Annotated in this window: 24 protein-coding genes, 2 tRNA genes and 1 riboswitch; of the genes, 15 read left to right on the top strand and 11 right to left on the bottom strand. The window is 61.5% G+C overall.

Annotated features, from left to right (window positions below; genetic code table 11):
• Window positions 1-51: 51 nt before the first annotated feature.
• From Q0248_RS02200 to Q0248_RS02180, 5 genes are all read right to left on the bottom strand, one after another.
• The gene (locus Q0248_RS02200; protein WP_299319211.1) at window positions 52-1080 is read right to left on the bottom strand and encodes a discoidin domain-containing protein; all 1029 of its coding nucleotides are present in this window, start codon (window positions 1078-1080) and stop codon (window positions 52-54) included.
• Between the two features lie 80 nt (window positions 1081-1160).
• Window positions 1161-2354 carry a DUF1735 and LamG domain-containing protein gene (locus Q0248_RS02195; protein ID WP_299319208.1) on the bottom strand — a complete coding sequence of 398 codons (1194 nt, stop codon included), beginning with the start codon at window positions 2352-2354 and terminating at the stop codon, window positions 1161-1163.
• Window positions 2355-2369: 15 nt separating this feature from the next.
• Window positions 2370-3524, bottom strand: a complete 1155-nt coding sequence (locus Q0248_RS02190; RefSeq protein WP_299319206.1) for a glycoside hydrolase family 18 — start codon at window positions 3522-3524, stop codon at window positions 2370-2372.
• Window positions 3525-3552: 28 nt separating this feature from the next.
• On the bottom strand, window positions 3553-5088 hold the full coding sequence (locus Q0248_RS02185) for a SusD/RagB family nutrient-binding outer membrane lipoprotein (protein ID WP_299319203.1): 1536 nt from the start codon (window positions 5086-5088) through the stop codon (window positions 3553-3555).
• A 23-nt stretch (window positions 5089-5111) separates the two neighbouring features.
• Window positions 5112-8117: a SusC/RagA family TonB-linked outer membrane protein gene (locus Q0248_RS02180; RefSeq protein ID WP_299319201.1), complete on the bottom strand. Its 3006-nt coding sequence runs from the start codon at window positions 8115-8117 to the stop codon at window positions 5112-5114.
• Between the two features lie 809 nt (window positions 8118-8926).
• Between Q0248_RS02180 and clpB the strand changes: the two genes are divergently transcribed.
• The 6 genes from clpB to Q0248_RS02150 all read left to right on the top strand — a co-directional run bounded on the left by clpB (window position 8927) and on the right by Q0248_RS02150 (window position 20505).
• Window positions 8927-11515, top strand: coding sequence for an ATP-dependent chaperone ClpB (gene clpB, locus Q0248_RS02175; protein WP_299319198.1), 2589 nt, complete (start codon window positions 8927-8929; stop codon window positions 11513-11515).
• A gap of 791 nt (window positions 11516-12306) precedes the next feature.
• Window positions 12307-15618, top strand: coding sequence for a SusC/RagA family TonB-linked outer membrane protein (locus Q0248_RS02170; protein WP_299319195.1), 3312 nt, complete (start codon window positions 12307-12309; stop codon window positions 15616-15618).
• 14 nt (window positions 15619-15632) lie between these two features.
• On the top strand, window positions 15633-17216 hold the full coding sequence (locus Q0248_RS02165) for a RagB/SusD family nutrient uptake outer membrane protein (protein ID WP_299319192.1): 1584 nt from the start codon (window positions 15633-15635) through the stop codon (window positions 17214-17216).
• Window positions 17217-17227: 11 nt separating this feature from the next.
• The gene (locus tag Q0248_RS02160; RefSeq protein ID WP_299319189.1) at window positions 17228-18109 is read left to right on the top strand and encodes a putative zinc-binding metallopeptidase; all 882 of its coding nucleotides are present in this window, start codon (window positions 17228-17230) and stop codon (window positions 18107-18109) included.
• Window positions 18110-18111: 2 nt separating this feature from the next.
• Window positions 18112-19401 carry a DUF4302 domain-containing protein gene (locus Q0248_RS02155; RefSeq protein ID WP_299319188.1) on the top strand — a complete coding sequence of 430 codons (1290 nt, stop codon included), beginning with the start codon at window positions 18112-18114 and terminating at the stop codon, window positions 19399-19401.
• Window positions 19402-19443: 42 nt separating this feature from the next.
• The gene (locus Q0248_RS02150) at window positions 19444-20505 is read left to right on the top strand and encodes a BACON domain-containing protein (RefSeq protein WP_299319186.1); all 1062 of its coding nucleotides are present in this window, start codon (window positions 19444-19446) and stop codon (window positions 20503-20505) included.
• Window positions 20506-20724: 219 nt separating this feature from the next.
• Here Q0248_RS02150 and Q0248_RS02145 read toward each other — a convergent pair.
• Window positions 20725-20798: transfer RNA gene (locus tag Q0248_RS02145), tRNA-Asn, on the bottom strand.
• 748 nt (window positions 20799-21546) lie between these two features.
• Between Q0248_RS02145 and Q0248_RS02140 the strand changes: the two genes are divergently transcribed.
• The 8 genes from Q0248_RS02140 (at window position 21547) to Q0248_RS02105 (ending at window position 29679) form a co-directional block, all read left to right on the top strand.
• Window positions 21547-21623: transfer RNA gene (locus Q0248_RS02140), tRNA-Asp, on the top strand.
• Window positions 21624-21809: 186 nt separating this feature from the next.
• On the top strand, window positions 21810-22826 hold the full coding sequence (locus tag Q0248_RS02135) for a polyprenyl synthetase family protein (RefSeq protein ID WP_299319185.1): 1017 nt from the start codon (window positions 21810-21812) through the stop codon (window positions 22824-22826).
• 9 nt (window positions 22827-22835) lie between these two features.
• Complete coding sequence (locus Q0248_RS02130) at window positions 22836-23609, top strand: TatD family hydrolase (protein ID WP_299319183.1); 774 nt, start codon at window positions 22836-22838, stop codon at window positions 23607-23609.
• Between the two features lie 19 nt (window positions 23610-23628).
• On the top strand, window positions 23629-24225 hold the full coding sequence (locus Q0248_RS02125) for a nitroreductase family protein (protein WP_299319181.1): 597 nt from the start codon (window positions 23629-23631) through the stop codon (window positions 24223-24225).
• Window positions 24226-24235: 10 nt separating this feature from the next.
• Entirely contained in the window at window positions 24236-25225 is a 990-nt protein-coding gene (locus Q0248_RS02120) for a M28 family peptidase (protein WP_299319178.1), read from the top strand.
• 20 nt (window positions 25226-25245) lie between these two features.
• On the top strand, window positions 25246-25668 hold the full coding sequence (locus Q0248_RS02115; protein ID WP_299319175.1) for a SufE family protein: 423 nt from the start codon (window positions 25246-25248) through the stop codon (window positions 25666-25668).
• Window positions 25669-25680: 12 nt separating this feature from the next.
• Window positions 25681-27975 carry a GH92 family glycosyl hydrolase gene (locus Q0248_RS02110; RefSeq protein WP_299319173.1) on the top strand — a complete coding sequence of 765 codons (2295 nt, stop codon included), beginning with the start codon at window positions 25681-25683 and terminating at the stop codon, window positions 27973-27975.
• A gap of 483 nt (window positions 27976-28458) precedes the next feature.
• Window positions 28459-29679, top strand: a complete 1221-nt coding sequence (locus tag Q0248_RS02105; RefSeq protein WP_299319171.1) for a hypothetical protein — start codon at window positions 28459-28461, stop codon at window positions 29677-29679.
• 145 nt (window positions 29680-29824) lie between these two features.
• Here Q0248_RS02105 and Q0248_RS02100 read toward each other — a convergent pair whose 3' ends face one another.
• Both Q0248_RS02100 and Q0248_RS02095 read right to left on the bottom strand, forming a co-directional pair.
• Window positions 29825-32134 (bottom strand): outer membrane beta-barrel protein, encoded by a 2310-nt coding sequence (locus Q0248_RS02100; protein WP_299319169.1) that lies wholly within the window; start codon window positions 32132-32134, stop codon window positions 29825-29827.
• Between the two features lie 98 nt (window positions 32135-32232).
• Window positions 32233-32655: a histidinol phosphate phosphatase gene (locus tag Q0248_RS02095; RefSeq protein WP_299319166.1), complete on the bottom strand. Its 423-nt coding sequence runs from the start codon at window positions 32653-32655 to the stop codon at window positions 32233-32235.
• A gap of 560 nt (window positions 32656-33215) precedes the next feature.
• On the opposite strand from Q0248_RS02095, the gene Q0248_RS02090 reads away from it, so the two are divergent.
• Complete coding sequence (locus Q0248_RS02090) at window positions 33216-35495, top strand: TonB-dependent receptor (protein ID WP_299319164.1); 2280 nt, start codon at window positions 33216-33218, stop codon at window positions 35493-35495.
• Between the two features lie 119 nt (window positions 35496-35614).
• Window positions 35615-35833: riboswitch (cobalamin riboswitch) on the top strand.
• A 394-nt stretch (window positions 35834-36227) separates the two neighbouring features.
• Here Q0248_RS02090 and Q0248_RS02085 read toward each other — a convergent pair.
• The 3 genes from Q0248_RS02085 to Q0248_RS02075 form a co-directional block, all read right to left on the bottom strand.
• Window positions 36228-38288 (bottom strand): family 20 glycosylhydrolase, encoded by a 2061-nt coding sequence (locus Q0248_RS02085; RefSeq protein WP_299319161.1) that lies wholly within the window; start codon window positions 38286-38288, stop codon window positions 36228-36230.
• A 246-nt stretch (window positions 38289-38534) separates the two neighbouring features.
• Window positions 38535-40931: a polysaccharide biosynthesis tyrosine autokinase gene (locus Q0248_RS02080; protein WP_299319158.1), complete on the bottom strand. Its 2397-nt coding sequence runs from the start codon at window positions 40929-40931 to the stop codon at window positions 38535-38537.
• A gap of 12 nt (window positions 40932-40943) precedes the next feature.
• The coding region (locus Q0248_RS02075) for a polysaccharide biosynthesis/export family protein (protein WP_363316756.1) at window positions 40944-41661 on the bottom strand (718 nt) is incomplete at its 5' end.

Raw genomic sequence — 41661 nt, 5'->3', positions numbered from 1 at the left:
GGTAGTGCAGCGAGGGGGCGCTCCTTATTGCTTAGCTCTTAGGCAGGAGGATTAGTCCTGGGCGTAGAGCTCGAATTCCTTGACGGCGCAACCACTCTGACCGCGACGCGTAGCTGCGAGCTTGATGCCCTTAGCCACGATGGGCGATATGAAGTGGATGGTGACATCGCCCTTCTCGTTGATCTCGTAGCCCTCGACTACGCCCTGAGCATCCCACGTCTCACCGTCGGTGGTCGTGTAGATCGTCCATTCGCGAGCGATGGCGAAGTAGGTCGGCAGTACGCTGACACGTACGCCGGTGAACTTGCGCGTGCCGCTCTGTAGCATAGCGGAGAACCAAGGAGCCTGGTCGCCAAAGGCAGCGTACCAGAAGGTACTCTTACCGTCGTAGAGGTTTTCCTTACCGAAGCCCGTGTATTCGCTGGATACTTCGTAGTCGAGGAGAGTGACACCTACCTTCGAGCCCTTAGGAGCCGCCTGGTCCATCAGGATATTGGTGTATTCCTTCTCGACGGGGAGGAAGAGGCGGGCGCGCTCCTTGCTGGCAGCAGCCACACCCTCGGCGACCTTATCTAGGCGCAGGGCGATGAGGCGGTACTCAGAGCCAGACGTAGCCTTGGAGAGCTCGGCGTACTTAGCCCCCGCCTTGACGAGGACGGGCTTGGAGCTCTTGAGCTGTCCCTTAGGGATGACGACCTCGGTGTTCTCGAGCTTGGCGTAGCCTTCTTCGGCGATCTTGTAGCCGGGGTTCTCAGTGAGGCCCTTGACGAAGGCCTCGAGTGCTGCCTCCGAGCGGTCCAGAGCCAGCGAGACGCGGACGTCCTCGGTAGCGGGCTTGGAGAGATAGACATAGACCTGCTGATCCCCGAAGACGGAGAGGTCATCGCCGTGCAGTGCTACGGAGATCACCTCGCGCTTAGAGCTATAGTCCAGGTCCGCAGCCTTGAGGTAGACGAGCGAAGAGCTAGAGCTCGACTGCTCGGTGCTGGGCGTCAGTGGCGAGTCCAGCTCGAAGGGCTTCTGGCAGCTACCCAGCCCTAGGGTGATCAGCGCCAGCGTATAGATGATGCTTTGCTTCATTGTAACAATACCTAATAGCGTCTAGAGCCTCGGCTGGGAACTCAGCGAGCCCAGCCGAGGGACTCTAGGCGAAGAAAAAACTAGGGGACACGCGTCGTGCCCTGACCGTCGGAGCGGACGTTGCTGACCCAGACGGGCGTCTGATCCTTGTCGTAGCCGTCCATGACCTTGAGGGAAGGCATGCCCTTGACCGAGTTGGCGAACTCGCGGCCCTGACCTTCGTCCATGCGCCAGTAGTGGAGCAGGCCTGGGGTCGAAGGATCGACGACGTACTCATTGTCCTTGAGCTGCTCGGGCGTACGGACGACGTTCCAGATACGCAGCTCGCTGAACATACAGCTATTGACGAACCAGGTCATACCCGAGCCAGCGATGTGCAGCGTCTCAGCCAGGGTGAAGACACGACCTGCGGGCTTATCCGTCGTGGTGATCAGAGCACCGTTGACGTAGAGTCTAGCCTGAGCGCCATCGTAGACGAGGGCGATGTGGTACCAGGTGTTGGGCTGTGCGCCATCGAAGGTACGGTCGATCTGTCCCCCTGCCCCGAACTTGATGTTGAGGTAGTTGTAGGGCGGGTTGGCATCCCCGAAGCGCATATAGATCTCGCTGCCGGAGTGGAAGGAGCCGAAGAGCGCCTGGTTGTTGCGTCTGAAGCCGTTCATATTGACGCGCATCTCGACGGTGAAGCGAGGGAGCTCTACGACGGGCAGGCCCACAGCCTTAGCCTTGTAGTACTGCCCCCTGTAGGTACCGAGGATAGGCGCCGTCGTGACGGTCACCGTCTTGATCCCGTAGACATAGGTATCAGCACCCTCGATGACGGGCAGCGAGCCACCCTTAGGCGTGAGGCGGAAGGCTACAGCGTACTTCTTACCGCTCTTGCTCTGCTCCGTGGTCAGAGGCTTGAGCTTGACCGTCAGAGGATCCGAGAAGACGGAGCCCGCCTTGATGACGACCTCCGAGCCGGGGATCGTCACCTGCGCTGCGGGCAGCAGCGTGTAGCTGGTCTTATTACGCTTGTTGTACTGGTCCAGGGCTTCCTGGCTCAGCTCGAGCGTGTAGCTCTGGTCGGCCGTCTGCACGTCGGAGAGACGTACGTTGAGGTCGATGCTCGCGCCATCCTCACCGAGGGTGAGCGAGCCGATGCGTCCCGCCTGCGTGGCCGTCTGGGCGATGTAGGCTCTATCGGACTTGCTGCTCAGCTTCGCATCCTGACAGGAGGCGAGGAGCGCCGTGCTAGCTGCAAGGGCCAGCAGCGTATACTTGATCTTCATACTTGCTGTGCTTGGCTACTTAATAATAGGGTTCATCAGCTGGATAGCACGACGCCACCAGGGGTAGGAAAGCCCCTTGACGGGCGACATGTCGATACCATTGACGACGTCGGGGGTCTTGATGCCGTACTCGAGGTCGACGCGGAAGGCACCGACACCGCCCTTGCGATAGGTGACGCCATCGACGACGGGGTTCTGCAGGGCGAAGGCTAGGATCTGTCCTTCGCCGACTTCACCACCCTTGGTAGCACCCGACTCAAAGTTCACGACGAAGATGCTCTTCTTGCAGATCTCCTCTGCGCTCATGACGTCCTTGAACTTGGTGAGGGCGTTGCGGAAGTGCTGGTTATCCGTGGACTGATAGTTGTTGTAGGCCTGGATGATGAAGTAGTTGAAGTACTTGGCGTGCGTGGCGGGCAGCGCGTCGGGCTCACCATCAATGGCAAGGATACGCTTACGTCCAGCCTCGGTCTCCGCCAGAGGCCCCATACGCTTGCCGAGGGTCTCGACGAAGAGCGTCATCAGCGTAGGTACGCCGTTCTCTACGTCGGTACGCCACAGCTCGTAGTTCGTACCGAAGGGGTGCGAATAGTTGGGTTCGGCGTCGATGTCGAAGCCATCGTAGCCGTACTTCTCGATGAGGTCGCAGATCGCATTGGCATACTTGACGACAGCAGCACGGCGAGCCGCCTTGCCTGCGTCGGTCGAGGCCGTGGACCAGCCCCAGTACTTATGCGTCCAGGACTCACCCTGTGCCAGCGCCTTCTTCTCCTCGGCGGTGGGGTCGGGCGTGATGCCAGCACCCATATCGAGGACGAGGAAGCAGATCATGGCCTTGAGGCCCTTCTTGGACTGTGCGGCACGCAGGTCAGCCAGCTGCGCCTCGGTAGGATTGCGCCAGCCTCCCCAGAGGGAGACGAGGTCGACGGAGTCGGGGAGCCCCATGAGGGAGCTCTGCATGTTCACCCCGACACCAGTCCAGGCGCTGTAGTAGGAGAAGGCGATCTGGTGATCGCTCTCCTTGTACTTGCGCAGCTCCTGATAGTACTCCTCCGAGTGGTTGGACTCGGTGAGGTTCGTCGGGTGCTGAATCTCCATGTCAGTCCACTTGCTGCAAGAGGCCAGCGAGAGCAGCCCAAGCGCAAGCGTTAGGATATTCTTAGTCTTCATTATTCTTAATCGTTGTGCTTGGGAGAGGTTACTTCTTCTGCCACCAGAGGCGCGTCGTGTAGTCATCGGGACCACCGAGGAGAGCTACCCCTGCACGGTAGGCAGCGGCGTTACGCGTCTGCTCGTTGGGATCGTAAGGGATGCGGTTAGGCACCTGCAGGCCCGTACCCGTATCGACGGGCAGGTCGAAGACCTTAGGATAGCCCGTGCGGCGGATTTCAGACCAAGCCTCCTGACCGTTGGGGTAGAGGGCGATCCACTTCTGCGTGATGATGCGCTCGAGTTGCTCCTCAGTGCTAGCACTGCTGTCCCACTTGGGCGTGATGGTGCTCACTGCGGACATATCGCGACCGAAGCCACCGACAGCGTCCGTGTAGGCAGCGGGCTGTCGCTCGCTCTGCAGGTAGGAGGCTGCGCCATCTACACTCCATTGAGCGAAGGACTCCTTGACGCCGCGCTCATAGGCCTCTTGTGCCGTGGCGCCCATGCCCGTCCAGCCAGCCAGAGCACCCTCTGCACGGCAGAACCACATCTCGGCAGCCGTGAGCCAGGGGTCACGGGAGTTGGGCGTAGCGACGGCTGCGGAGTAGATCGCATCCGCCTTATTCTTGGACGTGATCTCAGCAGCCGCGAGACAGCCCTGGAGGGTACGCGTAGCCCCCTCGGCAGGAGCCGAGAAGTACTTGCTGATACGAGGATCGTTGTAGCCATTCATGTAGGAGTCGATGTCGGCACCAGCACGGCTATCCCCCCACTCTACAGAGGTCTTGTACAGCCCACGAGGAGTGTAGCTCATGTAGAGGTTGTCGGCAGCGCTCTCGATGACGCCATCAGCGACGGCCTCCTCGGCGTACTGCTTAGCCAGCGCAGGGGCAGCGTAGCGCATACGCACGGCCATACGCAGCTTGAGCGAATTGGCTAGGCGATACCACTTGGAGAAGTCCCCGCCGTAGACCTTGTCGGCTGCCTCATTGACACGAGCCGAGGGGTTAGCCAGGGCGAAGGCCTTGAGGTTGCGAGCAGCGACCGTGAGGTCAGCGATGAGCTGCTTGTAGATCAGCTCCTGGCTGTTGTAGGCCGAGGGATTCTTCGGGTCGAGGCCGAGGGGCATCGGGCCGAACTTATCCGTCAGCATCAGGAAGGCATGTGCGCGCAGGATGAGGGCCCAGTTGTAGTTGAGCTCCTCAGGCTTGGCCAAGCCCTCGATCTCAGCGAAGGCACTCTTAGCCTTCGTCAGAGGGCCGAAGGCAGCACTGATCCAGCCAGCCTTGGCGTTGAAGCGCGCGTAGTTCTTCGAGGTGAAGCCATCGTTGGCGTAGGTGAAGAAGCGGCCGAGGTAGTTCCCGATGAGGTCGAAGTTCATCTGGAAGTCATTCTCCTGCTCAGGGAAGGAGACGTTCTCCAGCTGGATGAGGAAGGAGGAGATGTTGTAGTTATCGCGGCTGAGCGACTCCTTGTCGAGCTTCCCCCCAGGACGGTTGATGTCCTCGAAGCCTGACGTACAGGAGGCCAGGGCGAGCGCCAGGCTCATGCAGGCGAGCCCCTTGATATGATTGATCTTCATAAGATACATGTTGTTAGAGGAGCTTAGAACTGGAGCTTAACGCTGAAGCCGAGGTTGCGCAGGCTAGGCAGCATGAAGTAGTCGAAGCCCTGGTAGTAGGTACCCGTCGAGGCCGTGAGCTCGGGGTCGAAGGGAGCCTTGTTGTAGATCATCAGCAGGTTGCGCGCCGTCAGACCCAGCGTCAGGCGGACCTTGTCGCCGAGGAGCTTCTTGGGCATCGTGTAGCCGAGGTGTGCCTCCTGCAGGCGTACGTTGGTCGCGTCGTAGATGTACTCCGACCACAGAGGCGAGGAGCCACCGACTACGGAGAAGTAGTCGCGCGCCGAGATCTTACCGTTACCGACGGCTACCCCACCAGCCTGACGCACCTTAGCAGAGTACTCAGATACGCCGTACTCGTCGAGGATGGCCTGCGTCTGCGAGAGGACGATACCGCCCAGACGTGCCGTGATCATGAAGCCGACGTTGAGGCCGCGCCAGGTGAAGTCATTGACCCAGCCGAGGTTGGCATCAGGCAGTACCGAGCCCTTGTAGACAGGCGTGGAGAGCGTCGTGGGCTTGATGTTGCCCGAGCTGACATCAGGCAGCCCCTCGGGGGTACGCAGGATGTCGGTATTGGTGTAGACGTCACCCATCGTACCACCCTGACGGAGGTAGATGCCAGCGCCGGAGAGACCACCCTTCTCGATGGTAGCCTTAGGATCGGGCAGGAGGGAGACGATGCGGTTCTGGTTCGCGCTGAAGGTACCCGTGGTAGACCACTCGACCTTGCCGAGCTGGCTCGTCCAGCCGATGGAGAGCTCGATCCCGCGGTTGCGGACGTCCCCAGCCTGGATGTACTCACTATCGTAGCCAGCACCAGCAGCAGAGAGCGGACGTAGGAAGGTCTGGTTCTTCGTATTGGATTGGTAGACCGTAGCCTCTACGCTCAGCTTGTTGTGGAAGAACTTACCCGTCACCCCAGCTTCCCAAGAATAGGTCAGCTCAGGCTTGAAGTCCGTGGGGAACTTATAGGTCACCGTCTTGTAGCTCTGCGTCGAGGAGTCGAACTCATAGCGGAAAGGCGAGGAGAGCTGCGCGGGGATAGGCGAACCTACCTTAGCCCACGATACGCGCGTCTTGAGGTAGTTGACCCAGTCGGGCAGCTTGACCATCTGCGAGATGACCCCCGAGAGACCTACCGAGGGGTAGAAGAAGGGGTTACCCGTCGTGAAGGCGAGGGCGGAGTCCCAGTCGCTACGACCCGTGAGGGTGAGGAAGAGCATGTTGCGCCAGCCCGCCTCGACACTAGCGAAGGCGGAGTTGGTCACGTGCGAGGTCTCGCCGTAGATAGGCGCCTGCTTCCCGCCCTGCTCATAGGCGATCTGGTTGGGGTCGAAGACGTTGGAGATGGAGCGCAGACCACCCTGGAAGCCGTGGGCATCGTAGTAGCTGCGGTTGGTGGAGATACCGACGTTGGCCGAGAGACTGATGTCATCGAACTTCTTGTTGATGTTGGCCATCAGGTCTCCGTAGAGCGCCGTGTTGTTGTTCTTATTGTAGGAGTAGAAGCCATAGGGCGATGATGCGCGCAGCGTGGAGGTCGAGGCGTAGCGCTTGACCTGGTCGAAGCTATTGGCGACGTCAGCACGAGCACGACCGGTCAGGTCGATCCAGTCGGCGATCTGCCACTTGGCCGAGGCGTTGACCATGTAGCGGTTCTTGCTATTGGTCGTCAGCATGCGGCGCGTCATCCAGTAGGGGTTCTGCATGGAGTAGGCATCCCCGTAGTTCCAGTTCTGGACGTAGATCTTACGCGTGGGGTCATAGACCTCGAAGGTACGTACGCCGTCGAAGTTCTCCCCGCGAGGGAAGAGGTAGAGGGGTACGATGGGGTTGTCATACTCACCCTGAGCCGTGAGGTTCTGGTCGCCCTGCTTGATGTAGTTGAAGCCAAAGTCAAGCGTCAGCTTATCGTCCAGGAACTTGGTCGTATTGCGGAAGCTGAAGTTGTAGCGATCGTACTTGTTGTTGGGGATGATCCCAGCGGCATTGGTCGTCCCCAGGGAGAGATAGGTCTGATTCTTGGCATTACCGACGGTCAGCGAAGCAGTGTTCTGGATGTTCGACCCGGTATTGAAGAAGTCCGCGGGGTTGAAGGTGCCATAGGGAGAAGCAGCCTCATCGCCCCAGCTCTTGTTGTCGCCAGGAGCGTTGATGTACTGATTCTGGAAGCGAGGCATCACGAAGGGGCGGGAGAAGCTGCTGCTATTGGACAGCATCACCGACACGCGGCCATCCTTACCCTTCTTGGTGGTCACCATGATGACCCCCTGGGCAGCGCTCGCACCGTAGAGGGCAGCAGCGGCAGGACCCGAGAGGACGCTGATGGACTCGATGTCATCAGGGTTGATGTCCGAGATGCCTTCCCCCTTGGGCTGTGCGCCGAAGCGACCTTCGGTAGCACCACCGTTGGTATTGATGATGGGGATACCGTCCACGACGTAGAGGGCGCTATTACCGGAGAAGATGGACTTAGGCCCACGCATGACGACACGCGTAGCACCACCGAGCCCCGAGGAGGAGGCGTTGATGCTGACCCCAGCCACCTTACCGTTGAGGCTGTTCATGAAGTTAGCGTCCTTGACGGTCGTCAGAGCGTCGCTCTTGACCTCCTGGACGTTGTAGCTAAGCGCCTTCTGCGAGCGCTTGATCCCGAGGGCGGTCACGACGACGGCCTCCGTCATCTTATCCGCACTGCTCAGCTCGATGACGAGCTCAGCCTGGTTGCCCACGACGACTTCCTTGGAGGTATAGCCGATGTAGGTCACTACGAGCGTAGCGCCCGAGCGGACGCCCTTGAGGGCAAAGCGACCATTGATATCGGTCACAGCACCCTGTCCTGTTGCTCCCTTGACCTTCACCGAGGCTCCGATCAGGGGCTCATGATCGGCAGCATCCTTGACGATACCGCTCACCGCCCTACCCTGTGCCGTAGCCGAGGCCACGCAGAGCAGGAGGCTCATGAGGAATAGTAATACTTTCTTCATATGATAAAACTGAGATACGTAAGCTGACTCCAACTAGGGACGCCCCCTAGTGTAGGGAGGAGACGCCGGGCTCAAAGATACGAGGAATAAGGCTTGTGACCAAACCTTTACATAGTTTGACAAATCCCCCACCCCCTACTCCGAGCCTCCCAGCGCGCCACCCTCGCGCGCGTATCCTAGTTTATGTATATCTTTACAGCAGCATACGCAGCACTTCATCCCGCCTCTAGGGGCCGCGCAGCCAGCCCCTTTTAGGCGACGCACTACACGACGCGCCTCATCCGAGGCCCTTCCTCCCCCACCCTTCCTCCATCCACAGAGCCCACCCCAGGCAGACAAGCATAGGCCCTAATCAAGAGCGAGGGGGCACCCCAGCTGAGGGATATCCATCAGTCCTCTGAGGGACGTCCATCACGCGGCTGAGGGACATCAGTCAGCCCGCTGAGGGATATCCCTCACCACAGGCCCAGCAAACTAGCGCCAGCGCCAGTCCTCTCCCTCAGCCTCTCCCGCTCGGCCCCCACCTCGCACGCCCCTTAGCCCAAGCCTCGCCAGCCCTCCGCCCCGAGCACTTACCCCACGACGCAGCCCCCGAGCTTACTCCGTCCCCTCAGCAGCGCTGCGATGAGGCTCTCAAGGCCTCCCAAGCGGCACAGAGCGGCCATTATGTCATACAAAGAAGCCTAAACCAGTAGAACTAGCGACAAAACAAGACATTATGTCACCACCACAAGACACGGCACGCAGCTTGCCTTAATCCTGGTGTACGAGCAGTACGAACAAGAGCATAAAACAAACAAACAGCGAATATGAATATCAACAAGTATACGATCAAGAGCCAAGAAGCCCTGCAGTCAGCCCTCGAGCTGGCTCGCCGTCAGGGCCAGCAGGCCCTCGAGCCTGCCCACCTTCTGAAGAGCCTGCTTGAGTTAGGGGATAGCCTCGTGGACTTCCTCCTGGCTAAGCTCAGCGTCAGCCGTCCTCGCCTCGAGGAGGCTACCGACAAGCTCATCGCCGCCCTGCCCAAGGTATCGGGTGGCGACCCCTACCTCTCCAGCGAGACCAATAAGGTGCTGGACAAGGCGGAGGATATCGCCTCCGATATGAAGGACGAGTACGTCGCCCTCGAGCACCTCTTCCTCGCCCTCGTCGAGGTGGATAGTCCCGTGGCGCGCCTCCTCAAGAGCGACCTCGGTGTACAGACCAAGGAGCTGCGCCTGGCGATCGAGGAGCTCCGCAAGGGCGGACGTGTCACCAGCCAGCACGCCGAGGAGCAGTACAACTCCCTCAGCAAGTACGCCATCAACCTCTGCCAGCGGGCACGTGAGGGCAAGCTAGACCCCGTCATCGGCCGCGACGACGAGATCCGCCGCGTGCTGCAGATCCTCTCACGCCGCACCAAGAACAATCCTATCCTCATCGGGGAGCCTGGTGTCGGTAAGACCGCTATCGCCGAAGGCCTCGCCTACCGTATCGTACGCGGCGACGTCCCCGAGAACCTCCGCAGCAAGCAGGTCTACTCGCTCGACATGGGCGCGCTGATCGCTGGGGCGAAGTACAAGGGTGAGTTCGAGGAGCGCCTCAAGGCTGTCGTCACCGAGGTCACCAAGAGCGAGGGCGAGATCATCCTCTTCATCGACGAGATCCACACCCTCGTGGGTGCAGGTAAGGGTGAGGGGGCTATGGACGCCGCCAATATCCTCAAGCCTGCCCTAGCCCGTGGTGAGCTCCGCAGCATCGGGGCCACGACCCTCGACGAGTACCAGAAGTACTTCGAGAAGGACAAGGCCCTGGAGCGCCGCTTCCAGATGGTCATGGTCAATGAGCCCGACGAGGCCAGCTCCATCTCCATCCTCCGTGGGCTGAAGGAGAAGTATGAGAACCACCACAAGGTGCGTATCAAGGACGATGCGATCATCGCTGCCGTCCGCCTCTCCGACCGCTACATCACCGACCGCTTCCTACCCGACAAGGCCATCGACCTCATGGACGAGGCTGCTGCCCGCCTGCGTATGCAGATCGACTCCCTCCCCGAGGGACTCGACGAGATCGGGCGACGCATCACCCAGCTCGAGATCGAGCGCGAGGCCATACGCCGCGAGCAGGACGAGGAGAAGCTCAGCCAGCTCAACAAGGAGATCGCCGAGCTCAAGGAGCAGGAGGCTGGTGACAAGGCTAAGTGGATGCGCGAGCAGGAGCTCATCAACCGCATCCAGCAGGCCAAGATCGACATCGAGCAGCTGCGCTACGAGGCCGACAAGGCCGAGCAGTCGGGCGACTACGGCCGCGTAGCCGAGATCCGCTACGGCCTGCTCAAGGACAAGGAGCGTGAGATCGCCCAGGTGCAGGACGAGCTGCGTCAGGCACAGGGTGAGGGCGCCCTCATCCGTGAGGAGGTAGGCGCCGAGGACATCGCCGACATCGTCTCCCGCTGGACGGGGATCCCCGTAGGGAAGATGCTGCAGAGCGAGCGTGAGAAGCTGCTGCACCTAGAGGACGAGCTGCACAAGCGCGTCATCGGGCAGGAGCAGGCCATCGCCGCCGTAGCCGACGCCGTACGCCGTAGCCGTGCCGGGCTGCAGGACCCCAAGCGCCCGATCGGCTCCTTCATCTTCCTCGGCACGACGGGGGTGGGTAAGACGGAGCTGGCGAAGGCTCTGGCCGAGGTCCTCTTCGACGACGAGACGATGCTGACGCGTATCGACATGAGCGAGTACCAGGAGAAGTTCTCCGCCACCCGCCTCATCGGTGCACCTCCGGGCTATGTAGGCTATGACGAAGGCGGTCAGCTGACCGAGGCCATACGCCGCAAGCCTTACTCCGTCGTCCTCTTCGACGAGATCGAGAAGGCGCACCCCGATGTCTTCAACGTCCTGCTGCAGGTCCTCGATGATGGTCGACTGACCGACAATAAGGGTCGCCTGGTGAACTTCAAGAACACCATCATCATCATGACCAGCAATATGGGCTCCGATCTCATCCGCGAGCGCCTCAGCCACCTCGAGGAGGGCAAGGAGCAGGAGGCCATCGACCAGACGCGTGACCTCGTCCTCGATATGCTCAAGCGCACGATACGCCCTGAGTTCCTCAACCGTATCGACGAGACCATCGTCTTCACCCCGCTGCGTCGTCGCGAGATCGACCAGATCGTACGCCTGCAGCTCGACAGCACGGCACGCCTGCTGGCCACCAACGGCATCGAGCTGCGCTACACGCCCGCAGCCGTCGAGTGGATCGCCACCGAGGGCTACGACCCTGAGTTCGGTGCGCGCCCTGTACGCCGTGTCATCCAGCACACCGTGCTCAACGAGCTCTCCAAGAGTATCCTCTCGGGAGCCGTAGACCGCGCCAGCGTCATCACGCTGGACGCAGCCAAGGGCAAGCTGGTCTTCCGCTAAGGCCGCTCCCGCGCGCGGGAATCCTATATATAGTTAGTTAGTTGTTGTGGGGAACCCCGCTCCGTCTAGCCTCGAGGCTAGCAGAGCGGGGTTCCTTGTTTGCTGCCCCGCGCTGGCCAGCCTAGGGGGCAGCCTTTGAGCAAGCCCAGCATCCCCCTCCGAGCAGTCTCCTGGGGTACTTCGCCCTGCTCTCCTAGGAACCACGGAGGAGTAGACACAGTACGCCCAGGAGGGAGCGAACACGCTTTGCGTGGGAGCGGGGAGGCCTAGCCGCAGCACCCTTAGCCTGAGCAGCTCGCCGCTCACCACCTTCCTCTACCCGATCCCGCAGGAGCTCGCCCAAGGAGCAAAAAAAGCCTCCGCCCTAGAGGTATAAGGCAGAGGCTAAGCTCTAGGCAAGCAGCCCACTTAGAGCGATTGAGCTGAGAGCGGCGTGAAGACTTGGGTGTACCTATTATTCGGTAGTTTTGTGTAGTTTTGTAGCGTGAAGCCTAAGTAAAAGGTCACCATCTGCCCGATTAGGGGCACAGAAGCAAGCAATGTTGAAGGAACTAAGCACACAACAGCATGGACGAATGCGCAGGCTATTACCCACCTCGGGTGATAGCTCCTCCCCATTATCCCTGCACCCTCCCGGATAGGTCTTGACACGCCCCCTCGGGAGCGCCCTAGACACACTGAGACCTAGCCCTAAGCATAGATATAGCGATGAGCGATCACCACTCGAGAGAGGGGGCGGTCGCTCATCACCTTTAATTAGCAGTATACATTAATCTCAGACCAACGCACGAATGAAGAAACTTACCCTCTTCTTTCTCACCTTGCTCCTCGGGCTGCTGCCTGCACTGGCACAGCAGACCGTGACTGGGACTGTCGTGACCGCGCCCGACAACGAGGCCGCCGTCGGCGCCTCCGTCGTCGTCAAGGAGCACAGCAAGGTAGGGATCACCGTAGGACTCGACGGGAGCTTCAAGCTCACCGTCCCCGCAGGCTCCAAGACCCTGCGCATCTCCTACATCGGCTACCTCACCCAGGAGGTACACATCAAGGACAAGATGAAGATCGTCCTCGAGCCCGCCGACAAGACCCTCGACAAGGTCGTCGTCACGGGGCTGACGAAGGTCGATAAGCGCCTCTTCACTGGGGCCTCCGCCAAGCTCGGCGGGGACCAGGCCAAGCTCGACGGGGTACCCGACGCCGCCCGTGCCCTCGAAGGGCGTGCCGCAGGGGTCTCCGTGCAGAACGTCTCAGGGACCTTCGGGACAGCGCCCAAGATCCGCGTCCGTGGCGCGACCTCTATCTACGGGAGCTCCAAGCCCCTCTGGGTCGTCGACGGCGTCATCATGGAGGACGTCTCCAACGTCGGCGCCGATGACCTGGCCTCCGGGAATCCCGAGACGCTGATCAGCTCCGCCATCGCTGGGCTCAACGCCGACGACATCGAGAGCTTCCAGGTACTGAAGGACGGATCCGCGACCTCCATCTACGGGGCACGCGCCATGGCCGGCGTCATCGTCGTGACCACCAAGAAGGGGAAGCAGGGTCAGGCCCACTTCAACTACACGGGTGAGTACACCAGCCGCCTCATCCCCAGCTACCGCAACTTCGACATCCTCAACTCGCAGCAGCAGATGGGCATCTACCGCGAGCTGCGTGAGAAGGGTTGGCTGAACTTCGCCGAGGTCCTCAACGGCAGCGACTACGGTGTCTACGGGAAGATGTATGAGCTGATCAATACCTACAATCCCAAGACCCGCAGCTTCATGCTCGACAACACCACAGAGGCGGAGAACGCCTACCTGCAGCGTGCCGAGCGCCGCAATACCAACTGGTTCCAGGAGCTCTTCACCCCAGCCATCATGCAGACCCACTCGGTGAGCATGAGCGGCGGTACGGCCAAGAGTAACTACTACGCCTCTGCCTCCGCCCTTATCGATCCAGGGTGGTACAAGCAGAGCCAGGTCAAGCGCTACACAGCAAACGTCAACGTCACGCAGCACCTGCTGAAGAGCCTTTCGTTGAACATCATCGGCGGCGCCTCCTATCGTAATCAGCGTGCCCCAGGGACCCTCGGGCAGGATGTAGACGTCGTAGGCGGTGAGGTCAAGCGCGACTTCGACATCAACCCCTACTCCTACGCCACCAATACCTCGCGTGTCCTTGACCCCCGCGAATACTACACCGCGAACTACGCTCCCTTCAACATCTTCAACGAGCTGGAGAATAACTACATCGACCTGGACGTGCTGGATGCCAAGTTCCAGGCCGAGCTCCGCTTCAAGCCCCTGCGCGGCCTCGAGCTTACACTGCTCGGTGCCTTCAAACACACCGCCGCCTCGCAGCAGCACAACGTACGCGACAAGTCCAATCAAGCCATGGCCTACCGTGCCATGCCCAACAGCGTGATCCGCGAGGGCAATAAGTACCTCTACCGCGATCCAGACCGCCCCTACGACCTGCCCAGCACGGTACTGCCCAACGGTGGCTTCATGCACAAGGGCGAGAACCGCATGAGCAACTACGACTTCCGAGCTACGGCCAACTACAACCGTACCTTCGACGCCCACACGCTGAACCTCTTCGGCGGTATGGAGACGACCAACATCCAGCGTCACCGCACCGCCTTCACTGGCTGGGGGCTCCAGTATTCGGGAGGGGAGACGCCCTTCTACCCTTACCAGTACTTCAAGAAGCAGGTAGAGGATGGCAACAACTACTACAGCCTCACCAACACCAACTACCGCACGGTAGCCTTCTACAGCAACGCCACCTACTCCTGGCGCGGTCGCTACGTCCTCAACGGCACCTACCGCTACGAGGGCTCCAACCAGCTGGGACGTAGCAGCAATGCGCGCTGGATGTCCACCTGGAACGTCTCGGGGGCGTGGAACGTGCACGAGGAGTCCTTCTTCCGTCACCTCGACCCACTGTCACACCTGACGCTGCGCCTCTCCTATAGCCTCACGGGGACGCCTCCCGACCCCAGCTACAGCAGCTCCACGACCATCCTCAAGTCCTACACCCCCTTCCGCCTCTTCGCCGAAGACCAGGAGCCAGGGATCGGCATCGAGCAGCTGGGGAACGCTGACCTGACCTATGAGAAGAAGAACGAGCTGAACGTGGGCTTCGACGCTGGGCTCTGGCAGGATCGCCTCAGCCTCTCCTTCGACGCCTACACGCGCCGCAACTTCGACGAGATGGGCCCTATGATCACGCAGGGTATCGGCGGTACGGTCATCCGTCCTGCCAACGTCGCGGAGATGAACTCCAGCGGTCTTGAGCTGAGCATCACCTCGAGCAACATCAAGACGAAGGACTTCAACTGGACGACCAGCTTCATCTACTCCTACACCCACTCCGAGATCACCAAGCTCTACAACCAGGGCCAGGTCATCGAGCTCGTCAGCGGGAATGGCTTCGCTAAGAAGGGCTACCCCGCACGTGCCCTCTTCTCCATCCCCTTCGCTGGGCTCAACAACAAGGGGATCCCTCAGCTGATCAATGAGAAGGGCGAGGTCACCACGGACAACATCAACTTCCAGGAGCGCAACAAGACCGACTTCCTCAAGTACGAAGGCCCGACCGACCCCACGCACACGGGATCTCTGGGCAATGTCTTCTCCTATAAGGGATTCAACCTAAACATCTTCCTCACCTATGCCTTCGGCAACGTCGTACGCCTCGACCCTAAGTTCCGTGCCTACTACGGCGACATGGCCTCGATGACGCACGACTTCGTCAACCGCTGGCAGGCTGCGGGCGATGAGAAGAAGACCGACATCCCCGCCATCCTGAGCCGCCGTCAGTACGCGAGCAACAATAACCTGCGCTACGCCTACAATGGCTACAACTACTCCACGGCGCGCATCGCTAAGGGTGACTTCATCCGTCTGAAGGAGATCTCGCTCAGCTACGATCTGCCCAGCCGCATGCTCAAGACCACGCCGCTGCGTAGCGCCTCGGTCAAGCTGCAGGCCACGAACCTCCTCCTGCTCTACGCCGACAAGAAGCTCAACGGGCAGGATCCTGAGTTCTTCAACACCGGTGGGGTGGCCTCGCCTACGCCACGCCAGTTCACCCTCACGCTCAAGGTCGGACTCTAATGACATACCCTACAATGAATAGAAGTAGCATCATCATAGCTTCGCTCGCCCTAGGGCTCGGGCTGGCCAGCTGCGGCCAGTACCTCGACAAGTACCCCGACAACCGCATGGAGCTGCATAGTCCTAGCGACGCGGCCAAGTTCCTCGTCTCAGCCTACCCCGAGGGGCACCCCGCCTACCTGCTGGAGATGTACTCGGACAACACGGACGAGCAGGACTACACCAACTGGAGTGCCAATAGCCCCTTCCAGGAGCAGGCCTACCGCTGGGCAGACATCACTGAGATCCGCGAGCAGGAGACGCCCCAGCAGCTCTGGGACGCCCACTACACGGCCGTCACCGTCTGCAACGAGGTGCTCAAGCACATCAGCGAGGCCAAGAACAAAGATGAGTACAGCGCGCAGGTAGCAGAGGCTAAGCTCTGCCGAGCCTACGCCATGTTCCAGCTGGCTAATGTCTTCTGCCAGGCCTACGCCCCCGAGACGGCTGCCAAGGACCTCGGCCTCCCCTACCCCGAGGAGCCCGAGGTACACCCAGGCCGTGTCCTCTATAAGCGCGGTACGCTGGAGCAGCTCTACAAGCGCATCGAGCAGGACCTCACCGAGGGCCTCGCTGGGCTAGCCAATGCCCAGTACAGCCAGCCTAAGTACCACTTCACGGCACAGGCGGCGCATGCCTTCGCAGCACGCTTCTACCTCTATGCGCGTCAGTACGCCAAGGCTATCGAGCACGCTGATGCCACCCTCGGCTCCAACCCCGCGACCAGCCTACGTGACTGGGCTGCATGGAGCAAGACCGGGCTCTCGGGCAACGTGCAGCCTAATGCCTTCGTACAGTCCTCCGTCAAGGCCAATATCCTCCTGCAGGCAGTGGCTACCGAGTGGGGCGGCCTCAGCATCCCCATCCTCCGCGGGAGTAAGTACGCCCACGGTGCGCTCATCTCCACCACGGAGACCCTGCAGACCGACGGCCCCTGGGGGGCAAGCGGCGACGTGCTGAACTACACCGTCGTGAACAACAACGGTGTGTCCAAGTACGCCATCCGCAAGCTGCCCTACACCGCCAAGTACGTCGACCGTGTAGCCGGTATCGGGATCCCCTACTCGACCTACACGATCTTCACCACGGACGAGACCCTCATGGTACGTGCCGAGGCTAAGGCTCTGCTCGGCCGCTATGAGGAGGCGCTGGCTGACCTCAACCTCGAGCTCAGCGTCTTCTCCAAGAAGGGTGTCAAGCTCACCCTGCAGGGCATCCAGGACTTCTACAAGGGCGTGAAGTACTACACCCCCGAGCACCCGACGCCCCGCAAGGAGCTGCACGTGACGCCCGCCCTAGAGGCCACCACGCAGGAGCCTCTGCTGCAGGCCATCCTCCAGCTGCGCCGCATCCTCACCATCCACGAGGGGCTACGCATGCAGGACATCAAGCGCTACGGCATCACCATCTACCGCCGCCGCGTCAATGTCAGCAATGTGGTCGAGGCCGTGACGGACAAGATGGAGGCACGCGACCCACGTCTGGCGATCCAGATCCCGCAGGATGTGATCTCGGCTCAGCTCGAGCCCAACCCACGCAACGGCGCTAAAACCAATTAAGCTACTGCCCTATGAAGTATCTATATCAAGGACTCCTCGCTCTAGGTCTGCTGCTCGGTGTAGCTGCCTGCTCGGAGGACAAGCCCAACGATCCGACGATCTTCCCTATACAGCCCGAGGCCAAGAATGCCTTCGAGCAGTGGCTGGAGAAGAACTATCGTATCCCCTACAACATACGATTCAAGTACAAGCTCGAGGATGCTGAGACCGACCTCAGCTACCACTTCATCCCCGCAGACTCGGCCAAGACGGCGAAGCTCGCCATCATCACCAAGTATCTGTGGTTCGATGCCTACGCCGAGGTCCTCGGCCCTGAGTTCATGCAGCGCAATGCGCCTCGCCTGCTGGTGGCCATCGGTACGCCAGGCTACACGCGCCAGCGCACCGAGGTCATCGGGAGCGCCGACGGGGGCTACAAGGTCATCCTGGGGAAGGTCAACTCCCTGAGCAATGAGACGCTCAGCGACTATGAGGAGATGACGCTCTACTACTTCCACACGATGCACCACGAGTTCACCCACATCCTCAATCAGAAGAAGCCCTACAACACCTCCTTCGAGCAGGTCACCAAGTCCGGCTACGTCAGTGGCGACTGGATCAACACGACGGACCGCAACGCTCTGCGTGCGGGCTTCATCACCCCCTACGCCATGCAGGATCCGGCTGAGGACTTCGCCGAGATGCTCTCCAACTACGTCACCTACACACCGCAGCGCTGGGCCAAGGCCCTCTCGGATGCAGGGACGCACGGGGCAGCACTCATCACGCAGAAGCTCGCCCTGGTCAAGGACTACACCCTGAGCAGCTGGGGCCTCGACCTCGATGAGCTGCGCGATGTCGTCCTGCGCCGAGGTAGCCAAATCTCCTCCCTTGAGCTCAACAAACTGAACTAGCTATGCACAAGAAATCTCTCTATACGCTCCTCGGGCTGCTGGCGCTCCTGCTGCTGCCCTCCTGTCTCAAGGACAGCAAGGAGATCTTCGACCGCTCTGCTGCCGCCCGCATTGACGAGCTCGTCACCAAGGACCGCGAACTATTGGAGTCCTCCCCTGGGGGCTGGCGCCTGCAGTACTATGCTGGGCGCGACTACTCGGGACCAGGCTTCACGCTCCTGATGAAGTTCGCTAGCGGGCACGTGACCATCATGGGCGACAATGGCGACCCCGAGCTGGCCTCCACGACGGAGTACGCCATCGTCAAGGACCAGGGCCCTGTGCTCACCTTCCCCACCTTCAACGCCGTGCTCCATCCGCTGGCCTCGGCCTCGCTCGGGCACCCCGAGGGAATACAGGGCGACTATGAGTTCGCCATCCTCTCTACCTCCACCGACAGCATACGCCTGGTGGGGAAGAAGTGGGGCAATGAGATGCTGCTGACGCGCCTGCCGGAGAAGAGCAGCTTCGAGGAGCTCCTCCTCGGGATGCTCTCCGTCCGTGAGGAGATGACAGCCAATACCTATGACTTCATCCTCGACGGTAAGCCTCTAGCGCAGGGCGAGATCAATACCACCAGCCGTCACCTCACGGCGACGCTGGAGGGTAAGAGCTACGACATCGCCTTCACCTTCCACGAGAAGGGCATCACGCTCCAGCGTCCCCTCGTCCTCGGGGGTAAGAGCTACCAGAGCTTCACCTGGGACAGCGAGAAGAAGCGCTTCACCTCGGGCGGACTGACGATCCAGCTCTTCATCCCCAAGAGCCACAAGCCGATCGACTTCTGGTACGGCACCTGGACGATGCGTCACAATCCGATCCGTGGCTGGCGTAAGCCCACCACCCTCACCCTCGAGGCGGGCGACAAGGCCAATACGCTCAAGGGTACGCTCAACTTCCGTGGCGTCGACTACAAGCTCATCCTCCCCTACGATCCCGCTACGGGTACGATCACCTTCGTCGGTCAGCCGCTACACGACCCGACGAATAAGTACGCTGGTGGTGTCGTCCTCATCCCCATCTCGCTAGCCGATGGGCGCAAGCTCCTCTCCACCGACCACAGCATCACCTTCACCTGGGACGAAGACCAGCAGCAGGCCATCGCCAAGGGCAGTGAGATGGCCGATGGTAAGGTAGACTCCTTCTTCGGCGTCGCCTACGGTGAGGATCTCAAGCCCGTGGTGGACAAGAACGGCAACTACGTCTTCCCCATCGCGATGGAGAATATCCAGTTCCTCAAGAAGAGCAACTAAAGGCTGACCTACATTCATCTCATGGTTAGAACTAAGAAGTATATGAATAAGACACGCCTCATCCCCTTCCTCGGGCTGGCCGCACTGCTAGCGGCCTGCAAGAGCGACGAGCCTGCTCCCTCCACGACCGAGGCCCCCTTCAGCATCCTCGAGGCTAAGACCTACCTCCCCGTGGAGGCAGGTAGCTCGACGGTGCGCCTGGATCAGGCTCCCGCCACGGTCTACAGCCGTGACTCCTGGCTCAAGGTCGCCGTCCAGGGCTCCACGATCACCCTCAGCACCACGAGCAATAACCAGCTCGAGTCACGCAATACGCAGCTCGTCGTCAAGGATAGCAAGGGGGACTCCATCGCCCTGAACATCATGCAGGAGGGCATCATCTTCGGGCTGCCCAAGGAGCAGGCCATGGTAGGCGGTGACGAAGCGATCGACAAGACCATCAAGGTCGCCTCCAACGTCCAGGTCACCTATACGGCCTCTGCCGACTGGATCAAGGTCTCCACGAGCGGCAAGCAGCTGCACATCGAGGCTGCGGCCAATACGACGAAGACCCCTCGCACGGGCTGGATCATCGCCAAGGGAGCAGGGCACATCGACTCGCTGGAGGTCACGCAGGCCTCGCTAGCCGACATCGCTGGCACCTACACCCAGAGGGCGCTCACCCTCAATGAGGCTGGCGCTATGGTACCCTTCACCTCTACCCTCGTGATCAAGGAGGTGACGAAGACCCAGGCCAGCGTCATCGTCGACGGCACCTACACCTGGGAGGCTAGCTTCACCCCAGGCAGAGCGCTGGAGCTGCTGAACGGTAAGGTCGTCAAGACGGTCACCACAGGCGCCAAGCCCGTGTACATCGTCACCGTCCTCGCGGCTGATGACTTCACCAACGAGCACAAGAACATGATCCTCGGTACCCGCGAGCCCGTCCTCATCTCCATCACGCGTGAGGGTAAGCTCGTCTTCGCCGAGAAGTTCAAGATCGCCAGTGAGCAGACCTGGGCCTCCTATGGCTTCGTCCGCTCCAGCTCCAACCGCCTGACGCAGGGTACCTACCTCGGCATCGAGCAGATGTACATCCAGCCCAAGCTGAGCAAGAAGTCCTAGCTCCTCTCCCTAAGAGGACAGGGCCATCTGGCACTACCCGCCAGAGCCTTCCTAGCAAGATCGCCCCACAGCGCAGCACTCGTCTCGGGCTGCTCGCTGTGGGGCGATCGCTTTTTCCCTAGCCCGTGGGGAGGCTATCTCAAGTCGCCCCAGGATGAAGGCTAGGGATATAAAGGAAGCGCTCCGCAATCACCAGTGATTGCGGAGCGCTTCGCTTTGCTCTTCCTCTTGGGCTTGAACCAAGGACCCTCTGATTAACAGTCAGATGCTCTAACCAACTGAGCTAAGGAAGAGTGTTGCATCCTTTCGTTTGCACTGCAAAGGTAATACAAACTTGCGAAATGCGCAAATCCCCGCACACACTGCCGTAGCTGGACGGCCTTCCCCGTCAGCTAGCCACCTCTCCATAAGGGAGATAAGCCGCCACACACCCACGCTCTAGAGCATCATCTGCGCCCAGGGCGCACGCCCTACCCCACAGCGCCGAGACCTTCGTACCCCGAGGACGCAGCGCGCCCCGCCCTAAAGCAAGCAAGCCGCCCGATGCGCTCCCCGCGACGCCCCGAGCTCAGCCGTCCCAGCCCCCGAGCGATCCCTCCCGAGCGCCCGAGCAGGCTCGCAGCACAGTCCGAGCCAGGGGGCAGCGGGATTTCTTATATTACTTTTCGTCCTCCCCCTTATCCCTCAGCGCGCTGACTGGCGTCAGTTAGCGCGCATTCTTATATTACTTTGCTGGGCGCCCCTTAGCCCGCAGCGCTGCCCCCCTTAGCTTGCGGAGCCCTTCCCCTGGGCTCGGGGCGCTGGCCTCCTTAGATCGCAGCTCGGACGCAGCGCTCGTAGCTCACCACGCAGCCTCTATCCCCCGAGCCTCGCTGTCTCTGTAGAGCTCGGTCCGCTCAGCCTCCGAGGGCCAAGCTGAGGCAGCTCGGAGCAGGCCGCCTCAGCGCCCGCAGCCTCAGGGCGAAGCGCTTAGCAGCGGAGGCCTCGGACGAATTTGGAGCGTATCATTATTTTGTCTACCTTTGCAGAGCAAACAGAGCTGGTGTGGTAGTTCAGCTGGTTAGAATACCTGCCTGTCACGCAGGGGGTCGCGGGTTCGAGTCCCGTCCATACCGCCAAGCCTAGAGGAGCGCATCGTAGTACGACTACGATGCGCTCCTTGCTTAGGTCCGCTCCCTGCCGTCTTGCTTAGATATCGTATCTTTGTCCATACTATATATGATGTAGCCGTAGGCAGTCCCTTCCGCCCCCCCTTTTCTTTAGGAAGGCGCTGCCGAGGCTACGCCCTCTAAGCATCCCACACGATGGCTACAGCCCAAGACAAGAAGATACTACAGGAGCTCCAGGCAGCCGTGCGCACCAGCCTCAAGACACGAGGCTTCGCTGAGCGCCAGCCCCAGGGCCTCTTCGCCCCCATCGAATACACGCTCCAGCTCGGCGGCAAGCGCATCCGCCCCATGCTCTGCCTCGCAGCAGCCTATGCCTTCGCCCCCGAGCGCTGGCACGAGGGGCTCCCCGCAGCGGCGGCGCTGGAGATCTTCCACAACTTCACCCTCCTGCACGACGACCTGATGGACCGCTCGCCCCTGCGCCGCGGTCAGGAGACCGTCTACCGCAAGTGGGATGACAATACCGCTATCCTCTCGGGCGATGCGATGTGCATCGAGGCCTACGCCGCACTCGGCGAGCTCGAGGCGAAGTCCCTGCAGCCCGAGCTCTTCGCACTCTTCAGCCGCATGGCGCTAGAGGTGTGCGTGGGGCAGCAGCTGGACATGGACTTCGAGCACCGTAGTGATGTGGCCGTGGCGGAGTACCTCGAGATGATCCGGCTGAAGACCTCCGTCCTCCTGGGCGCCTCGCTCCAGATCGGCGCCCTCCTAGGCGGCGCCAGCAGCGAGGCCGCCGAGCGCCTCTACCGCATCGGCGTCGAGCTGGGTCTGGCCTTCCAGATACAGGATGACCTGCTGGACGTCTACGGCGATGAGGCGACCTTCGGCAAGCCTATAGGCGGCGACATCGTCAATGCCAAGAAGACGCTCCTGCTGCTCTACACGCAGGAGCAGCTCCAGGGCGCCCAGCGTGAGGAGCTCCAGCGCCTGCTCGGCCTCAGCCCCGAGGAGCGCAAGGGACGCATAGCAGAGGTACGCGCCCTCTACGACGCCGCAGAGGTACGCGCCTATGCTGAGGGCGAGGTAGCACGCCTGAGCCAGGCGGCCTACAGCGATCTCGAGAAGCTCAGCACGAGTGTCCCCACGCTGACGCCCGATCGCCTCGGCCCGCTGCGTCTGCTCTTCGACAGCCTCTCGGGACGTACACACTAGCCAGCCCCTATGATCGATAGCCATACCCATGTCTATTCGGAGGACTTCGCCGAGGATCTAGAGGCCATGCTGGAGCGTGCCCGCACGGCAGGCATCGAGCAGATGGTGCTGCCCGCCGTGGACTCCTCCAGCTGGGAGCGTCTCTGGGCGCTCTGCCAGCGCTACCCCGACTTCCTCTACCCTACAGCAGGCCTACACCCCACCTCTGTGGGAGAGGACTACCTGCGTGAGCTAGCCTACGTAGAGGAGCGACTCGACAGCTACCCCATCGTAGCCCTCGGGGAGATCGGGCTAGACTACCACTGGGACACGAGCTACAGGGAGCAGCAGCTGGAGGCCTTCGCCACGCAGCTCGGCTGGGCCCACCAGCGCGGGCTCCCCGTGATCCTACATATCCGTGAGGCCTTCGCTGACGCCTTCGCCCTGCTGCGCCAGCTCGCCCTACCTGGGCTGCGCGGAGTCTTCCACAGCTTCACAGGCACGGAGGAGGAGCTGGTGGAGGCGCTGAGCTTCGAAGGCTTCTACGTCGGGATCAATGGCGTGGTGACCTTCAAGAATAGCAACCTACGCGACTACATCACCCGCATCCCGCTGGAGCGCCTCCTCATCGAGACCGATGCCCCCTATCTGGCGCCCGTGCCCAAGCGCGGACGGCGCAACGAGCCCAGCTACCTCCCCTATACGGCCAGCTACCTGGCGGACTGCTACGGCATCCCCGAGGAGCGCCTCGTCGAGGCAACGGCGGCCAATGCCCGCCGCCTCTTCGCCCTGCCCCAAGACTAATCACTACACCCCTATAGCTATGTCCCCTATCGAGACACTCATCCGACGCAACCGCACCTGCCGCCGCTTCGACGAGCAGCAGCCCATCGAGCGTCTCCAGCTCATCCGCTGGATCAACATCATCCGCCATACGGCCTCAGGACGCAACATCCAGCCCCTCAAGTACATCGTCGTCACCGATCCCGAGCAGTGCCATTGGCTCACAGGCCTGATGCGCTGGGCCGCTATGCTCCCCGACTGGGAGGGTCCCGCCGTGGGCGAGCGCCCTACGGCCTACCTCATCCAGCTAGTGGACACGCATCTAGCGCCCGCCGCGCGCTTCGACGAGGGCATACAGCTCGAGGCCCTCGGCCTACTGGCTACGGAGGCTGGCTATGGTATGTGCATCTTCTCCCCGCATGGCCGTGGGGACATCGCCCGCATGTACGACCTGCCGCAGCACCTCTCGATCAACGCGATCGTAGCCCTAGGCAAGCCCGCCGAGGAGCCCATCCTCGAGGAGCTACGCCCTGGCGAAGAGCCTCGCTACTGGCGCGACGCCGAGGGGCGCCACCACGTACCCAAGCGCAGCCTCGAGGAGCTCATCATCGAGCCCAACAAGGCCTCCGTATTCTAGCACCCTGACTATGAAGCTACTCAAGCCATTCCTCTGCTCCAGCCTCGCCCTCATCCTGCTCGGCCTCAGCGCCTGCGGCGGCTCCCGCGCACAGAGCCAGGAGCAGACCGAGAGCCAGCCTAGCCCCGAACGCAAGGCCGCTCCCTTCTCGGCCGACTCGGCCTACAGCTACGTCCTGGCGCAGGTACAGATGGGCCCCCGCACCCCTGGGAGCGAGGCCCACACGCGCTGCGCCCGCTGGATAGAGGATAAGCTACGCAGCTGGGGCTACACGGTGACCCTGCAGCGCTTCGAGGGTAAGGACTACTACGGCAAGGCCGCTGAGGGGACCAACATCATCGCCACCCTGCAGCCCGAGGCTAAGGATCGCCTCCTGCTGATGGCGCACTGGGATACCCGCCAGGTAGCCGATCAGGACGCCAGCAGCAGCGCCCAGAGCCAGCCCATCCTCGGTGCCGACGACGGCGCCAGCGGGGTAGCTGTGCTGCTGGAGCTTGCGCGTCAGGAGGCGCTACAGCCCTCGGGCAAGGCGCTGGACTTTGTCTTCTTCGACCTCGAGGACGGTGGCAACGGCGGGGATGACGACAGCTGGTGCCTCGGCGCACAGCACTGGGCGAAGCAGCCGCACCGTGCGGGCTACACGGCACGCTACGGCATCCTCCTCGACATGGTCGGGGCACAGGGGGCGCGCTTCTACTGGGAGACGGCCTCCAAGCAGTTCGCCCGTCCACTCCTCTCGGCCCTCTGGCAGACGGCGGCACAGCTCGGCTGGGGCGGCTACTTCGTTCAGGCCGACGGCTCAGCGATGACGGACGACCACATCCCCGTGATCCGACACCTCGGCATCCCATCAGTGGACATCATCAACTACGACCCTACGCGCCCCACGGGCTTCGGCACACACTGGCACACCCAGCAGGATGACCTCAACATCATCTCGATCGAGACCCTCCGTGCTGTCGGTGAGACCGTAGCCACAACCCTCAGGGACGAACTCTAAACGCAAGTAAGAACTAGGCAATGCCAACAATCAAGGAACTACAGGACGAGATCATCGAGGACTTCGCAGCACTCGATGACTGGATGGACCGATATGCCCTGCTCATCGATCTCGGGGGTGAGCTAGCACCGCTACCCGAGACGGACAAGACGCCGACCAACCTCATCGAGGGCTGCCAGAGCCGTGTGTGGATCACCGCCAGCTACGATGGCGAGCGTGTCCACTACCGCGGGGAGAGCGATGCCCTCATCGTCAAGGGGATCGTCAGCCTGCTGCTGAGGGTGCTTGACAATCAGCGCCCCGAGGACATCATCAATAGCGAGCTGTACTTCATCAAGGAGATCGGCCTCTCAGAGCACCTCTCCCCGACGCGCTCCAACGGGCTCGTGGCCATGCTCCGACAGATGCGTCTCTTCGCCGCCACCTTCGCCGCCCAAGGCTAAACCCATATCCTCATGCAGCCACAGACCAAGCATAGACTTCGCCAGCTCCCTCTGCTGGCCCTCGCCCTTGCCGGCCTCAGCGCCTGCTCCACCTCGAGCCAGCAGCCCGGGCCGAGCGACCGTCTGCTCTCCTTCGTCGATCCCTTCATCGGCACGGGAGAGCACGGGCACACCTTCCCTGGGGCTACTCGCCCCAATGCGATGGTGCAGTTCAGTCCCGACACGCACCTCATCGGCTGGGATGCCAGCAGCGGCTACCACGCGACCGACAGCACCATCTACGCCTTCAGCCTCACCCATCTCTCGGGTACGGGCGTGGGGGATCTCGGTGACGTCGCCGTCCTGCCCTACAGCGGCGCAGATAGCCTCAAGCCCGTGGCACGCTTCGCCAAGAAGGACGAGCAGGCTAGCCCTGGCTACTATGCCGTAGAGCTGGCGAACTTCGGTATCCGTACCGAGCTCACCTGCACGGAGCGCGTCGGCCTCATGCGCGCCACCTATAGCGACAGCACCGACCGCAAGCTGCTCCTGGACCTCGGGCATATCCTCCAGCCCAACTGGGGGCATAAGGTCGTAGGCAATGACCTCGAGCTCATCAATGACTCCACCATCCGCGGCACCTACTACACCAAGGGCTGGGCCGAGCATCATCAGCTGAGCTATACCCTGCACCTCAGCCGCCCCGCAGATAGCCTCGCCCTCTGGCGCGATGGGGTACGCAGTCGCATCCAGCCAGGCTACAGCACCAGCGGCGACACGGCCGACCTCAAGCTGCACCTCTACCTTCCCCAGGGCTCCGAGCCCGTACTGGTGAAGGTCGGCATCTCCCCCAGCTCGCCCGAGCAGGCGGAGAAGAACCTCGCCGCGGAGCTCCCCCACTGGGACTTCGACGCCGTGCACCAGGACAGCCGCCGTATCTGGAGCGAGGTCCTCAGCAAGATCGAGATCGAGACCGCGGATAGCTCCGTGCTACGCAACTTCTACACCGCCCTATACCATGCCCACATCGCGCCCTATAATTACCAGGATGTCGATGGTACCTTCCGCGGCATGGACAAGCAGCTCCACCGCAATGCCGACCCCGCCGACGGGCACTATACCGTCTTCTCCCTCTGGGATACCTACCGTGCGCTGCACCCGCTGCTGACGATCATCGAGCCCGAGCGCGCCCTACGCTACGGACGCAGCCTCATCAGTGACTACCAGGAGGGGACGATCCTCCCCCGCTGGCCGCTAGCCTCCAACTATACGGGCTGCATGCCGGGCTATCACTCGGTGAGCATCCTAGCGGACCTCGTGGCCAAGGGGCTCGCCTCGGGCGAAGACCTCAAGCTGTGGACAGAGGCTGCCCAGCGCAGCAGCATTTACCGCGAGGATCTGGCACGCAAGTTCGCCGGCACCCGAGAGCTCGACCTCATCACCCGTCACCCCTACTACAAGGAGCGCTACGGCTTCGTGCCCGCCGACTCCGTACCCGAGAGTGTCAGCTGGGGTGTCGAGATGGCCTACGACGACTGGTGCATCGCCCGTATCGCCGAGGCAGCAGGCCTCAAGGACGTAGCCAAGGAGTACGACAAGCGCGGCCTCTACTACAGACGCTACTGGGACCACGAGACGCGCCTCATGCGTCCCGTGATGGGTGACGGCAGCTTCCGCACGCCCTTCAATCCCCGCTTCTCCGCCCACGGGAAGAGCGACTACACCGAGGGTAATGCCTACCAGTGGAGCTTCTACGCCCCGCACGATATGGAGGGCTTCCTCCAGCTGATGGGCGGTAAGCAGGTGCTGGAGGCCAACCTCGACACGCTCTTCACCACCTCCTCGCGCATCGACGGCGCCGAGCAGTCGGGCGACATCACGGGCCTCATCGGCCAGTACGCCCACGGCAACGAGCCCAGCCACCACATCGCCTACCTCTACAACTATACCGACAGTCCCCACAAAGGTCAGGCCATCCTCGACACCGTGCTCCGCCACTTCTACCAGCCGACGCCCGAGGGCATCATCGGCAACGAGGACTGCGGGCAGATGTCGGCCTGGTATATCCTCAGCTCGCTCGGCTTCTACCAGGTATGCCCGGGTAAGGCAGAGTACGTCATCGGCCGCCCGCTGGTGGACAAGGCGACACTCCAGCTGCCTGGGGGTAAGTTCGTCATCGAGGTCAAGGGCAATAGCAAGGAGGCCAAGTACGTCCAGTCGGCCAAGATCAACGGCCGCGACATCACGCGCGAGCTGCGCTTCGGGCATGCTGATCTGAAGGCTGGCGGCAAGCTCGAGATCCAGATGGGTACGCAGCCTCGTCGCTAGTCCCCCTAAGGGCAGGTAGGGCCTAGGCCCTGCGAGAAGCCCCCAAGAATAGAGCCCTACAGAGGCGACACATCCTCCCCGAGCGATCAGCTCGCGCGGTGCGTGTCGCCTCTGTAGGGCTCGCTGCATCTAGAGGCGAGCTAAGGCGGAGTACCCGTGAGGGATATCAGTCAGCGCACTGAGAGACGTCTGTCGCGGGGCTGAGGGCTATCAGTCAGCGCGCCGAGGGATATTCCTCAGAGAGCTGAGACAAGGCGCTTGACGTGTCCAGCCGCTGCGTCCCTTTAGCTGACGCACTCCACGCCCACGGCTACGTACAGGAGGTGCCTTCGCCCACACACGGACGCGCATGGCAAGCCCTCAGATAGCGAAGCAAAGGGACGGGCTTACCCCAGCAAAAGCCGAGGAGCGCTACCCTGACTTTTGGACTAGGGTAGCGCTCCTTTTATAGCAATTCGTTACCTTTGCACGTTGATTATGAGTATGAAGAAGCATCTAGTGTACGGCCTTGCCGCCCTGACGCTCCTAGCGAGCTGCCGCAAGGACGAGCCCACGCCTCAGCCTAAGCCCGAGGACCCGAAGAAGGAACAGCCCCAGCCCGGCCAGCCCGAGCAGCCCAAGCCCGAAGAGCCTAAGAAGCCCGAGCAGCCCACGGAACCCAAGCAACCCGACACCCCCAAGCCAGACGAACCCAAGCAGGAGCGCCCCAGCGACTATACCCTAGCCAAGCGCCTGCAGGCAGCTTGGACCGTCAGCACTGCCCAGTACCTCAAGGCTCTGCCCTTCGACGCCTACTACGCCGAGGGCAAGAAGGAGGCTATCGGCCTCGAGCAGCTCCTACCGCTACTGAAGCTCACGAGCTCCACCGTCGAGGGTAAGACCTACACCCTCACGGAGGCAGAGCGCAAGGAGGTCAAGCTCCAGTCCCTCAGCTACCAGCCTACGGAGGGGAGCAGAGGTCAGTTCGCCCTCGTCCTGAGCTACAAGGGCGTACCGAGTGAGACGCTCTACCTGCCCTTCGACCGCCACGCCTACTTCGGCCAGTTCGTCCAGCTGCAGTCGGACTTCGCCCCCAAGCATTACCTAGCTGGCGTCTATGAGTACCTAGATGTCTACATGGGCGAGCTCCTCAGCTACGACCGCAGCAAGTATGCCGTGCAGCTCATCTCGGGGAGCAAGCAGCAGTCTGAGACGAGCCACAGCCTCAGCTTCCGCGTGCAGGTGACGCGCATCGGTACGACGGGCGACGACATCCTAGCCGTACTGAACTACGAGCTATCGGGCTTCAAGGCCCTCAGTAACCTCGGCTCGGAGCTCACCCTCGTCCATAAGTCGGGTCTAGGGACGAAGCTCTACAGCCTAACCAAGGGCGCTACGGACGAGGCCAGCCTACTGCAGCGCCTCAAGCAGCGCCAAGGGAGCTGGCTGCGCGAGGAGTACCTGCAGTTCGGCCTCAAGGTCAGCCGAAGCCTCGTCGACCTGACTTGGGACGAGAGCAAGCAAGTGATCTACGGCGGCAATGAGCAGCGCGGAGCTGCCCGTGACCTGTGGCTCAAGCGTCCCCGCTTCGAGCTGCGCTCCGCCAAGCAGGAGGGTACGAAGCTCTACCTACAGATCGCGCTCGTCTCCGTCGGGGACCTAGCCTTCGGCGATGAGGCTCCCGTGCTGCCGCTGACGGTCATCGGCTTCCGCCCCGAGCGCTAAGGCGCGCCCCTCAGCGAGGCAGCTTCCCGCCCCCACCTATAATAGCAAGCCCCCCGCCGCACTGCTCCGAGAGCAGTGTGGCGGGGGGCTTGCTTTGAGGCCTGAGCCTAGGAGGCGAGGCGAAGGGAAAGGCGGCGGGACAGGGCTAGTGACCTGTCGTCACCTGGAGGCCATCTTCGGCGCCGCTGCGGAGACGGTCTGCTTGCTCTTCCTGGCGCAGCTTGTTCTCCTTCAGCTTACGCGAGCCGAAGCTGTAGTAGAGGCTCAGGGAGACCTGTGGCGTATACCACTTGTTGACGAAGTCCAGCTGCGTCGCGCCGACATCATAGCGGCCGCGGGCCTTGTTCGTCCCGAAGAGGTCATGCGCCGCGAGCTCGATGCGCAGCGGCCCACGCACGTGGCTGAGGCTGCCATCGACAAAGTACTGCGGCTGCATGGCGAAGAGCTGGTAGCGTAGCGCACTGTAGTAGGTGAAGCTCAGATCTAGGTACCAGCTATCGGCGAGGCCCAGCTGATGCTTGTGCATGAGGTAGCCGGCATTCGTCACAGCGGAGAAGGGCGTCCCCAGCACCGAGCCCGCGTCCCACTGACGCTGCCCGACGAGGTAGGTCTGCGCCCACCAGCTGAAGCCCTTGGACTGATACAGCGGTAGGGGCAGAGCGATGAGGGCACGCAGGTAGCGCGTGTAGTCGAGGTTCGTCGGGCGAAGGGTCAGCCCATCCAGCGCCTCCACCAGCGGATGGCGCATATCGCGGTAGCTGAGCTCGAGGCGTGCGGCGCGGCGGTAGCTATAGGCCAGCTGCAGCTGATGCCAGAGGGCAGTGCGCAGCTCGGGGTTCCCCGTGCGGGTGAGGTGCGAGCTCACTGAGCCCTCATAGGGCATGAGCTTCCCGAGCTGGGGACGCTCCTTGTCGCTGAGGAGCTGCAGCTCCAGGCGATGGCGTGGCGCGAGCTGATAGGCCAGGAGGAAGGAGGGGGTGAAGTAGACCTTGTCCTGCTTGTAGTCGAGGGCGGGCGTACCAGAGGGCGCGGCAGGCTCGATGCGTCGGCGCTCCGTCAGCAGGCTCAGGCTCAGCTCCCAGGAGAAGGCGCCGACCGTCTGATTGAGCGTAGCGAAGCCACGTAGATAGTGCTCGGAGGCGCGTCCCTCCTCGCTCTGGCGCTGGTAGCGATGACGGTAGCCGAGCCCCTGGAGCTCGACGCCAGTGCTGAGCTGCAGGCTCTCGGTAAGCATCGCGCCTATGCCTGTCTTGAACTGATAGAGCGTGCTGCGCTCGCGCCGCTCGAGGGAATTATCTCCCATACCTGCTGGGGCGCCATCGAGCTGACGCCCTGGGTAGGACACTTCATCCCCGTGCAGACTGAGCTCGGCCGAGGTCTCCCAGATGAAGTGCTCCCGCTGCAGCTGATGGTAGAGCGTCGAGTAGAGCTGCTGCGCCTGGAGCTGGCGCGCCGTGCTCCCGTGGTAAAGCTTGTCTCCTGTCCGTGTATAGAGCAGCTGCAGCCCCAGGAGCTGCTCCTGGGTCAGCTGCAGCTCATCGCCCAGCCCGAGCTGGTGCACCTGGCGCGGACGCTGCTCCTGACGGTCCTGATAGTCGCGCCCTCGGAGCGTGAGATCCAGCGTCTCCAGGCGGTGACGGGACTTGAAGCTGTAGTAGCCGTAGCCTCTGTGCCGCCCGCGCTCTAGGTCGAGGCGCAGGGCGAGGTGCCCCGAGAGGTAGTGCTGCTGGATAAGGCTCCCTTGTCCAAAGAGCAGCATCATGTCCTTGAGCTGACGGCGGCGGCGTATGTTGATCCCAGGGGCACGGTCGAAGCTCCCCATAGGCTGCAGGATCAGCTCAATGCTCTCGACCTGCTCCATCGGCAGGTTCTGGAGGAAGGCAAGGACGGAGCCGACCGGCGCGTGACTGGTGCTGCGGCCATCGACATAGATAGCCATCTCGGTGAAGCCATAGAGCAGCGGCAGCTGGTCTCCGTGCTGGGTGATGCCGGGTAGCTGCCGTAGCATCGTCAGCGCGGTACCGCCCGCGGCCTGCTTCCACTGGGAGCCGGAGATGACCACACGGCTGCCCTGATAGCGGAAGGTAGGCGCCTCGGCCGTCACCTCGACGGCGCTCAGCTGGCGTGCGATCTCGGGGCTCAGCACCCCGAGGTCGCGGGGCTCGGTGAGCTCGAGTGCCGCCAGCAGCGTCTGCCGCTGCCCTTGGTACTGCAGGACGAGGCTGTAGCGCCCACGCGGAGCGGCGAGGACGAAGTGCCCCCGATCATCACTGACGGCCTGCAGCGCGCTGTACTCGGGCAGCGGTGTGCTGGGCTCGAGGCTCAGGATGGCCGAGACGATGGGGCGCTCGCTGCCGCGCTCCACGAGGCGGCCACGTAGCTCGATGAGCTCGGACTGCTGCGCCGAGAGGCTAAGTGTGAAGAGGAGCAGAAGGAGGGCAAGGAATCGCTTCATAGTAGCTCTGTGTATTTAGTGTAGGTATGCAGGTTCGCCTCGAGCTGCTGCGCCCTAGGCCTCGGGGCGTGGGGCGTGGCCGGGGGAGGTGCGGGCGGCTATTTCTTCGCCGTCTTGTGCCCCGAGGCCTCTACGCGCTCGTAGCTAACGTCGTGGAGGGAGAAGTACTGCTTGGAGGGCAGGAGTGTGACGGCGGGGCGCTCGATGTGGACATTGGGATTGAAGGGCTGACCGAGCTCTACGGCCTTGCTCTTGAAGGTGGGCTTGAGGCGTCCGAGGCGACCATAGTCGACGATCTCGCCCTGCGCTACCAGTTCGCGCGCCATATCAGCAGCGAGGTTGAGCACAGCCTGTACTTCGACGTAGTTGAGGGTGGTACCGCGGGCGACGAGCTCGCAGAAGCGCTCGAAGTCCACGCAGCGGCGTCCCGTGGGCTTGGCCACCTGCATGACCTTCCCTGCGTGCTTGCCGAGGACGAACTTACGCTCGGTGAGGACGTACTGCATAGCTTTGCTTGCCATGATATCATATAGATTAGGGCCTCCGATACGAATCTCAGCGCGGGCGGAGGCTAGGCCTCGCGAGGAGACATAAGCATTACCTGGAGCAAAGGTACTGATCTTCGCGGGAGAAACCATATAATTTGGCGCGCTAAGTACCATAAGTTCCTCGCCGAAGTTATATTACTTCAGCCAAGACCTTATATTACTTTGCTCGGGATATAATAATACTTCTCCCGAGATATTATATAAGTTCTCGGGAAAAGTTATATAACTTTCGGACAAATATTATATAACTTTCTGCCGAATATTATATAACTTTTCTCCGATTCTTATATTACTTTTCTCGGCTCCATCAGGCACTTCGCTCTGCCTCCTCAGTCCCTTCGCTCCGCCCCACAGATCAGTTCGCCGCGCCTGCCTAGGAAAGCAGGGGGCAGCACACAAGCAGTCCGCGCACGGAAAGCACTCTAGGCGAGCGGGATTCCTTATCTTTGTACTGCGCTCGGAGGGCTATAGAGCATGCTTCGATCCTCCACACAGCGCCAAGACATTTATCTAACCCAAGACCTTAATTGAGTATGAAGAAGTCGCTACTTCTCTTGCTTGCGCTGCCCCTGGCCGTGCAGGCTCAGTCAAAAGGCCCCTTCGACAGCACACAGATGCTGGGTGAGGTCATCGTACACGGGGCACGTGTCTACGCCCCCAACGCCGTCCTCAAGATCCCTGCAGCGCAGCGCGAGGTGCCCCTGACAACCAACATCCTCCCGCTGGAGAAGATCCAGCTGATGGGCTTCACCGATCCCGCACAGGCTATGCGCGACATCCCCGGCGTCAATGCGATCAAGGACTACGGGGGCTTCCACATGTTCTTCCTCCGTGGCTTCTACGAGTCCGTCGTCCTGACGGACGGGATGCGCGATGAGCGGCATGCCCTCTGGCAGTCCGCCCCCTTGACGGGGATGGCCGCTGTAGACCACATCGAGGTGCTCAAGGGGGCCGCCTCCATGAGTGTAGGCCACTCGGCCCTCGGTGGCGTCGTCAACATCATCAATAAGCAGCCCAGATCCCGAGCCAGCTACGAGGCGAGCTACACCAGGGGCAGCTGGGGGACGAATCGGGTGACAGCGGGCGCAACGGGTGCCCTAAGCAAGAAGCTCAACGCCCGCGCCGACGTCGAGTATCTCGACAGCGACGGCTGGCGTGGCAACTACACTAAGCAGGCCAATGCCTACGCCGCCATCGACTACCGCATCCACCCCAAGCACCGCCTCGGTCTATCGCTTATCCTCAGTCGCGATCGCTTCCGCGGCGACTACGGTCAGCCTCATTTGGCGTGGGACGTCTACGACAGCGCCACCGACCAGCTCGCCTACAAGATGGGTAGCTTCCCCAGCAGCGAGCCCCATTCACGCGCCTACACCGACCCCAACGAGTTCCTCACCAACAAGGCAGTGAAGCTCCAGGCCAAGTATCAGTACAAGATCGACCGCAACTGGCAGCTGACGAACCGCAGCTTCTTCTCCTACGACAGCCTCAACTACTACTCCACCGACGGGCTGAACTACCTGACGGGCAGCGAAGCCACAGGCGCCAAGCACTACTACCTAGACGGCACGACGAAGGTACCCATCCTGATCGACCGCGTACGCCGTGACGGCTTTGCCTTCGCCTACGGGACCCTAACGGCACAGAACCAACTGGAGCTGACAGGGCGCACCGAGCTCGGCGCCACACATCATGCCCTACTGGCAGCCTATAACTTCTCCTTCCTCGACCTACGTCGCCTAGACCGTGCCACCTACTCAGGGCCAGGCGTCGGCTCCATCGTCACACTGACCGATCCTGTCCTTGATCAGGGACCTATCTACACGAAGTACAGCCGTATGCAGGTCTTCAGGGACGTAGTCAATAGCCTCTCGGTACAGGACTTCATGACCTGGGACAAGCTCTCGCTGCTGGCGGGGCTGCGTCTGGACAACTTCTACCGCGACTACGGCATCTACAACACCAATGACCGCGAGCGCCTCGACCGCACGACGGATCAGAAGCTGACCAATACCGCCCTGACCTATCGCCTCGGCGCGGTGTACAACTTCACCAAGAGCTTCAACGTCTACGCCTCGCTCTCGAGCTTCTTCAAGCCTCAGCTGATCTCCCTCTCTCCCGAGGTCGTCTATATGAATCCCGACGGGAAGGAGATGAGCCCCGAGGAGCTCAAGAGCTTCAAGCCCATGCGGGGCCGTCAGTGGGAGGTGGGGCTGCACCTCGACCTCGGCACGCAGCTCTCGCTCAGCGCCGCAGCCTACCACATCCGCCTGGAGAACCTCGTGCGTACCAACCTCGGCGTCGCGGCCGACGGGCGTAAGATCGGGGGTGCCGTCGGGGCCTCCGTCAGCAAGGGGATAGAGCTCGACCTGAGCTACGTGCCCACGCGCTACTTCGACTTCAGCCTCGGCTACTCGCTGACGGACGCGCGCATCGCGGAGTTCACCTCCAGTCACTTCACCCGAGAGGTCATGGCAGGCAATCGCCTGACGCGCGTCCCCCGCAGCAAGCTCACGAGCTGGGCCTTCTTCAACACGCTAGGGGCACACCGCCATAGCCCAGGCTCAATGCGTCTCGGCTTCGGGCTGGAGTACAACGGCGACTACTATTCGGATGACACCAACCTCATCAAGGTACCCAGCTACACCGTCGCCCATATGGTGCTGACCTTCGAGGCGATGGAGGGGGTACGCATGCAGCTCAATGTGAATAACCTCTTCAACGAGAGCTACTACCGCACGGTGATCAATAGCACACAGTTCATCCCTGCCGAGGGGCGCAACGTGCAGTTCACCACCTCGCTGAGCCTCTAGCGGCCTCGGCCCGAGCGCTCTAAAGGCTATCCCCCCACGGCTGTCCCCATCTTTACAGCAGATTTGGAATAGCGGTGAGGGGATATCTGTGTACTTTTCTTATCTTTGTGAAGGCTTTGTGCTCACCACACATTCTGTGTGCCGTGTGGTGGGCTTAAAAGGGAATCGAGTGTGAATCTCGAGCAGTCCCGCTGCTGTGTGCATATCATACAGCTTAGCTCCGAGCTCCGAGGCTGATGAGGCTGGGGAGCGCCACTGGTGGTTCTGTGTCACTGGGAAGGTAGGGGCTGAGACAAGGTATGCGAGCCAGAAGACCTGCAAGGCCTATCTTATGCTTCGAGGAAAGCTACAGCTGTGACCGAGCCCGCAAGGGGGCGGCGCGCTGGAATTGATTCCCCAAAGAGGGTGCTCACTCTTTCAAATCAAGGGAGCAAGTCGGTTCTCGCCGTATAATTTAGTGGATACGCCTCAGGTGGAGTGTCATGGTGGACGGGCATCGCTCGGCCTACGCGTGGGCTCCTTCCTGAGGCTTATTCATTCTCCCCTGCACGGGCGACAGCTACGATCCGCACGACTACTCGCCGCCCCTAGCCCAAGGCCTCGACTAGGCTCATCCCCGATCCGAGGCCTCCAGCCTATCATTCCACAGCACCATCCTATATATAAGTAAGGAGGGGTGCCTGCTCTACAGCATAGAGCGGGCACCCCTCCTTGGGTCTTAGGACGCGCAGGCTAGTGCTTAGGCTTGTAGTTCAGCACGCGCAGATTCGTCACCGTGCTCTTGAACTGCCCAGCTTCCTCAAGCGGGAAGACCAACGTACGTACATAGAACATACGTCCACGCTGGGGCACCTGGTAGACCTCGGGGGCAAACTGGTCAGGCGCCTCGTACTGCTGGTCGAGGCGAAGTGCGGGATCGCCCCCGACGGGCTGCGCGTAGAGCGTCTGACGGCCCAGACGCTCACGCAGGCGGCCATCGACGTAGAGGCTCGTACCCTCGTTGTCGCCCTCGATGGTGATGGTCACCTTGCTGCCTGACTGTGGCAGGCGGTAGCGGAAGGTATTGAGGTAGCCATCACGTGCGAAGCCGAGGAGGCCCTGACGCGGATCAGAGAGGTAGACCTTAGCCGTGGGACTCGAGAGGAGCACCGTCCCCTTAGCCTCCTCGCGGGGCTCGACGGTGAAGCTCACCGAGTAGTCGTAGCCGATCTCGAGGAGCTTCGCCCCGAGCTTCGCCCCTGGCTGCAGGCGCTCCAGGTGCAGCACCTCGCGCTGCTCGCCCTTAGCCCACAGGCCGAGCTCATGCACGCCTGGGGCCTCGCTAAGCGTGGGGCTCAGGCGCTGCATAGTCTCGTAGGGTACGGCAGTCTTGCCTGCCGTCCAGGTCTTGAGCGACATGTAGGGCAGGGCGTGCATGATGCGATGGTGGATATCCTTGACCGATATCCCATTGCCGTAGTGGTCATTCCACACGGCGAACATCCCCCCGAGGATGCAGCTGTCCTGCTCCTCGAAGCGCGTGCTGCGATCCATCAGCGCTGGGGTGTACTTATCGTAGAGCAGCTTGGTATCCAGGTAGTCATAGTAGTAGCCCGCCGCAGGGACGATATAGGTATAGCCGTCGGGAATGCTGACCAGACGCTGACCCTCTTTGCGCGCAGCGGAGGCATCGAGGAAGTCGCGCGACCAAGCGAGGAGGACCGCCTTATCCAGCTTGACGGGCGTCTTGCCGTAGGCGTGCTTCAGCGAGCCCCAGAGGTAGGCCTGCTTACCGAAGCTCTCCACGTAGCGCACGTAGCGGTCGGTGAAGGCACGGAACTTCTCACGCAGCTCCTCGGTAGCATTGCTGTACTCGTCGGTACCGATATTGAAGTGCTTGCTACGGAAGACGGGATTGGGCCCCGCGAGGTACTCACGGAAGAGCGCGTCGATGAACTCGTAGGTCTTCGGATTGAATATGTCCAGGTGGTCATCCCCCTGATCCTTGGACGCGAGCTCGGGGCGGTAGTGTGCGAAGGCCAGCGTATGGGCGGGGACGTCGATCTCGGGGATGATGTCCACGTGCTGCGCCTCGGCCTGCAGCTGCAGGTCGATGAACTCGCGCTTGGAGTAGGAGGCCCCCTTAGGTGCTAGCCCAGGGAAGGTCGTGCTCTCGAGGCGGAAGGCCGCGGAGGTCTTCGCCCAGTCATTGCCGAAGTACTGCTTGAAGCCATTGTCATTGAGGTGCAGCTGCAGCGTGTTCATCTTGTAGTAGGCGAGCACCTTGACCAGCTGACGCAGGTAGTCGATGGGGATATACTTGCGCCCGACGTCCAGCATGAAGCCACGCAGCGCATACTGCGGGATGTCGGTCGTGCTGCCCTGGGGGAGCTGACGCTGGGCATCCTGCTCCGAGAGCTGCAGCAGCGTGCGCGTCGCCCAGTAGGCACCCTGTGCGGTGCGGGCACGGACGGTCGTCTGCTCGCGGATATCCAGCTGGTAGCCCTCCTCGCCGAGGGAGCTATCGCTGCTGAGGGCAAAGACGATGTCCCCAGCCTGTGCCCGTCTCGAGACGAGCTGCAGGCGCTGGCCAAACATCTGCTGGTAGTCGGCGGCGAGCGCCTCGGCAGCAGAGCGGAGCGCCTTGGACTTCGAGGCGAGGACGATACGTCCCGAGGGGGTGAACTTACCCTCGCCCCCCTGCCAGCTGGTGAGCTCGGGGACGACGAAGGGCTTGGCATTCTGTGCCAGGGCCTGCAGCGGCAGGAGTGCAGCCGCTGCAAGCAGACATAGCGTGTAGTACTTGATCTTCATCAGGAATGAGATAAGGTAGGGTCACCTGCCGCACACCGCAGTAGCGCTTCTTGTCCCCTAGAGGCTAGACAGCCCGCGCACCGCGGCACGCCTGACCGCCTCACACTCGGGGGACTAGAGCCTCACACCCGTACGAGGTGCTGCGAGGGACTCTGGTAAGAGGTATAAAGAGAGCGAGCCTGCGACCGCCCCCCGAAAGGGGAAGTCGTAGGCTCGCTAGGGTATGCGGATCAGTGGAGCGCGCGGCTACTTGCTCTGGGCATAGTAGTCACCATAGCCGTAGTTGTAGCCGTACTTGCTGCTGAGCTGGTCGACACCGTTGACGACGTAGGTCATCTGGCGGTACTTGTTCTCGCGGTAGAAGCGCTCGAGCTCGGGGAGCAGGCGCTTGTCCAGCACGCCGACACGTAGGACGAAGAGCGTCATATCCACCACCTCGGTGATGATGCTGGCATCGGCCACGATCTCGGCAGGCGGGCAGTCGATCAGGATGAGGTCGTAGTGCGGGCGCAGCTGGTCGAGGAGCTCGGAGAGACGCTCGGTCGAGAGCAGCTCAGCGGGGTTAGGCGGGATGATCCCTACAGGATAGATATCCAGCCCCGGCATGTCGGGATGCGTGTAGCGCAGCTCCGAGACCTTACTAATCTCCCCATTGAGGAAAGAGGAGAGCCCTGGCTTAGGGCGGTTGATGTAGAGCGAGAGCAGGGCGCGGCGTAGGTCGAGGTCCAGGACAGCGACACGCTTCCCCTTGAGGGCAAAGCTATTGGCGAGGTTCAGCGTGATGAAGGTCTTACCGCTAGCGGGATTGATGGAGCTGAGCATGACGACCTGGGTACGATCCTTCGGGAGCATGTACTGGATGTTCGTACGGAGGATGCGGAAGGCCTCGTTCATCTGGTCCCCACCCGCAGCCGTGACGACCAGAGGACGTACTCTATTGGAGTCGTGGGGCAGGCGGCCGAAGCGCTGTGCCAGGCGCGCCCTCAGGCTACGATACTTATTCATGTCGGGGATCTGCCCGAGGTAGGGTATCGAGAGGACTTCGGCATCCTTACGGCCACGGAGCTTCGTATCGAAGGTGTCGATAGCGAAGATGGCAACAGCAGGCAGGATGAGCCCCAGGACGAAGCTCGCCAGGAGGATGTTGCGCGTGACGGGCGAGGAGGGCTTACGCGAACCCATAGGCGGCGTGATGACGCGCGTATTGTAGGCAGCGAAGGACTGCTTGAGCTGCGTCTCCTCACGCTTCTGCAGCAGGTAGAGGTAGAGGGCCTCCTTGATCTTCTGCTGACGCTCGATGGAGATCAGGTACTTGGCCTGCTCGGGGCTGGAGGCTATGCGGGAGGTATTGCGCTGCTCGCTGGCCTGAAGGCTATTGATCTGTGTGGAGAGCGAGACGATGACGTTGTCCAGGCTCTTGGACACTGCGCTACGTAGCTCGGTGAGCGTATGCTCGAGGTCCAGCACGCGGGGGTTCGCCTCACTACTATTGGCCTTAAGGCGGTTGTAGAGGATGAGGTTCTTGTTGTACTCCCCGATGAGGCTCTCGACATGATCGCTACCGATGCCGGAGTTGGCAGGCAGCACGCGCCACTGGTTACGCTCGTCTAGGATGTAGGAGCGGATGTAGCGTGCCATGGAGATCTGGTTGCTCAGCAGGAGCAGCTGCGCCTCGGCCTCCTTGCTCTTGTCGAGGACGAGGCGGGTGACCTCATCGACGTTGGGCAGGAGGTTACGGCTCTTGAACTTGGAGATATCCCCGTCGACTGCACCCAGGTCACGCTGGATGACATCGAGGCGCTCATCGATGAAGCGCGAGGTCGAGACCGCCACCTGGTTCTTGTCCTCTACCCACAGCTCGTTGTAGACCGAGACGATGGTAGAGAGGATATCCTCGGCGCGCTGCGCGGAGACGTCGTTGTAGGTCAGCTGGATGACGGTAGATTTATCATCAACCAGGGTACCCTTCAATCCTGAGAGCACCCCATTGGCAGTATCATCGATACGAGAGATCGAGACCTTGACCTCCTGAGGGAGCTGAGCGGAGACACCCTGCACGGGGAGGACGAGGAGACGACCAATAGGGCTCTTGATGGTATCGCCATAGCGCGCCTTGATGGGTGCCTGCTGGAGCTTCTCCCCTGCGGAGACAAAGTCACTCAGCACAAGGCTACCATCGCTGGAGGGGCTGAGGACGAGGCTACTTCCCTCCTCGGGATCACGGTCGAGGAGCTGCAGACGCAGCGGCAGCTCGGTGCCATAGAGCGTATGGGAGCGCAGGCCGGTGCGGACGCTATAGTTGACATTCAGCCCAAGGCGACGTACGACCTCGGTGATGATGACGGGCGACTGGATAGTGATCAGCTCGTTCTGCACCTTCGACGAGCCCTGGAAGAGACCGAGGTTCTGGAAGGCGCTAAGATCCCCCGCGGAGGCACCATTCTCCTTATCCTCCTTAATTAGGATCGAGGTAGAGCGCGTGTAGACTGGCTGCGTGATGCTAAGGTAGAGCATCCCCAGCGACATGCAGATCACCAGGGAGAGCAGGAACCAGCGCCAGTGCGAGAGGAAGAGCTTGAGCAGATCGGGGAGACTAATGGAGGACTCCAGCAACTCCTGCTGCTGCAATTGGTCGGTATTCATGTAGAGCTAGTATTAACGACGGATGATGAGCAGGGCTACGCTGGTAGCGAGCGAAGCCAGCGAGATCCAGAAGGACGTCGAGAGGACATTGTTCCCATTGACCGTAGACTGGCGTGCGCGGTAGTTATTGGGGTCGACATAGATGACGTCACCCGCCTTGAGGTAGTAGGCTGGGGAGGCCATGAGATTACTTGCCGAGCGCAGGTCGAGGCGGTAGGCCACCTGCTGATCCCCCTCCTGACGCAGGAGCAGGATGCGGTCACGACGTCCGTAGATCGTGAGGTCCCCCGCGAGGCTGAAGGCATCAAGGATAGTCATCCTATCGCGGTCTAAGGCATAGCGTCCCGGACGCTGTACCTCCCCCAAGATGGACACGTAGAGGTTGGTCATCTCTACTGTCACTACGGGATCCTTGAGCAGTCCGCCAGCGATGATGCGCTGCTTGATGTCGGTGGCTATCCCATGTCTATCCTTACCCGCTACTTTAATACGTCCCAGCACGGGGAAGTCAATCGTACCATCAGGAGCTACGACGTAGGTCGACACCGAGGGGTTCTGATTAACAAAGCCTGTCTCCACCCCGACGCGATTCGTCACCACGGGGAGGTTGAACTGCGTGGCAAGCTCGGGGTCCTTACTGCTGACGACGATGGAGATGCGGTCATCGGGAGCGACGCGTAGTTCGGGGGCACGCTGCGCCAGGTCGATGACGGTCATGCTATCCTGATCG

The organism is uncultured Porphyromonas sp. (assembly GCF_938046015.1).
Lineage (GTDB): Bacteria > Bacteroidota > Bacteroidia > Bacteroidales > Porphyromonadaceae > Porphyromonas.
Note: the sequence above shows the minus strand (reverse complement) of the source record. Positions and strands in the feature narration are given on the sequence as shown.

Excerpts from the sequence above, each read along its gene's own strand:
- Q0248_RS02200 (WP_299319211.1), bottom strand. The coding sequence starts at position 1,080 with ATGAAGCAAAGCATCATCTATACGCTGGCGCTGATCACCCTAGGGCTG.
- Q0248_RS02195 (WP_299319208.1), bottom strand. The coding sequence starts at position 2,354 with ATGAAGATCAAGTATACGCTGCTGGCCCTTGCAGCTAGCACGGCGCTC.
- Q0248_RS02190 (WP_299319206.1), bottom strand. The coding sequence starts at position 3,524 with ATGAAGACTAAGAATATCCTAACGCTTGCGCTTGGGCTGCTCTCGCTG.
- Q0248_RS02185 (WP_299319203.1), bottom strand. The coding sequence starts at position 5,088 with ATGAAGATCAATCATATCAAGGGGCTCGCCTGCATGAGCCTGGCGCTC.
- Q0248_RS02180 (WP_299319201.1), bottom strand. The coding sequence starts at position 8,117 with ATGAAGAAAGTATTACTATTCCTCATGAGCCTCCTGCTCTGCGTGGCC.
- clpB (WP_299319198.1), top strand. The coding sequence starts at position 8,927 with ATGAATATCAACAAGTATACGATCAAGAGCCAAGAAGCCCTGCAGTCA.
- Q0248_RS02170 (WP_299319195.1), top strand. The coding sequence starts at position 12,307 with ATGAAGAAACTTACCCTCTTCTTTCTCACCTTGCTCCTCGGGCTGCTG.
- Q0248_RS02165 (WP_299319192.1), top strand. The coding sequence starts at position 15,633 with ATGAATAGAAGTAGCATCATCATAGCTTCGCTCGCCCTAGGGCTCGGG.
- Q0248_RS02160 (WP_299319189.1), top strand. The coding sequence starts at position 17,228 with ATGAAGTATCTATATCAAGGACTCCTCGCTCTAGGTCTGCTGCTCGGT.
- Q0248_RS02155 (WP_299319188.1), top strand. The coding sequence starts at position 18,112 with ATGCACAAGAAATCTCTCTATACGCTCCTCGGGCTGCTGGCGCTCCTG.
- Q0248_RS02150 (WP_299319186.1), top strand. The coding sequence starts at position 19,444 with ATGAATAAGACACGCCTCATCCCCTTCCTCGGGCTGGCCGCACTGCTA.
- Q0248_RS02135 (WP_299319185.1), top strand. The coding sequence starts at position 21,810 with ATGGCTACAGCCCAAGACAAGAAGATACTACAGGAGCTCCAGGCAGCC.
- Q0248_RS02130 (WP_299319183.1), top strand. The coding sequence starts at position 22,836 with ATGATCGATAGCCATACCCATGTCTATTCGGAGGACTTCGCCGAGGAT.
- Q0248_RS02125 (WP_299319181.1), top strand. The coding sequence starts at position 23,629 with ATGTCCCCTATCGAGACACTCATCCGACGCAACCGCACCTGCCGCCGC.
- Q0248_RS02120 (WP_299319178.1), top strand. The coding sequence starts at position 24,236 with ATGAAGCTACTCAAGCCATTCCTCTGCTCCAGCCTCGCCCTCATCCTG.
- Q0248_RS02115 (WP_299319175.1), top strand. The coding sequence starts at position 25,246 with ATGCCAACAATCAAGGAACTACAGGACGAGATCATCGAGGACTTCGCA.
- Q0248_RS02110 (WP_299319173.1), top strand. The coding sequence starts at position 25,681 with ATGCAGCCACAGACCAAGCATAGACTTCGCCAGCTCCCTCTGCTGGCC.
- Q0248_RS02105 (WP_299319171.1), top strand. The coding sequence starts at position 28,459 with ATGAAGAAGCATCTAGTGTACGGCCTTGCCGCCCTGACGCTCCTAGCG.
- Q0248_RS02100 (WP_299319169.1), bottom strand. The coding sequence starts at position 32,134 with ATGAAGCGATTCCTTGCCCTCCTTCTGCTCCTCTTCACACTTAGCCTC.
- Q0248_RS02095 (WP_299319166.1), bottom strand. The coding sequence starts at position 32,655 with ATGGCAAGCAAAGCTATGCAGTACGTCCTCACCGAGCGTAAGTTCGTC.
- Q0248_RS02090 (WP_299319164.1), top strand. The coding sequence starts at position 33,216 with ATGAAGAAGTCGCTACTTCTCTTGCTTGCGCTGCCCCTGGCCGTGCAG.
- Q0248_RS02085 (WP_299319161.1), bottom strand. The coding sequence starts at position 38,288 with ATGAAGATCAAGTACTACACGCTATGTCTGCTTGCAGCGGCTGCACTC.
- Q0248_RS02080 (WP_299319158.1), bottom strand. The coding sequence starts at position 40,931 with ATGAATACCGACCAATTGCAGCAGCAGGAGTTGCTGGAGTCCTCCATT.